The following is a 55,436-nucleotide window of genomic DNA, read 5'->3' as shown; positions in this document are numbered from 1 at the left end:
CACCTCATCCCCGGCCGGCTCGGCCCCCAGCGCCGAGTGGACGCATCCATCACCCGGCCCGAGTACGTGGGCAAGCCTGGCCCCGCCAAGCACACCACCGGCGACGTCTACGACGATGAGACCATCGAGCGCATCCGTGCCGCCGGCACCATCGCCGCCGACGCCATCGCAGCCGTCGGCGCCGCCGTGCGGCCCGGCATCACGACCGACGAGCTCGACGCCATCGGGCACGACGTCGTCACCGGTCACGGCGCCTACCCCTCGACGCTCGGCTACCGCGGCTTCGCGAAGTCGGTCTGCTCGAGCGTCAACGAGGTCATCTGCCATGGCATCCCCGACGACACCGTCCTCGAGGAGGGCGACATCGTCAACATCGACATCACCGCCTTCAAGGACGGCGTGCACGGCGACTCGAACCGCACCTTCGCCGTCGGCCAGACGAGCGAGGCGGTCGCGCAGCTCGTCGAGCGCACGGAGGAGTCGCTGCGACGGGCGATCAAGACGGTCATGCCCGGCCGCCGCGTCAACGTGATCGGCCGCGCCATCGAGATGTACGCGAAGCGCTTCGACTACGGCGTCGTGCGCGACTTCACCGGCCACGGCGTGGGCACGTCGTTCCACTCCGGCCTGATCATCCCCCATTACGACACCGATCGCTTCGACGCCGAGATCCTGCCCGGGATGGTCTTCACGATCGAGCCGATGCTCACGCTCGGCACGCACGAGTGGGAGATGTGGGATGACGGCTGGACGGTCGTGACGAAGGATCGCTCCATCACGGCGCAGTTCGAGCACACGATCGTGGTGCGCGAGACGGGCGCGGAGATCCTGACGCTGCCCTCGGCCTGAGCGCCCTGCCGCCTCGCGGGCGGATCCGTGGCAGGATCGTCGCCGTGGCGAAGTCAAAGGACAAGGCAGTCGGCGTCGACATCGGCGGCACGGGCGTGAAGGCGGCGCTCGTCGATGTGAGGGACGGCGAGCTGCTGAGCGATCGCGTGAAGGTGCCGACGCCGGAGGGCGGCGAGCCCGACGCGATCCGCGACGCGGTGGTCGAGCTGGTCGAGCGGCTCGAGATCGAGAAGGACACCCCCATCGGCGTGACCTTCCCCGCCATCGTGCGCCACGGTCGCACCATGAGCGCCGCCAACGTCTCGAAGGAGTGGATCGGGCTCGAGGCCGAGCGGCTCTTCGAGCGGGCGCTCGGTCGCGACATCCACTTCGTCAACGACGCGGATGCGGCGGGCTTCGCCGAGGATCACTACGGGGCGGCGAAGGATGCCTCGGGTCTCGTCATCATGACGACGCTCGGCACGGGCATCGGCGGCGCGCTCATCTACAACGGCGTGCTCATCCCGAACGCTGAGCTCGGCCACCTCGAGCTCGACGGGCACGACGCCGAGTCGCGCGCCTCGAACAAGGCACGCGAGCGGGAGGAGCTCAGCTGGGAGGCCTGGGCGGCGCGCCTGCAGCGCTACTACAGCCACCTCGAGTTCATCTTCTCGCCCGACCTGTTCGTGGTCGGCGGCGGCGTCTCGAAGTCGTCGGAGGAGTTCCTGCCGCTGCTCGACCTGCAGACGCCGATCGTGCCCGCGAAGCTGCGCAACAACGCCGGCATCATCGGCGCCGCGGCGCTCGCCAGGGGCGTCTGAGCCTCCACTGACCGCGAGACTCATCGCGGTCGTCGTCGCGCCACGCTATCTGCGTATTTCTGTGTTTGATTGCGTTTGTCTGCGCTTGCCTGCTAGCGTGCCGACAAGGAGGCAACGATGCTCGCAACCCAGCGCCGCGACGAGATCGCCGCACGCATTCAGGCTGACGGCCGCGTGCTGGTGGCAGAGGTCGCACGAGAGCTCGGCATCACGGCGGAGACCGTGCGTCGCGACCTCGACACCCTCGAGCGCGCGGGCATCGCCCGGCGGGTGCACGGGGGCGCCGTCGCCGCCGGCCGCTCGAGCCTCGTCGAGACGGCGGTCGCCGAGCGCGAGGGCGCCAACACCGAGGGCAAGCAGCGCATCGCGAGGCTCGCGGGCGAGCGGCTCCTGGCACTCGGTGCCACGAGCCTCCTGCTCGACGCCGGCACCACCAGCGCAGCGCTCGCGGCGGCGCTCGTCGCCACCTGGCCGCGCTCCGACGGACCGCGGCTCATCGTCGCGACGCACTCCCCCGCCATCGCGCAGCAGCTCGCCGCACACCCCTCCATCGAGGTGCACGCGATCGGCGGCCGCATCCGCGCGGTGACCGGCGCGGCGGTCGGCGCGCAGACGGTGCTGTCCATCGCGGCGCTGCGCCCCGACGTCGTCGTCCTGGGCGCGAACGGCATCGACGAGCATGGGATCACGACGCCAGACCCCGACGAGGCCGCAGTGAAGTCAGCCATCGTCGCCGCGGGCCGCCGCGTGGCCGTGCTCGCCGACAGCACCAAGCTCGGCGAGGCCTCGCTCTGCCGCTTCGCTGCACTCGAGCAGGTCGACGTGCTGCTCACCGACGCCTCGCCCAGCGCCTCGTTGGCTGCGGCCCTGGAAGACGCCGGATGCGAGGTGCAGGTCGCATGATCCTCACGCTCACGCTCAACCCATCCATCGACCGCACCGTCACGCTCGACGCACCGCTCGAGCGCGGGACCGTGCACCGCGCCTCCGCGGCTTCGGTCACCGTGGCAGCAGGCAAGGGCGTCAACGTGACCAGAGTGCTGCGCGCCGCGGGTGTGCCCAGCCGCGCGATCGTGCCGGCCGGTGCCGACGACCCCTTCACCGCGATGCTGGCCGCCGACGGCGTCGACGCCGTGCTGGTGCCGGTCGACGCCGCGGTGCGCACGAACCTCGCGCTCACCGAGCCCGACGGCACGACCACGAAGGTCAACGAGCCGGGCGCCGCGCTCGCCGAGCGCTCGATCGCCGCGACGCTCGACGCCGTGCGCACGCATGCGGTCGGCGCCGATTGGCTCGTGATCGCGGGCTCCGTGCCTGCGGGAGCCGGCCCCGAGATCGTGGTCGAGACGATGCGCGTCGCGCGCGCTGCCAACCCGGGGATCCGCATCGCCGTGGACACCTCCGGCGCGCCGCTCATGGCTACCGTCGCCGCCGGCGGCGTCGACCTGGCGAAGCCCAACGACGAGGAGCTCGAGGAGCTGCTGGGCCTCAGCCACGGTGCCATCGACAGCACGGACGCGGCCGCAGCGGCCGCCACGGCCCTCGTCGGCCTCGGCGTCGGCAGCGTGCTGCTCACGCTCGGCGGCGACGGCGCCGTCCTCGCCGACGCTGACGGCGTGCTCCACGCGTCGCCGCCGCCGACCACCGTGCGCTCCACCGTGGGCGCCGGCGACGCGAGCCTCGCGGGCTGGCTGATCGCCGACGCGCGCGGTGACGACGCCGCTGGCCGTCTGCGCCAGGCCGTCGCGCACGGCTCCGCTGCCGCCGCCATGCCGGGCACCGGCTTCCCCACCCCCGCCGACGCCGACGCCGCGCGCGTCGCCGTCACCGACCTCCCGGCTCACGCCGCCGATCCCCAGGAGCACTGATGCCCCAGATCATCACCCCCGACCTCGTCCTCCTCGACGCCGACCTCGGCGCCGACAAGGAGGCCGTCATCCGCGCGCTCGCGGCCCGCGCCGCATCGACCGACCGGGTCGCCGACGGCGAAGGGCTGGCCGCAGCCGTGCTCGAGCGGGAGGCGCTGACGCCGACCGGCATGGGCGCGGGCATCGCCATCCCGCACTGCAAGTCGGCGGCCGTGCGCCAGCCCAGCCTCGCCTTCGCGCGGCTGGAGCCGGCCGTGGAGTTCGGGGCGCCGGATGGCCCTGCCGATCTCGTCTTCATGATCATGGCGCCCGACGGCGCGGCCGAGACGCACCTCGCGGTGCTCTCTCGGCTCGCCGGCTCGCTCATCGACGAGCAGTTCACCGGCGCGCTGCGCGGAGCCGCAAGCGCCGAGGAGGTCGTCGCACTGGTCGAGGGCGTCGTCGCCGACACGGAGGACGTCGACGAGGAGCCGATCGCCGAGGGCGCGCGGAGCATCGTGGCCGTGACGGCCTGCCCGACCGGCATCGCGCACACCTACATGGCGGCGGATGCGCTGAAGGCGGCTGGTGAGCGCGCGGGCGTGCGCGTCACCGTCGAGACGCAGGGCTCGAGCGGCACGAAGCGCCTCGACCCCGAGCTCATCGCCGCGGCCGACGCGGTCGTGTTCGCCGTCGATGTCGATGTGCGGGAGCGCGGCCGCTTCGCCGGCAAGCCCTTCGTGCAGGTGCCGGTCAAGCGCGGCATCGACTCGCCCGACGCCCTCATCCAGGAGGCGCTCGGCCATGCCGACGACCCCGCCGGGCCCCGCGTCGCGGGCGACGCATCCGCCCCATCCGCCCCGCAGCCGACCGCGGGCTCACTGGGCGGCGTCGTGAAGCGTGCGCTGCTGACGGGCGTGAGCTACATGATCCCGTTCGTCGCCGGCGGCGGCCTGCTCATCGCCCTCGGCTTCCTGCTGGGCGGCTTCGACATCACCGACGTCCGCGACGCGGTCATCGTCGAGAACTCGCTGTGGAACCTGCCGGAGGGCGGCCTGCTGATCTATCTCGGCGCGGTGTTCTCATCGATCGGCAACGCGTCGATGGCCTTCCTGGTGCCGGCGCTCGCCGGCTACATCGCCTACGCGATCGCCGACCGACCGGGCATCGCGCCCGGCTTCGTCGCCGGCGCCGTCGCGCTGCTCATGAGCGCGGGCTTCATCGGCGGTCTCGTCGGTGGCCTGCTCGCCGGCCTCGCCGCCTGGTGGATCGGCACCTGGCGCGTGCCGGCCTGGATGCGCGGCCTCATGCCTGTCGTGATCATCCCGCTGCTGGCGTCGATCTTCGCCTCCGGACTGATGGTGATGCTGCTGGGCGGCCCGATCGCGGCGCTCATGGCCGGCCTCACCAACTGGCTTGGTTCGCTCACCGGCGCCGCCGTCGTGCTGCTCGGCCTGCTGCTGGGCACGATGATGGCGGTCGATCTCGGCGGCCCGATCAACAAGGTCGCGTATGGATTCGCGGTGGCGGGCCTCGGCGCCGGCTCGCCGGAGAACCCCGCGCCGTGGATGATCATGGCCGCCGTCATGGCTGCCGGCATGGTGCCGCCGCTGGGCATGGCCCTCGCCAGCGCGCTCGACCGACGACTGTTCACACCCGCGGAGCGCGAGAACGGCAAGGCCGCCTGGCTGCTCGGCGCATCCTTCATCTCGGAGGGCGCGATCCCGTTCGCCGCCGCCGACCCGCTGCGAGTCATCCCCGCGTCGATCCTCGGCGCTGCCACCACCGGCGCGATCTCGATGGCGGCGGGCGTGACGAGCCAGGCACCGCACGGCGGCTTCTTCGTCTTCTTCGCGATCGGCAACCTGCTGATGTTCACGGTCGCGATCGTGGCGGGCACCATCGTCACCGGCCTCGCCGTGATCGCGCTCAAGCGCTGGACGCGGCGCACCCCGATCGCTGCGGAAGCCGAGCCGGCGCTGGCGGCTGCCTGACGCATCCTTCGCCGGGGCATGCCCGGAGGAAGTCCGGCTGTGAGCGCACCCGGTGGGATAGTCCCACCGGGTCGCCGCACAGCCGGACATGCTCCGGACGTCGCCGCAGCGGCGACAGGTGGGGCGAACCGGCCGGCCGATACGCCGGGTTCTGTCGTGGACGGCCATCTCTCTACGGGATGCATTGCTGCAGCCCTCTAGCGACCTACCCGCGGATGGGACGAGCAGCCCCGTGATCCGCTGTCTGGTCTTGCTCCGGGCGAGGTTTGCCTAGCCGCCGCGCTCACACGCGACGCTGGTGGGCTCTTGCCCCACCGTTTCACTCCTGGCCGGCTCGCGTCCGAAGACCCGTGCCGGTGGACCTGCTCTCTGTTGCGCTTTCTCGCGGGTTGCCCCGGGTGGACGTTATCCACCGCCCTGCTCTGCGGAGCCCGGACGTTCCTCGGCACCGACCCCGAGGGCTCGATGACGCGACCGCCTGGCCGACCGATTCGCTCCGTTCAGGGTACTGCCTGGCGCGCGACGCCGTCGATCAGCGGCGCAGCTGCTGCCGGTAGTACGCAGTGGCGTGCAGCGGCCTGCCGCCGAAGCGCGAGAACTGCCGGGCGGAGCCGGGGTTCTGCCGCCCGACCGGGGTCGACCGCAGCGTCGTGCAGCCGATGTCCGCGAGGTTGGCGTGCAGGCGCCGGCTCAGCAGCGTCACGATGCCCTTGCCCTGCGCGCCCGGCCGCGTGCCCTGGATGACGAGCACCGCATCCGACCGCAGCTCTTTCCTGTGCGTCAGCAGTCGCCACCGCTCGCGGGCGCCGTAGCGGCCGCCGGACCGCTGCAGCATCGGCGTCGCGTCGAGCACGGCGAACACGAACGCGAGCGGCTGGTCCTGCTCGTCACGGGCGATGAGGAACAGGCCGGGCTCGTGCAGCAGCCAGAGTCCGGAGAACTGCGCACGCAGCTCGCCGCGCGTGAAGGGTGTGAAGTACGGCAGCAGCGCGAACGAGTCGTTGAGCAGCGGCAGCAGCGCCCGCAGTCCCCTGCCGAGCCCGCCACGCGTCACCTCGTCGATGCTGATGCCTGCCGCGTCGAGCTCCGCGGTGCTCGGGCCGTCCTCGTCGATGACGTCGACCACCCAGGTGTCGCCCTCGTACCAGCGCTCCATGCCGCGCGCCTCGAGGGCGGCCGGCACCCACTCCGGGTTCCAGACCGCGTCGAGGAAGCCCCGCTCCTCGAAGCCTGCGGTGATGACGCCGCCCGACTGGTTGGGCAGCAGCTGCGCGGGACCGAAGAGCTCGGTCGCGCCGGATTCCTCGGCCCGCCGCTCGATGTCGTCGAGGAGGGCGTCGAGCACGGATGCGTCTGGTGCGGCGAGCGCGCCGAACACAAGCGCGCGAGTGCCGAGCCGGGCGTCGAGGCGGTCGTCACGGTGCACGATCGCGCGGCCCAGGTGCTCGCCTCCGTCGCGCGCGAGCAGCAGCGTGATCGTGTGCGGATGCGGGGTCGTGCCGCGGAACCACGACCGCACCGTGCGCTCGAGCAGCGGCACCGCTCTGCCGTCGTGCGTCTCGCGACCCAACCGGAGGAACTCGGCGAGGCCAGCCTCATCCGTGACCTCGACGATCTCCATGCGCACCCCTGCCACCGATCGTATGTCGCGCGGGCGCGCGCGGGCCAGCGCTCTGGCTAGATCCCGCTCTCCTCCGTGCGCACCAGGATCGCGGATGAGTTCGGGTCTATGAGGACGTCGTCCTCGGCGGCCTGGCGGATCTCGTGCAGCTCCGACGACGTGAACTCGACGCCGGAGGCCGACGAGGTGCGGTGCTGCAGCAGCGTGGCACCGATGCCGTAGCGCTCGCGCTGGCGGTCGTAGAGGGCGAGCAGGTCGGCCGGCACCCCCGCGATGCGGTCGCTGCGCTCCGCGCGGGCCTGCACGAGCTCCTGCTCGAGGCCTGCGGCCTCGGCATCGCGCTCGGCAGCCAGACGCTCGCGCTCGGCGCGCGCCTTCGCCGCGTCCTCCCGGGCCGTGGCCAGTGCGGTGCCGGCATCCTCCTGCCGCTGCATGGCCTCGAGCTCGAGATCCTCCAGGTCGCCCTGCCGGCGCTCGAGCGTCGCGATCTCGTGCTCGGTCGCCGTGGCCACCTTGGCGTCGGTGATGGCCGGAAGCCGCTCGCGGTTGCGCGTCAGGCGCGCCGCGACGGTCTGCACGTCGTTCTCGATGCGAGCGACCTCTGCCGCGATGTCGTCATGCCCGCCGAGCCGCTCGAGCACCGAGCGATCGAGCGTCGCGAGCTCGGTGTCGAGCTCGTCGATGCGCTTCGTCTGCGGCAGCGCCTTCAGCTTTCCCTGCAGCCGCACGATGCGCGTGTCGACATCCTGCAGCGTCAGCAGTCGCCGCTGGTCCTGGTTCGTGGCCTTCAATGCCATGCCTGCTCCTCCTGCGGGACCGCGAAGTCCCATGGGTCTGTCCTGATCTCGCTCACCTCGACCTCGACGCCCGGCAGCGCGGCGCGCAGCTGCTCGGCCGCCGGCCGCAGCCAGAGCGACTCGCTCGCCCAGTGGGAGACGTCGATGAGCGCTGGCCCCTCGCCTGCGGCGTGCCGCTCGCGCGCATCCGACGCCGGATGATGGCGCAGGTCGCTCGTGATGTAGACGTCGGCGCCGGCGACGGCCGGCTCGCGCAGCAGCGAGTCGCCGGCTCCCCCGCAGATCGCGACCCGGCGCACCTGCGCGCTCGGGTGTCCCGCGGCTCGCAGGCCGCCCGCGACAGCCGGCACGAGCTCGGCGAGCCGCCGCACGAGCTCGCCGAGGGCGACAGGCTGCGGCAGCTCGCCGACCCGGCCGAGGCCCTTCTCGGGGTCGACGCGGTTGACGACGATGGGCGAGACGTCGACGAGGCCGAGCATCGATGCGAGCTCGCCGCTCGTGCCGCGATCGACGGCATCTGCGTTCGTGTGGGCGGCGAGCAGCGCGATGCGCTCACGGACGAGGCGGGTGATGACGCGCCCCGCGGGAGTGGTGGCCGCGACGCTCGTCGCGCCGCGCAGCAGCAGCGGGTGGTGCACGAGCAGCACGTCGGCCCCGCGCTCGACCGCCTCGGCCGCGGTCGCCTCGACAGCGTCGACGGCGAGCAGGATGCGGCGCACGGGGTCTGCGGGATCTCCCGCGACGAGCCCGACGGCATCCCAGTCCTCTGCGGTGGCGGCGGGCCAGAGCGACTCCACCGCCAGCTGCACATCGGCGACGCTGGTCATGCGCTCCATCCTACGGATGCGCTGGGCAGCCGCCCGACGAGTGGCAGGATGACGGGAGGGGCGGTTGGCGCAGCTGGTAGCGCACTTCGTTTACACCGAAGGGGTCGCCGGTTCGAGCCCGGCACCGCCCACCGTCGCCGATCGGGCCGTCACCCGGCGCCGAGCAGCTCCCAGTGCCCTGCAGAGATCACCTCGACGACGCCGTCGACGACCGCGATCGCCGTCTGGTCGTCGATCGCGTAGGCCGCCCCGGGGATGCCCGTGGCCCACCGGCGTGCGCTGTCGAGCGTGTTGTCTGGCCAGCCCGGATAGTCCAGGTGGGGGAAGATCGAGAAGTCGACGACCCCAAGCGTCTCGTCACCGTGCTGCGTCCCCTGCCACTCGACGAAGCTGTCCCCGATCCGCGGGGTCATCACCATGCTGCCTGCGCTCACGCCGACCCACACGGTCTCCTGCAGCGTCGGCAGCAGATCCGCGAGGCCGGACTCCCGCATCCAATGACAGAGGTAGGTCGCTTCGCCGCCATCGACCAGGAGCACGTCTGCCTCCCGGACCCACGAGGCCCACCGCTCCTCGCCGGTGCTGGGCACGGCGGTGAGCTCGAGGATTCCGACGGATCGCCATCCCAGATCGCACAGCCCCTCGCCGGTGATGGCACGCCAGATCGACGCTGGGGAGCACAGGGGATGTCCGTGCTGCGCCGTGGGGATGAACAGGGCGTCCGACTGCTCGATCGGCTTGCCCAGCATGCCGACGAGGGCTTCGCGGATGCTCGGATTCGTGACGCCGCCGGAGGTGAGCAGGAGCTTCATCGCGATCCTGACTGTCGAGGTGCGCTCACGCCAGCTGCGCGAGCGCCTCCTTGTAGGCAGCCATGTCACGCGATTCGGATGGGCTGACGCGGAAGTGCCCCGCGATCCGGCCGTCGCTGTCGATCACGTAGGTGGCGCGCGTCGCGACGCCGCGCTCCGGCAGGAAGGCGTCGTACGCCTGCGCGACCGCGCCGTGCGGCCAGAAGTCGCTCAGCAGCGGGAAGGTCAGGCCCTCCTGCTCGTGGAAGACGCCCAGCGACGCCGCGGTGTCGACCGAGATGCCGAACACCAGCGCGTTCGCGCCCTCGAAGTCGGCCAGCTCGTCGCGGATCGAGCACAACTCGCCCGTGCAGCGGCCCGTGAAGGCCGCCGGGTAGAAGACGAGCACGACGGGCCGCCCCCTGAGCTCGGAGAGCGTGATCGCTTCGCCGGTGTGGTCGATGAGCGTGAAGTCGGGTGCCTCGTCGCCGATCTGCAGTGCCATGCGCATCCTCTCGTCCAGCGGCTTCTCCGCTGCGCTCATCGTGGCACGGGTCACGGATCCGGCGCGGGCGCACCGGCATCGCACGTTGACTAGAGTGGATGAGCGGGCGCCGACACCCAGGCGCGCCTCCAGATCGACGTCAGGAGCTTCGGTGCTGAACGACCAGGACCCCTACTCGGGCCACACCAACGACGCAGACCCGAGCGAGACGGCGGAGTGGCAGGAGTCCCTCGACCAGCTGGTCGCGGCGCATGGGCCGCAGCGCGGCCGCGAGATCATGCTCAGTTTGCTGAAGCGCTCGAAGGAGCTGCACCTCGGCGTGCCGATGGTGCCGACCACCGACTACCTCAACACGATCGCCGCTGAGGACGAGCCCGAGTTCCCCGGCGACGAGCAGCTCGAGCGCACCTACCGCCGCTGGATCCGCTGGAACGCCGCGATCATGGTGCACCGCGCCCAGGCCCCCGGCATCGGCGTCGGCGGCCACATCTCGACCTACGCCTCCTCCGCCGCGCTCTACGAGGTCGGCCTCAACCACTTCTTCCGCGGCCAGGACGCCCCCGGCGGCGGCGACCAGATCTTCTACCAGGGCCACGCATCCCCCGGCATGTATGCCCGCGCCTTCCTCGAGGGTCGCCTGAGCGAGACGCAGATGGATGCGTTCCGACAGGAGAAGTCGAAGGCGCCCAACGGCGTCCCGTCCTACCCGCATCCGCGCATGATGCCGGACTTCTGGCAGTTCCCGACCGTCTCGATGGGCCTCGGGCCGATCAACGCGATCTATCAGGCGCAGGCGAACCGCTACCTCGCGAACCGCGGCATCAAGGATGTCGCCGACTCGCAGGTGTGGGCCTTCCTCGGCGACGGCGAGATGGATGAAGTCGAGTCGCGCGGCGCGCTGCAGCTCGCGGCGAACGACGGCCTCGACAACCTGAACTTCGTCATCAACGCCAACCTCCAGCGGCTCGACGGCCCGGTGCGCGGCAACGGCAAGATCATCCAGGAGCTCGAGTCGTTCTTCCGCGGCGCGGGCTGGAACGTCATCAAGGTCGTCTGGGGTCGCGAGTGGGACTCGCTGCTCGCCAACGACAACGAGGGCGCGCTCCGCGACCTGATGAACGCCACGCCCGACGGCGACTACCAGACCTACAAGGCGGAGTCCGGCCTGTTCGTGCGCGAGCACTTCTTCGGCCGCGACCCGCGCACGCTCGAGATGGTCAAGCACCTGAGCGACGACGAGATCTGGGCCATGAAGCGGGGCGGCCACGACTACCGCAAGGTCTACGCCGCCTACAAGGCAGCCGCTGAGCACAAGGGCCAGCCGACGGTCATCATCGCGAAGACGGTCAAGGGCTACGGCCTCGGCAAGAGCTTCGAGGGCCGCAACGCGACCCACCAGATGAAGAAGCTCACGCTCGACGACCTGAAGTCGTTCCGCGACGTCATGCAGCTCGACATCTCCGACAAGCAGCTCGAGGCCGACCCGTACCGCCCGCCCTACTGGAACCCGGGATCCGACTCGCCCGAGCTCCAGTACATGGTCGAGCGCCGTCGCGAGCTCGGCGGCTTCACGCCGGAGCGCCGCGCCAAGCACACGATCATCCCGCTGCCGGAGGCGAAGACCTACGACATGCCCAAGCGGGGCTCCGGCAAGCAGGAGGTCGCCACCACGATGGCGTTCGTCCGCCTGCTGAAGGATCTGCTGCGCGACAAGGGCTGGGGCAACCGCATCGTGCCGATCATCCCCGACGAGGCGCGCACCTTCGGCATCGACGCCTTCTTCCCGACGGCGAAGATCTACAGCCCGCAGGGCCAGAGCTACACCTCGGTCGACCGCGACCTGCTGCTGAAGTACCGCGAGGCGCCCGACGGCCAGATCGTGCACGTCGGCATCAACGAGGCCGGCGCGATGGCGGCCTTCACCGCCGCAGGCACGTCGTACTCGACGCACGGCGAGCCGCTCATCCCGATCTACGTCTTCTACTCGATGTTCGGTTTCCAGCGCACGGGCGACTCGATCTGGGCGGCCGCCGACCAGATGACGCGCGGCTTCCTCATCGGCGCGACCGCTGGCCGCACGACGCTGACGGGCGAGGGCCTGCAGCACGCCGACGGCCACTCGCCGCTCATCGCCTCGACCAACCCGGCCGTGCTCGCGTACGACCCGGCCTACGGTTACGAGATCGCGCACATCACGCAGATGAGCCTCGAGCGCATGTACGGCGAGGACCCCGAGAACATCATCACCTACCTCACCGTCTACAACGAGCCGAGCGTGCAGCCCGCAGAGCCCGAGGACGTCGACGTCGAGGGCATCCGCCGCGGCATCCACCGCGTCTCCACGAGCGACCACCACCCGATCAAGGCGCAGCTGCTCGGCTCCGGCGTCGCCCTGCCGTGGCTGCACCACGCGCAGGAGCTGCTCGGCAGCGACTGGGGCATCTCCGCCGACATCTGGTCGGTCACCTCCTGGAGCGAGCTGCGCCGCGACGGCCTCGCCGCCGACGAGCACAACTTCCTCAACCCGCAGGAGCCCTCGAAGGTGCCCTACGTCACCCAGCGCCTGTCGGAGGCCGAGGGGCCGTTCGTGGCCACGACCGACTACATGCGCGCCGTGCCGGACCAGATCCGGGAGTGGGTGCCCGGCGACTACGCGACGCTCGGTGCCGACGGCTTCGGCTTCTCCGACACGCGTGCCGCCGCCCGCCGCTTCTTCACGATCGACAGCCACTCGGTCGTCGTGCGCACGCTCGACGCGCTCGCGAAGCAGGGCAAGGTGCCGCTGGGCATGGTCATGCAGGCGATCGACAAGTACAGCCTCCACGACGTGAACGCGGGCCAGTCCGGCTCTGGCGGCGGCGACGCGTAGGGCACGGCGCTGTCTGAGCAGGAAGAGCTCAAGACGCAGCAGCTCGCATGGCTGCGGCGCATCTCGGGCGACCTCTCGACCCAGGTGACGCGGGCGCTCGACGACCGCCTCCCCTGGTACGGCACGATGCCGCCGTCGCGGCGCAGCGCGGTGGGGCTGGTGGCGCAGTCGGGCATCACCTCCTTCATCGCCTGGCATGAGGACCCAGAGGCGCAGCCCTGGATCGCCGCCGACGTCTTCGCAGCGGCGCCCAGGGAGCTGCTGCGCAGCGTGAGCCTGCAGCAGACGCTGCAGCTCATCCGCACGGTCGTGTCTGTCTTCGAGGAGCGCATCGCCGACGCCGATCCGATGATGCGCGAGCCGATCCTGCGCTACTCGCGAGAGATCGCCTTCGCGGCCGCCGACGTCTACGCGCGGGCCGCAGAGTCGCGCGGCCTCTGGGATGCCCGGCTCGAGGCGCTGGTCGTCGACTCGATCCTCACGGGCGAGCACGACGATGAGCTGCCGAGCCGCTCGGCCGCGCTCGGCTGGCACGGCCGCGGCGAGTGCGCCGTGCTGGTGGGTCTGGCACCGCGCACGCTCGACGTCGACATCGTGCGCCGCAAGGCGAGGCATGCCGGATGCGACGTGCTGGTCGGGGTGCAGGGCACCCGGCTGGTCGTCGTGATCGGCCGCACCGCGCAGTCCGACGCTGCCGCCGACGAGCCGATCGAGTTCCTCGCCATCGCGGCGCAGCTCTCCGACGGCTTCGGCGAGGGGCACCTCGTGCTCGGCCCGACCGTGGCGAGCATCGTCGAGGCCGCGGGCAGCGCGAAGGCGGCGCTGGCCGGCTTCGCCGTCGCCGACGCCTGGCGTCGCACGCCGCGCCCGGTGCGCGCCGACGACCTGCTGCCCGAGCGCGCGCTGGCGGGCGACCCGCTCGCGCGCAGCGAGCTCGTGCGGGGCATCTACCAGCCGCTGCGCGACCACTCCAGCGACCTGCTCGCGACGCTCGCGTGCTACCTCGACACCGGCCGCTCGCTCGAGGCGACGGCGCGCGAGCTCTTCGTGCACCCCAACACGGTGCGCTACCGCCTCAAGCGCATCAGCGAGATCATCGGCTGGGATGCGACCGGCGCGCGCGAGGCGCTCGCCCTCCACACGGCGATCATCCTCGGCTCCATCCACGACGCCTCCCGCGACCGCTCGCAGCGACAGGCCACGCGCCATGCCCCTCGCGGCAAGGGCCCGGTGGGAGGATGAATGCCGTGATCGTCATCGTTGCTCCCGGCCAGGGCTCGCAGAAGCCGGGCTTCCTCACTCCGTGGCTCGAACGCCCCGGCGTCCCAGAGCGGCTCGCATCGCTCAGCGATGCCGCCGGCGTCGACCTCGTCGAGCACGGCACTGTCTCGGATGCCGACACGATCCGCGACACGCTCATCGCCCAGCCGCTCATCGTCGCCGCAGGCATCCTCACCCTCGACGCGCTGGGTGATCGGGCCGCGCTCGCTGCCGGCGTCGCAGGCCACTCCGTCGGCGAGATCACGGCGGCCGTCGCGGCGGGCGTGCTCTCGGCAGAGGACGCGATGGCGCTCGTGGGCGAGCGCGCACGGGCGATGGCGGATGCGGCGGCGCAGACGCCGACGGGCATGGCAGCGGTGCTGGGTGCCGACGAGGCGCTCCTCGAGGCACGCCTGGCCGAGCTCGGCCTGCACCCCGCCAACTACAACGGCGGCGGGCAGATCGTCGTCGCCGGTGCGCTGGATGCGCTCGCAGCGCTCGCCGAGGCCCCACCGGAGCGAGCGCGGGTCATCCCGCTGCAGACCGCCGGTGCCTTCCACACCGACTACATGGCCCCCGCGGTGGAGCGCTTCCGCTCCAAGGCCGCGAGCACGACGACGACCGACCCGAGCACGACGCTCTGGACCAACAGGGATGGCAGCGCCATCGCATCCGGCACCGAGTTCCTCGAGCTCGTCGTCGGCCAGGTCTCCAGCCCCGTGCGCTGGGACCTGTGCATGGCGGCGTTCGCGGATGCGGGCGTGACGGGCATCGTGGAGCTCGCCCCCGCTGGCGCACTCACGGGCCTCGCCAAGCGCGGCCTGCGCGGTGTGCCCTCGGTCGGCGTCACCACCCCTGACGACCTTGAGGCAGCCGTCGCGCTGCTGGAGAGCGGAGCAGCATCATGAGCAGGATCACCAGCATGCAGACGCGCGGCGGTTCGCGCATCCTCTCGGTGGGTGCCGCGCGCGGCGACCGCCTGGTGCCGAACGACGAGCTCGTCGGCCCGATCGACTCCTCTGACGAGTGGATCCGCCAGCGCACCGGCATCGTGACGCGCGCCCGAGTCTCCGACGGCAGCGAGGCTGTCGATCTCGCCGAGACCGCGGCGAAGGAGGCGATCGAGCGCGCGGGCATCGACGGTTCGCAGCTCGACGCGGTCATCGTCTCGACGATCAGCAACACCGTGCAGACGCCGTCGATGGCCTCCCTGCTCACCGAGCGCATCGGGGCGACGCCCGCTCCCGCCTTCGACATCTCCGCCGCCTGCGCCGGCTACGCCTACGGCGTCGCACAGGCTGACGCGCTCGTGCGCAGCGGCATGGCGGAGCACGTGCTCGTGGTGGGCGTCGAGAAGCTCTCGGACGTGGTCGACCCGACCGACCGCTCGATCAGCTTCCTGCTCGGCGACGGCGCGGGCGCCGTGGTGATCGGCCCCTCCGACGAGCCCGGCATCAGCCCATCCGTGTGGGGCTCCGACGGCTCCCACTGGGAGACCATCCGCATGACGAACACGCTCGGCTCGATGCGCGACGGCGCCGCGTGGCCGACGCTGCGGCAGGACGGCCCGACCGTGTTCCGCTGGGCCGTGTGGGAGATGGCGAAGAAGGCGCGCGAGGCGCTGGATGCCGCAGGGATCGAGCCCGGCGATCTCGCCGCCTTCATCCCCCACCAGGCCAACATGCGCATCATCGACGAGTTCGCGAAGCAGCTGAAGCTGCCCGACACCGTCGCCATCGCCCGCGACATCGAGACGACCGGCAACACATCCGCCGCGTCGATCCCGCTCGCCATGCACCGACTGCTCGAGGAGCAGCCGGAGCTCTCGGGCGGGCTCGCCCTGCAGATCGGCTTCGGCGCCGGGCTCGTGTACGGCGCCCAGGTCGTCGTGCTCCCTTAGACTCAACCCGTCCAATCCATCAGAAGGAGACAACCCCATGGCATTCACCAAGGACGAGGTCCTCGCCGGGCTCGCCGACCTCGTGAACGACGAGACCGGCATCGCAACCGAGAACGTGCAGCTCGAGAAGTCGTTCACGGACGACCTCGACATCGACTCGATCTCGATGATGACGATCGTCGTGAACGCCGAGGAGAAGTTCGACGTCAAGATCCCCGACGACGAGGTCAAGAACCTCAAGACCGTCCAGGACGCCGTCGACTACATCACCGGCGCTCAGGCCTGAGGCAGGCCCTTGCGATCGCGTGCGGCCGGGTGACCGGCCGCACGCGGCATCTTGGAGGACACGCATGACGAAGAAGATCGTCATCACCGGCATCGGTGCTAGCTCGCCGCTCGGCGGCACGGCACGCGAGAGCTGGGAGGCGCTGCTGGCCGGCGAGTCCGGCGCACGCACGCTGGAGCACGACTGGGTCGCGCAGTACGAGCTGCCCGTGACCTTCGCCGCAGAGGCGAAGGTGCGCGCAGACACCGTGCTCGAGCGCCCGGTCGCGAAGCGACTCGACCCCTCGAGCCAGCTGGCGCTCGTCGCTGCCAAGGAGGCGTTCGCAGATGCCGGCTCTCCCGAGCTGCCTGCTGAGCGCCTGGGTGTCGACTTCTCGACCGGCATCGGCGGCCTCTGGACCCTGCTCGACGCCTGGGACACCCTGCGCGAGAAGGGCCCGCGTCGCGTCCTGCCCATGACCGTCCCGATGCTGATGCCGAACGGCCCATCGGCGGCGATCTCCATGCACCTGCAGGCGCGCGCCTTCGCGCGCACGGTGGCATCCGCCTGCGCATCCAGCACCGAGGCGCTCGTCAACGCGTACGAGCACCTGCAGGCCGGCCTCGCGGACGTCGTGATCGCCGGCGGTAGCGAGTCTGCGATCCACCCGATCACGATCGCCTCGTTCTCCTCGATGCAGGCGCTCTCGCGCCGCAACGACAGCCCTGCCACCGCATCCCGCCCCTACGACGTCACCCGTGACGGATTCGTGATGGGCGAGGGCGCTGCGGCGCTCGTGCTCGAGACCGAGGAGCACGCGCTCGCGCGCGGCGCCCGCATCTATGCAGAGCTCGCCGGCGGTGGCGTGACGGCCGACTCGTTCCACATCACGGCCCCCGAGCCCGAGGGCAAGGGCGCCAGCCGTGCCGTGCAGCTCGCGCTCGAGAACGCGGGCGCGACGGCCGACGAGGTCACGCACATCAACGCGCACGCGACCTCGACCCCGGTGGGCGATGTGGCAGAGGTGCGCGCGATGCATCGCATCTTCGGCGACCGCATCAAGGACATCCCGGTGTCTGCCACCAAGGCGGCGCACGGTCACCTGCTGGGTGGCACGGGCGCCCTCGAGGCGATCTTCACGGTGCTCGCGCTGGTCGAGCGGAAGGCTCCCCCGACGATCAACGTGACCGAGCAGGATCCGGATGCGCCGCTGCAGATCTCGCCCGTACCGATCCCGCTCGGCGATGGCCCGCAGCTGGCGATCTCGAACTCGTTCGGGTTCGGCGGGCACAATGCGGTCGTAGCGATCCGCTCGATCTGACCCACTCGTAGCCGAGGGCCCCGCTGTATGCAGCGGGGCCCTCAGTGGTCGGTGGAGCCTGTGCGGCCCGGGCGCGTCAGCCGACGCGGTGGAGCTCGACGACGGGTGCGCTGTCGGAGGCGTGGCGGTAGGCCTCGAGCTCGCGATCCCAAGCGCCGCCCATGGCGTCGTCGAGTGCGGCGAGCAGTGCGCGCGCGTCGGGTCCGGCTGCCTCGATGGCGCCGCGGATGCGGTCCTCCGGCACCACGAGGGAGCCCGAGGCATCGATGCGCTGCGCGCTGATGCCGAGCTGGGGTGTGTGCATCCAGCGCATGCCGTCGCTGCCGGGCATCGGATCCTCCGTCACCTCGAAGCGCACCTCGCGCCAGCCGGCGAGGGCGCTCGTGATCGCGGCGCCCGTGCCGACGGGGCCGGACCAGTGCACCTCGGTGCGCTCCATGCCGGGCTCGGCCGGCTGGCTCTGCCAGACGAAGCGGAGTGCATCGCCGACGGCATGACCGACGGCCCACTCCAGGTGGGTGCGCATGGCGCGCTGGGACGCATGGATCCAGACGACCCCCGCGGTGGTCGCGGGACGTCGCCTGAGCGTGTTCGCAGCAGTCATCGTCTCTCCCTCGTTCGATGCGACTTCCCCATCGGCCGAACTCGGAGTGAGACATGCTGAGTGTGCCACATCTGCCTGTGGAACGACAATGGTGTTGTTCCACAGGCCCGCAGGTCGAGGAGCGCGCGCCGCAGGCGCACGCGTCACGAGACCGAGCCACGCAGGCCCGCAGGTCGAGGAGCGCGCGCCGCAGGCGCACGCGTCACGAGACCGAGCTACGCAGGCCCGCAGGTCGAGGAGCGCGCCGCAGGCGCACGCGTCACGAGACCGAGCTACGCAGGCCCGCAGGTCGAGGAGCGCGCGCCGCAGGCGCACGCGTCACGAGACCGAGCTAGGCAGCGAACGTCGGCCGCTGCTCCCCCGCCCGGATCGGGAACGCGAGCCGGTTGCCGGCCGGCGGCAGCGGGCAGTTGTACTGATCGCTCATCGCGCACGGCGGCACGATGGCGCGGTTGAAGTCGAGGTCGACGGTGCCGTCGTGGCGCGGTCGCACGAAGAGGAAGCGGCCGACGTCGTAGCTCTCGTCGCCGGTGGTGGCGTCGGCGAAGACGATCTGCAGGCTGTCGCCGTCGGGCAGCGCGACGAGCTCGACCTGCTGGCCATCCCGCTCGAAGCGGATCCTGCCCGGCGAGAGCGCCTGCCGCAGCGTGCCTCCCTGCGACTTGCCGTACTCGAAGGCGACGCCGCCCTCGACGGCCTCGAACGTGCCCTGCAGGTGCCAGGCCGGGTCGTAGTCGAAGGCGCTGATCCCGGTGAAGCCGCGCTCGACGGCTGCCTCCGCGTCCCAGACGCGCAGCGCACAGCGGCCGTTGAAGTCGGGGCCGATGACGAACGCGGTGAGCCGGTCGTCGAAGCGCACCGAGCTCGGCGTCATGGAGCTCTGGCTGTAGACCGCGACGTCACCGTCGACCGTCTGGCCATCGACGACGATGCCGGCCGACGCATCGGCCGTCACCTGCAGTCCGTCACCCGTCGGTGAGGGCGCCCAGGTGCCGGGCACGCCCTCGACGGTCGTCGGCTCAGAGATCCAGGCGGTGGTCGTGAGGGCGAGCGCCCCCTGCGGGGCGCGCACGCTCTGGTCGCGCTTGCGGCGGAACGCCTCGTGCTGCGCACTGCCTGCGTCAGCGGCTGCAGCGGCGTCGGGTGCGGTGGCGTCGGTCATGCTTCCAGCCTACCCAGCAGCGCCAACGACCAGCGGCCTGTCAGCGCCCGCGCGTACGTTCATCACCATGAACGCAGCACCGACACTCGGCCTCATCCTCCCGCCCGATCAGGCGCCGGAGCGCTTCCTCACCATCGCCCGCGCCGCCGACGCAGCGGGCGTCGACGAGCTCTGGCTCTGGGAGGACTGCTTCGGCCAGTCGGGCACCTCGACGGCCGCCGCCGTGCTCGCCGCGACCGAGCGCATCCGGGTCGGCCTCGGCTTGATGCCCGTGCCGCTGCGCAACGTGGCGCTGACGGCGATGGAGATCGCCACGATGGGGCGCATGTTCCCGGGCCGCTTCCTGCCTGGCATCGGCCACGGCGTGCTCGAGTGGATGGCGCAGGCCGGCGTGCGAGCCGCGTCACCACTGACGCTCCTGACCGAGCAGGCGACGGCGCTGCGCATGCTGCTGGCAGGCGACGAGCTGAGCGTCGACGGCCGCTACGTGCAGCTCGACCGCGTGCAGCTGCGCTGGCCGGCCGCCGAGGTGCCGCCGCTGCTCATCGGCGGCGGCAAGCCGAAGACGCTGGCGCTCGCCGGCGAGCTCGGGGACGGCGTGATCCTGGCGGGCGACATGGCCCCCGGCGCGGGCGTCGATGTCACGCGCGCGGCGGTCGCGACGGTGCTCGAGGCGCGCGCGGCGGCGGGGCTCGAGGGGCCGTACGCGGTCGTGCAGTTCGCCGGCGTGCGCTCGGATGCGTCGGCCGACGAGGTCACGCGGCTCGCGGCCGACTACGCCGCGGTCGGGGCGACGAGCGTGCCGCTGCTGCCGCTCGACGCGGACGGCGAGCCCGAGACCGGCGACGGCATCCTGCGGCTGGCCGAGACGATCGGCGGCATCGCCCGCGGCACGCGCGCCTGACGAAGCCCGGGGCGGGCGTCAGCTGTTGCGGCCGCGTGCCGCGACGCGCCAGCGCGCGGCCGGCACCGGGTCGTCACCGCGGTCGTAGACGACGAGCTCGTCGACCAGATTGACCGCGGTGCAGACATGGTTCGGCACCGCGCGCACGATGCTGCCGAGCGGTGGCAGCGCGCTCGTCTGGCTGGCGCCTCCCGCCTGCATCTCCACGACCGCGTGGTGCTCGCTCAGCTGCACGATGCGCGCATCCGGGTGGTCGAGCAGCCGCCCGTTGCCGGTCGCCCACGCGGGGCGATCCGGGCCGAGCGCCTTCGAGCCGGCGTCGAGGACGAGTCGTCCGCCCGCGTGCGAGACCACCGTCGCGTGGCAGGTGAGCGCGATCTGCTCAGGCTCCGCGGCTCCCAGTTCCCACTGCTGCGCGTCCCCGAACACGGAGACGCCGGGGCGCAGCTCTGTGACGGGCGAGTCGAGCTCGAGCGAGGCGGCGAAGCTCGGCGTCGATCCACCCGAGATCACCAGGGGCCGGATGCCCTCGGCGCGCAGCGAGGCTGCCGCGGCCGTGAGCGCCTCGGCTTCGTCGATCGCCGCCTGCGCGCGAGCGTCCGGTGCGTAGGCGTGGCCGGGGAACGCGAAGATGCCCTCCACGTCGACGCCTGCGCGCATGGCGGCGGAGGCGACCTCCCCCGCGGCCGCCGGAGCGCATCCGGACCGGTGATGACCCGCATCGATCTCGACCCGCACCGCCACGCGGCCGGCGAGGCCCGCGTGCACCAGGCGCTGCACGCCCTCGACCGAGTCGACGCCGATGCTGATGGCTGCGCCGCGGGCCGCGAGGGCGCTCAGCCTGGCCGCCTTGTCGGCGTCGATCCAGAGCGGGTAGGCGATGCAGAGGTCGTCGAGCCCGGCGGCGGCGAAGACCTCGGCCTCCCCCACCGTCGCGACCGTCAGGCCGTGTGCGCCGGCCGCGACCTGCATCCGGCCGATCTCGATCGTCTTGTGCGTCTTGACGTGCGGCCGCAGCGCGATGCCGCGCGCCGTGGCGGCATCGGCGACGCGGGCGATGTTCGCCTGCATGCGCTCGAGGTCGACGGCGAGGAACGGCGTGCTTGGGGCCACGCTTCGGAGGGTAGCGCCCGTGCGGCACGGCAGGCCGCGCTGCGTGCCATCATGTGGCATGAGTGCTGGAGCCCGCCGCGATCTGCTTCGCCCGAGCGATGCGTCGCGGTCGGATCGAGTCACCTACGTCGAGCTGTTCTTCGACCTGGTCTTCGTCTTCGCGCTCACGCAGCTGTCGGCCTACCTGTTCGAGCACCAGACGCCGCTGGGCGCCATCGAGGGCGCGATCATGGTCACGGCGCTGTGGTGGGCGTGGGTCGCGACGACCTGGGTGACGAACTGGCTCGACCCGGTGCGGCTGCCGGTGCGCAGCGCCGTGATCATCATCGCCTTCATCGCGCTGGTGATGAGCGTCTCGATCGCCGACTCCTTCGGCGACCGGGCCTGGGTGTTCGCCGTCGCCTACGTGGCGATGCAGCTCGGCCGCACCGGCTTCATCGTGCTCGCCACCTGGCGGCATGACCGCGAGATCGCCGTCGACTTCACGCGAGTGCTGGTCTGGACCGCGGCAAGCAGCGCGATGTGGATCGTCGGCGCTCTGCTGCCGCTGCCGGCGCAGCTGCCGCTCTGGGCCGCTGCGCTCGGGGTCGAGCTGCTCGGCACCCGTCTCGGTTTCCCGGTGCCTGCGATGGGCCGCGTCGAGATGTCGCGCTGGGATCTCTCCGGTGCGCACATCGCGGAGCGCTCGGCGCTGTTCGTGCTGATCGCGCTGGGCGAGGGCCTGCTGGTGACCGGATTCGCCTTCGTCGAGCTCGAGATCAGCCCACCGGCCGTCATCGCCATGATGCTCGCCTTCACCTCTGCCGCTGCGATGTGGTGGATCTACTTCGATCACGGAGAGCGCATCGGTGCCGAGGCGATGGAGGCGTCGGATGCGCCGGGTCGGCTCGCGCGCACCGCCTACACCTATGTGCATTTGCTCGTGATCGCCGGCATCGTGCTGGTGAGCGTCGGTGACAAGGAGATGCTGGCGAACCCCGACGGGCAGAGCCTGTCGACCGTCGTCACTGTGCTCGGCGGCCCGCTGCTGTTCCTGGTCGGCACGCTCTGCTTCCGGCGACTGCTCGAGCGCCAGTGGATCGTGCCGCAGATGCTGGGCGTGCTGGGGATCCTGGCCGTCGCCGCGGTGTCACCGCTGCTCTCCGCGCTCGGCACGGGCTCGGCAGCGACCGCGGTGCTGCTCGCCGTCGCCGCGATGGAGACGATCCAGCGCATGCGGCACCGCCGACGTAGCGGCGGGTGAGCGGCTCGCGCCGGAGCAGGCAGGCCGGTCCAATTGACCGAGCAACGTGATCGTGTTGAGCAGTCGTCGTAGTTCTCGCGCTTCGTCAAGGCTGCAGGGCGCGAGTTGCGGTTAAAGACGCGGTCTGCGTTCGCTCATCCGGACGGGGAGCATTCCGAGTTCGGCTCCGTGGGCCCAGTCTGCCTCTGACCTACTGATGATCCCGCGTTCGGCAAGCGTCTCGATGGCTTCGAACATCTCCGACCCGATTCTCTCGCGCTCGCGCGCTGACAGCGATTCGATGATGGCCTGCGCGCGCTCGCGACGAGAGAGAGGGCGGGGAAGCATGCGCGCGGCCACCGGAGCACCGACAAGCAACGCACCAATGAGAACGCCCACCACCGAGGGAACCGCCCACAGACCTGCAAGCTCAGAACGCGACGCAATGGCAATCGTCGATGCGGCCGCCACGATGCTGCTCACGACCAGGTAGGCGCCGATACCGCGTGCGAGTCTCCCGCCTTGCCGACCCCTGATCGTTGAGACAGCCATGAGCAGCAGCACGACATCGGCGAAGATGAAGACCAGGGCGGACCCCACAAGACCAGCAGGCGCACTGGGCGTGGCAGCGCTGAATAGGGCCTGAACCGTTAGCACCGCACCCAGCGCTGGAGCGAGCAGAGCGGGGAGGTACAGCGAGGCGACGATGCAGGAAATGCGGTCGCGCCAGGAGGACTGAGCCCTGACAGGGTCGATTTCGAGCACCACCTGCCGGTGTCTGCGAAGGGCGTCGAGCTCCAGCAGTTTCCAGCGGACGGGATCCCCCACTGCGATCTGACGTGCGCGAGTGCGCGGGTCCATGAGTTCGTCAGCCACCATGGGCTCATCTTCCCGCTCTTGGCGACAGACATGAATCCGGTCGACGGTGGTTTGCCCCTCCCTCCCCGCCGCGGAGGGACTGCCCACGTTCTGAGGTCGGGCCTCCAGCCGCACCGATTCCGCAACTTCAAGCACCGGCGTCTGCCTATCGCACGCGCTGCAGCTTCATGACTTGCCGAAGATCACTGGGCGTTCCGATGGTTCTGACAAGAGCGCGAATTCCGCGACGGCGGTTTTATCACGCATGGCTGTGCCAGTCGACGGCGCAAGTAGGGCGGGCGGGACTTGAACCCGCGACCGAGGGATTATGAGTCCCCTGCTCTGACCAGCTGAGCTACCGCCCCGTGAGCCGAGACGGCCCGGCATTCGAGCCTAGTCGGCGATCTCGACGTGGGTGTCGGGGTCGCTGATGTCCTCGCCGCGGTAGAGGCGCTCGAAGGCAGTGATGGTCGCCTCGATGTCGTGCGGTGCGACCATCTGCAGGCTGTGCTGCTGCAGCTTGGCGTACTCCGCGTCGTCCAGGCGCAGCACGCGGTCGAGCTTGGCGGCGAGATCGACGGCGTCATCCGGGTTGAACAGCCAGCCGTTGACGCCGTCGGTCACCAGGTGCGGCAGCGCCATCGCGTTGGCGGCGACGATCGGCAGGCCGGTGGCCATGGCTTCCATCGTCGCGATCGACTGCAGCTCGGCAGTCGACGGCATCACGAAGACCTCGGCGGAGCGCAGCCGCTCCCGCAGCTCCTCGTTGGAGACGAAGCCGGTGAGCGTGATGCGATCGGCGACGTGCAGGTCTCGCGCGAGTGCGGCCAGCTCGTCGATCTGGTCGCCGCCGCCCACGATGTCGAGGTGCCAGGGCAGATCCTCCGGCAGCTGCGCGACCGCGCGAACGAGCGTCTCCAGGCGCTTCTCGCTCGTCACGCGACCGACGAAGACGATGCGACCCCGCTGACGCTCGGGGTTCGGGCTGTACTCGTCGCCCGGCAGCCCGCACGAGATGGCGTGCACGTTGCGCAGGCCCGTCTTCAGCTCCAGGTAATCGGCGCTGCGGCGCGTGGGCGTCGTGACGACGTCGCAGCGCTCGAACACCGTCGCGGCATCCCGCCAGAGCCTGTCGATCGTCTGATCGCGCAGGAATCGGGGGATGTTCGAGTGATCCATGATGTTCTCGAACATCAGGTGGTTGGTGCCGACCACGCGGATGCCGCGCTTATTCGCCTCGGTGGAGAAGGCGCGACCGAGCACGATGTGCGACTGGAAGTGCACGACGTCAGGACGCAGGGCGTCGAGCAGCGACGCTGCGTTCTGGAACATCCGCCACGGCTCGGCGAAGCGCAGCCACTCGTGGCCCGGGTAGAGCAGCGAGCGCAGGCGGTGCACCGAGAACCGCTGGCCCTCGTGCTCCTCGATGCGCGTGCCCTGCCGCCCGCGCGCGAGCGCGGATGCGACGACGTGCACCTCATGGCCCCGCTGCGTCAGGCGTGCCGCGAGCCGAGTGGTGAACTTCGCGGCCCCGTTGACGTCGGGCGCGAACGTGTCGGTCGCGATGAGGATGCGCAGAGGGCGTTCAGTCATTGTTCTCCTCGACCGCCAGCGGCGTTCGGATCTGTGGATGATGCCTGGCCAGCTGGAACACACCCCAGACGGCGAGCCCTCCCGCCGCGGCGAAGACCATGATCGCCCACGGCGGTGTGGCAGCGGCCTCACCGAGCACGGTCACGCCGATGAGCACGGCGATGAGGGGGTCGACCACGGTCAGGCCGGCGATCACGAGGTCGGGCGGGCCGGAGGCGTGGGCCAGCTGCACGGCATAGCTGCCGACGAGCACGGCGACCAGCATGGCGACGCCGCAGACGATCGTGAGCCAGTCGAAGTTGCCAGAGATGATGCGGTTGATGACGACCTTCGAGAGCGTCACGACGAATCCGTAGAGCACGCCTGCCGCGACGATGTAGAAGATCGCGCTCGCCCTGGCGCGGAACACCCACCAGACGACGCCGAGTGCCACGAGGGCGACCACGAGCAGCGACAGCACCGTCAGCAGCTGCTGGTCGCGGATGGGTCGCTCGATCGCGAAGATCGCGGCGACGGTGACGAAGAGGGCGATCCCGACCAGGCAGGTGACGATCGCGCGGATCGTGCGGTGGTCGAGCTTGATGCCGGCCAGGCGGGAGTTGAGGATCGCAGTCACGACCAGTGCGACGGCGCCGAGCGGCTGCACGACGATGAGCGGCGCGAGCGCGAGGGCGCCCAGCTGCAGCACGACGGCGAGCCCGAGCAGCAGCGTGCCGACGACCCACGCCGGATTCTTCAGCAGCCGCAGCAGCGCAGAGCCGCCCAGATGGGCACCCCGCTGGTCACCGCCCTCGAAGTGGCCGACGCCGCGGTGCTGGAACTGCGTGCCCACCGACAGGAAGATCGCGCCCACGAGCGCGACAGGAATCCCGAGCGCCTGCAGGGGCGTGAGCGAGATTTCTGCCGCGAGGTCGTCGAGCGCGGTGAAGAGCACCTGTAGACCGTACTGCGAGCGGCTCTCGATACCCTGGAGGACATGACCGTTCTGCCCATCTGCATCACCGGCGAGCCCGTCCTCCACGAGGTCGCGGAGCCGGTCGTCGGCTTCGACGCCGAGCTCGCGCAGCTCGTCGAGGACATGTTCGCCACCATGGAGGCCGCACCGGGCGTCGGCCTCGCGGCTCCGCAGGTCGGTCTCGGCAAGCGCCTGTTCGTCTACGACTGGACGGACGAGGATGGCACCCGCACCCGCGGCGTCGCGGCGAACCCGGAGCTATGGGTCACTCCCCCGCCGATCGGCATCGCCGAGGAGGAGGACGAGGAGGGCTGCCTCTCGATCCCGGGCGAGCGCTTCGCGCTCATGCGCAGCGATCGCGCCATCCTCAGGGCGCAGGACGAGCTTGGCGAGCACTACGAGCTCGAGGCCTCCGGCTGGCTCGCGCGCATCCTGCAGCACGAGTTCGACCACCTGAACGGCGTGCTCTACGCCGACCGGCTGGATGCGCTCGGCACGAAGGGCGTGCAGAAGGCGATCAAGCGCAACAAGTGGGGCGTCCCCGGTAACTCCTGGTTGCCGGGCGTCGACGACCTCGAGGACTGAGCCGTCACACGAAGAAGGCCCCCACCCGTGAGGGTGGGGGCCTGTCGCTCCCCGAGATGGACTCGAACCATCAACCTGCCGGTTAACAGCCGGCTGCTCTGCCAATTGAGCTATCGAGGATCGCTGCGGGAGCGACGTCAATCGTAGCATCTCCCCCAGGGCCGGGTCACCTCTCGCGCCCGCGTGCGCCCTCCACCGGATCCGCAGGTTGCCGCGCTACCGTTTGAGCACCTTCCCCCGCACCGCACGCCTTGGAGCACCGCATGTCCCCTGCATCCCGCCGCCTCTCGGCAGCACCGCTGATCCTCCTCGCAGCGGCGACCGCGCTCTCGCTCTCGGCCTGCATCTCGCCGCCGCCACTGCCGAGCGCGCCGCCGCAGCCGACCGCCACGGGCGTCACCGATCCCATCGAGACGTCCCCCGCTCCAGTCCCGACGCCCTCGACGGAGCCGACCGCCGGCGGCGCCGACCTGCCCGATCTCGTGGCGATCGGCACCGAGCTGGCACCGGGCACCCAGGCGGGCTGGGAGACGAGCATCCTCTCGACCGACGGCTTCGAGCCGCAGGCCGACTCCACCTTCCCCGCCGGCCCGACGATCAGCGTGCTCGAGACGGCGACCGGATGCACCTTCTGGGCCTATCAGGGCCAGCAGGACGGCGAGTCGACCGACGAGACCGAGAACTCCAACGTCACGCTCGGCATCATCTCGGAGTCCTCGCCCGACGACTGGGAGGCGGATGTGTTCCCGCTCGAGGAGTCGGCGTCCCAGGGCGTCGCGGTCGAGTTCCTCTCCATCATCTCTGAGCGCGACGACGGCACCGCACACGCCTGGTACGCCCGCAACTTCCAGTCGAGCGGCACCACGAGCTCGATCATGGCGCACTGCCCGGCGGACGTCGGCGGTGTCGACCACATCGATGAGGTCGTGCTCGAGCACCTGCAGATCAACTTCCTGCAGCCCTAGCAGCGGCACTCACTCCGAGCGCAGCGACCGCCGCTCGCGCTCGAGCTCGACCAGCTGCTCCTGCAGCCGCTTCGCGGCCTCCGGGTCGGTGGGGCCCAGCCGCTGCAGGCTGCCGAGCAGCTCGGCCTTGCGGCGCAGGATGTCGCGGTCGACCAGTGATGAGACGATGCCGCGCACGTAGCCCTTGACGCCCTCCGCCGTCGACTGCGGGATCGGCGCCATCGCCAGGGTGCGCACGAGCGCCACGATCTCGGCGGGCACCGTCTCGGCGACGCGCTCCGAGAAGTCGGAGGCCTCGATGGCGTCGAGCGAGGCGAGCACACCGTCGCGCACGACCGCGAGCGAGGGGTTCGCGACGTAGGCGGAGGCGCCGCGGGCAGCGAGGTCCTTGCCGAGCACCGCCGGCTGCTGCAGCAGCGCGGCGATCGCGTCGCGCTCCATGCGCGATGCGGGGTCGCGCTCGAGCTGCCGCAGCGCGACGTCGGCGGGCGGATGCTCGCCCGCGGCGCCGTCGGAGGTCGGCGTCGGGCGCGGCCCGGCCTGGCGGACGGCCTGGCGCACCTCATCCGGCTGGACGCCCAGCCACCCTGCGACGGTGCGGGCGTAGCCGTCGCCGAGCGCGCGGTCGCGGATGGACTGCAGCACGGGCGCCGCGCGACGCATGGCCGCGACGCGACCCTCGACCGTCTCGAGGTCGTGCTCGGCGACGATGCGCCGCAGCATGAACTCGAACAGCGGGCGGCGCTGCTGCACGAGCTTGCGGACTGCGTCGTCGCCGCGCTCGAGCCTCAGATCACAGGGATCCAGTCCCTCCGGTGGCACAGCGACGAAGGTCTGGGCGCCGAAGCGCTGATCTTCGATGAAGGTCTTCGCCGCTGCGGCCTGGCCGGCGCTGTCAGGATCGAAGGTGAAGATCACCCGATTCCGCGAGAATGCGATGGTGTCCTGCGCGTCGCCGAGCACGCGGCGCAGCACCTTGATGTGATCGACGCCGAACGCCGTGCCACACGTGGCGACCGCGGTCGTGACGCCCGCGAGGTGGCACGCCATCACATCCGTGTAGCCCTCCACCACGACGGCTTCGTGCCCCTTCGCGATGTCGCGCTTGGCAAGGTCGAGCCCGTAGAGCACCTGGCTCTTGCGGAAGATCGGCGTCTCCGGGGAGTTCAGGTACTTCGGGCCCTTGTCGTCGTCCGAGAGCCGACGGGCGCCGAAGCCGACCGTCGCCCCCGCGACATCGCGGATCGGCCAGATCAGCCGGCCGCGGAAGCGGTCGTAGCTGCCCCGCTGCCCTTCGCTCAGCAGGCCGGCGCCGAGCTGCTCCGCCTCGGTGAATCCCTTGCCTCGCAGGTGCTTCTTCAGCGCGTCGAAGGAGGCGGGCGCGAAGCCCACGCCGAATCGCTGCGCTGCGGCGAGGTCGAAGCCGCGCTCCCCCAGGAACTGCTGACCCAGCGCTGCAGCCGGCGTGAGCAGCTGCGCCTGGAAGTACGCCTCCGCAGCCCGGCTCGCCTCGAGCAGCCGCAGCCGACCGCTCGTCTCCTCCTGCGGCTTGCCGTCCTCGTAGTGCAGCGTGTAGCCCAGCTGCCCTGCGAAGCGCTCGACCGTCTCGCTGAACGAGGTGTGGTTCATCGCCATGACGAACTGGAAGGCGTCGCCATCCTCCCCGCAGCCGAAGCAGTGGTAGCGCCCCACGGCCGGGCGCACGTGGAACGACGGCGTGCGCTCGTCGTGGAAGGGGCAGAGCCCCTTCATGCTGCCGACGCCCGCCGACTTCAGCGTGACGTGCTCGCCGACGACGTCGACGATCGAGATGCGCGCGCGCAGCTCATCGATGTCGCTCCGTAGGATCCGCCCCGCCATCGAAAGCCCCCTCAGTCCCCGACGAAGCGCTCGTGCCACGCGAACGCGCCGCGGTCGGTGAGGCTCGCGACCTGGTCGACCACGACGCGCGCCTGGGCGGCCTCGTCGGCGGCAGTCGCCCAGTCGTCGGCGTAGGCGCGGTCGAGCGCCGCAGGGCCGATGCGCAGCAGCGCGTCGGCCAGCTCCTGCAGCACTCGGCGTTGGCTTGCGTAGATCGGCTGACGCCGCTCGGCAAGGATGAAGCTCGCCGCCGTGCCCTTCAGCACCGCGATCTCGGCGCGCACCTCGCGTGGCACCTGCACCGTGCCGCCGAAGCGCACGAGCGGCCCGTCGTGCCCCTCGCGCGTGCGCTGCACCGCGGCGTTCGCGAACCGGCCGATGAGCTTCGACGTGAGGTTCTTGAGCCGCGCGTGGTCGGCGCGCGAGCCGTCGAAGGAGCGCAGCCAGGTCTCGAGGTCGTCGAGCCGATCGAAGGCGGCCAGCAGGTCGTCGCGCGTGAACTCGGGGCCGACCCAGGTGAGCATCATCGAGACCAGCTCGTCGTGGCCGACGCGGCTCTGCAGCTTCGCGACATCCACGTAGCCGCCCACCACGGCATCCTCGAAGTCGTGCACCGAGTAGGCGATGTCGTCGGCGAGATCCATCGTCTGCGCCTCGATGCTGGGCCTGCCCTCCGGGGCGCCCTCGCGCATCCACTCGAAGGCCTCGCGGTCGGCGGCGTAGAAGCCGAACTTGACCCGGCCGGATGCATCATGGACGTCGGATGCGGAGGGCCAGGGGTACTTGCAGGCCGCGTCGACGCTCGCACGCGTCAGGTTGAGGCCGTACGGCTGCTCGCGGATGACCTTGGGCTCGAGCCGGGTGATGACGCGCAGCGTCTGGGCGTTGCCCTCGAAGCCGCCGATCGTGAGCGCCCACTCGTTGAGGCCCTTCTCGCCGTTGTGACCGAAGGGCGGATGCCCGATGTCGTGGGCGAGGCACGCGGTGTCGACGACATCGGGGTCGAGGCCGAGCTCGACGGCGATCTCGCGGCCGATCTGCGCGACCTCGAGCGAGTGCGTCAGGCGGGTGCGGGAGTCGTCGAAGCCGAGCGTCGGCGAGAGCACCTGGGTCTTCTGGCCGAGCCGACGGAAGGCGCTCGAGTGCAGCAGCCGTGCGCGATCGCGGGCGAAGTCGGTGCGCGCCGAGCGGTGCACCTCCGGCAGCCGGCGCTCGGTGTCGTGCTCGCCGTAGCCGCGCGCGTCAGCCTCCACGGGTATCGCTCTCGTCCTCGATCAGCGCCTCGCGCTGGGCGGGGCTGAGCTCTGGGCTGTCGAGCCAGCCGTCGGGCAGTGCGGGCTTGCGCGGGCTGCCGGCACGACCGCGCTGGCCCTCGACGCCCGCTGCGTCATAGGGCGAGGCATGGTCGAGCGCACCCAGCAGCTCGTCGAGCTGCGCGAGCGACTCGACGGCCGCGAGCGCGCGGCGTGCGTCACCGCCGATCGGGTAGCCCTTGAAGTACCAGGCGACGTGCTTGCGGATGTCGCGGCAGGCGCGATCCTCCTCGTCGAAGAACTCGACCAGCAGCTCGGCGTGCCGACGGAACGCATCCGCCACCTGTCCCAGGTTCGGCCGGTGCCGCGCGTCGCTGCCCGCGAATGCGGCGGCGAGGTCGCCGAACAGCCACGGCCGACCCAGGCAGCCGCGGCCGACCACGACGCCATCGACGCCGGTCTGCTCCATCATGCGCAGCGCATCCTCCGCCTGCCAGATGTCGCCGTTGCCGAGCACCGGGATCGACGTCACGTGCTCCTTGAGCTTCGCGATCGCGTCCCAATCGGCGGTGCCGGAGTAGTGCTGCGCGGCGGTGCGGCCGTGCAGCGCGACCGCCGCGACCCCGGCATCCTCTGCGATGCGTCCGGCGTCGAGGTAGGTGAGGTGCTCGTCGTCGATGCCCTTGCGCATCTTGACGGTGACGGGGATGTCGCCAGCGCGCTGCACCGCTCGCTGCACGATCGCGGCGAACAGGTCGCGCTTCCAGGGCAGCGCCGAGCCGCCGCCTCGTCGCGTGACCTTCGGCACCGGGCAGCCGAAGTTGAGGTCGATGTGGTCGGCGCGATCCTCGTCGACGAGGATCGCCACCGCCTGCTCGACCGTCTTGGGGTCGACGCCGTAGAGCTGCACCGAGCGCAGCGCCTCGGACGGGTGGTGGCTGATGAGCCGCATCGTCTCCGGCGTGCGCTCGACGAGCGCGCGGGTGGTGATCATCTCGCTGACGTAGAGGCCGGCGCCGTACTCGCGGCACAGCCGGCGGAACGCCGTGTTCGTGATGCCTGCCATGGGCGCGAGCACGACAGGCGTGTCGAGGGCGATCGGCCCGATCGACAGCGCCGGTGTCGTGCTCGTCCCCACGGTCACGCTCCGAGCAGCCCCTGCGCCAGGTGCGCCTCGAGCGCGTCGACCTGCACGCGCGTCTGCTGCATCGAGTCGCGCTCGCGCACCGTCACGGCGCCGTCCTCGAGGGACTCGAAGTCGACCGTGACGCAATAGGGCGTGCCCACCTCATCCTGCCGACGGTAGCGGCGGCCGATCGCGCCCGCGTCGTCGAAGTCGATCGCCCAGTGCTTGCGGAGGCGGTCGGCGATGCCGCGTGCGAGCGGCGAGAGCTGCTCGTTGCGGCTGAGCGGGAGCACCGCGACCTTGACTGGCGCGAGGCGCGCGTCGAGGTGCAGCACGGTGCGGGTGTCGGTGCCGCCCTTCGCGTTCGGCACCTCCTCCTCGTCGTAGGCGTCGACCAAGAACGCCATCATGCTGCGCGTGAGACCGAAGGACGGCTCGATCACGTAGGGCGTGTACTTCTCGCCGGATGCCTGGTCGAAGTAGACGAGATCCTTGCCGGACCCCTTCGAGTGCGCCGAGAGGTCGAAGTCGGTGCGGTTCGCGACGCCCATGAGCTCGCCCCACTCGGAGCCCTGGAAGCCGAAGCGGTACTCGAAGTCGATCGTGCCGGCCGAGTAGTGCGCGCGCTCGTCCTCGGGCACGTCGAAGCGGCGCATGTTGCCCTCGTCGATGCCCAGGTCGAGGAACCATGCCCAGCACGCCTCGACCCACCTGTCGAACCACTCGGGCGCCTCTTCCGGGCGGGTGAAGAACTCGATCTCCATCTGCTCGAACTCGCGCGTGCGGAAGATGAAGTTGCCGGGCGTGATCTCGTTGCGGAACGCCTTGCCGACCTGGCCGATGCCGAACGGCGGCTTCTTGCGCGAGACGGTCACGACGTTGAGGAAGTTGGTGAAGATGCCCTGCGCCGTCTCCGGGCGCAGGTAGTGCAGGCCGGCATCGCTGTCGACCGGGCCGAGGTTGGTCTTCATCAGGCCCGAGAAGAGCTGCGGCTCCGTCCACTTGCCCGTGGTGCCGCAATCGGGGCAGGTGATGTCCTCCATCGAGGCGGCGGCGCGGCCCTTCTTGGCCTCGTAGGCCTCCTCCAGGTGATCCTGGCGGTGGCGCTTGTGGCACTGCAGGCACTCGACCAGCGGGTCGGTGAACGTCGCGACGTGACCGGATGCGTGCCACACAGGGGTGGGCAGGATGATCGCCGAGTCGAGGCCGACCATGTCGTCGCGGCCCTCCACGAAGGTCTTCCACCACTGGCGCTTGATGTTCTCCTTCAGCGCCACACCGAGGGGGCCGTAGTCCCATGCGGAACGGGAACCGCCATAGATCTCGCCCGCCTGGAACACGAAGCCGCGGCGCTTCGCGAGGTTGATGACGGCATCGAGACGGTTCTGGACCACGGGAGCTCCTTGCGATCGGCCGTGCGCCCCTGGCTGGGGTGCGGCACGTGAACTTCGATTCTACCGAGCCTGGGCTGTGCTCGTGGCCCCCGGCCCCGCATCCGTGGAGTGCTCCGGCATAGGACGCTGGGCTAGGCTCCTGCCTTGGGCGTGCGCGCCACAGATCTTCGGCGAGGAGGGCAGATGCAGAGCGAGGAGCAGCGAGAGCTCTACGGTGCCTGGGCCGAGCGCTGGCCGGCCGACGCGGCTGAGCTGCTCGAGGGCTACTCCGGAGCCTGGTGGATCGGTGGCGGATGGGCCGTGGACGTCGCGCTGGAGCACGCACGGCCGCACAGCGACATAGACATCGTCATCCCGCGCAGCGAGCTCAGCCTGCTGCGCGGCTGGCTCGGCAGCCGGTGGCAGCTGTGGTGCGCCTTCCAGGGCGCCCTGAAGCCCCTGCTCCCCCACGACTCCGACGTGCTGCCGATCGGCACCTCCAGCATCTGGCTGCGCAGCAGCGCCTACGCGCTGTGGGAGTACGAGGTGCTGCTCGACCCCAGCGACGGCGAGACGTGGCGCTTCCGGCGCGACACCGCCGTGACGATGCCGCTCTCCGACGCTCTCACCGAGCAGGCGGGCATCCGCTACGCCAAGCCGCAGATCGTGCTGGCCTACGCAGCCGCCGAGCACGCCGACGTCGCGTGGCTCGACGAGGTGCTGCCTGCGCTCGACGACGAGGCGCGCGCATGGCTGGCCGACCGGCTCGCCGACGACCACCCGTGGCGGAAGCGGTTGGCGGCGCCCGCCTCGTAGGTCGAGGAGCGCGCGGCGCAGCCGCACGCGTCACGAGACCGGGCGCACGCCGACGCATCCGGCCTCGTGACGGCAGCGGCCTGCGGCCGCGGCCTCCTCGACCTACGAGCGGGGGTTCGACCTACGGCGTCGGGGTGTCGACCGCGCCGCCGAAGCGGCGGTCGCGGCCCGTGTAGAGGTCGAGCGCGTGCCAGAGGTCGTTCCTGGTGAAGTCGGGCCACAGCCGGTCGAGGAAGACCATCTCGGCGTAGGCGCCCTGATAGGTCAGGAAGTTCGAGATCCGCTGCTCGCCGGAGGAGCGGATGAACAGGTCGACATCCGGCACGTCGGGGTTGTACATGCGGCTGCGCACGAGCTTGTCGGTGATGCCGGAGGGCTTGAGGCGTCCGGACGCGACGTCCGCGGCGATCGAGCGCACCGCATCCGAGATCTCCATCGTGCCGCCATAGTTGACGCACATCTGCAGCGTCATGGTGCTGTTGGCTGCCGTGCGGCGCTCGGCCTCCTCGAGCTCGCGGATGACGCTCGGCCACAGGCGCGGACGCCTGCCCGCCCAGCGCACGCGCACGCCCCAGGCGTCGAGCTGATCGCGGCGGCGGCGCAGCACATCCTTGTTGAAGCCCATCAGGTAGCGCACCTCGTCGGGACTGCGCTTCCAGTTCTCGGTGGAGAACGCGTAGACCGACAGGTGCTGGATGCCGACCTGCAGCGCGCCGGCGACGACGTCGAGCAGCACAGCCTCACCTGCGGCGTGGCCCTGGGTGCGCGTCAGGCCGCGCTGGTTCGCCCAGCGGCCGTTGCCATCCATGATGATGGCGACGTGCTTCGGCAATGTGCCGCGCTCGTAGGCGGGCGGATGCTCGCCCGTCCAGTCGATCGGCTTCCGCTCGATCTCGCCGCCGCGATCGTCGCTCACTGAGGCCCCCGATCGACGTGCTGGAGGCTGCGCAGGCCGCGCTCGAGGTGCCACTGCACATAGGCCGCGACGGCACCGGATGCGCGTTTGCGCACACCCTCGTGCGTCGCCTCGGCGGCCGGCCAGTCGCCCGTCAGGAGCGCCCCGAGCAGGTCGAGGGTCGGCTCGTCGATGCGCATCGCCCCCGGCGGTGCCGACTGCTCGGCGACCATGCCGCCGAGCTGCGGCACGAAGGCGCGGTGCGGACCGGGCTCGCCCGTGACGGCGCAGTCGCCGAACGAGGGCGCCCAGCCGGCGATCGAGAGCGCGCGCAGCAGATAGGAGTCGAGGGTGAGCGAGGGGTCGTGCTCGGAGCGCGCGAGGCTGCGGAGCGCCCCCACCAGCAGCAGGTACTGCTGGCGGGAGGCGTCCTCGTCGGTGAGCCGGTCTGCGGCCTCGACCATCGCGCTCGCCGCCGTGTAGGCCCGATAGTCGGCCACGATCACCGGCGCGTAGGAGCCCAGCGTCACCGCCTGCGTGACGATGTCGAGGCTGCGGCCCACCGCGAGCTGCAGGTCGGCGACCATGAACGGCTCGAGGCGACCGCCGAACCGAGACGAGGTGCGCCGCACGCCGCGGGCGACGGCGCGCACCTTGCCGTGCTCGCGCGTCAGCAGCGTGACGATGCGGTCGGCCTCGCCCAGCGAGTGGGTGCGGAGGACCACGCCCTCGTCACGGTAGGTCGGCATCTCGGTAGGTCGGCACCGTCAGCCGACCGGGAGTGCCCTGTGGTCGTGGATGCGCAGGCCCCGGTTGACGCCGGAGATGATCGCCTCGAGCGAGGCGGTCGTCGAGCTCGGGTCGAGGCCGACGCCCCAGACGGTCGCGCCGTCGACATCGAGCTCGATGTAGCACGCGGCCGTCGCATCGGAGCCTGCGCTCATGGTGTGCTCGACGTAGTCGGTGAGCGTCACCTGCACGCCCTCGGCGCGCAGCATCGTCAGCATCGCGTCGATCGGGCCGTTGCCCGCCGCCTCGACCTCGCGCACGAACTCGCCGTCGCGCAGCCGAGCGCTGAGCCGCGCCTCGCCCTCGTTCGACGAGGTGGTCGAGAAGCCGACGAGCTCGAAGCGGCCCCACTGCACCGCGTTGTTGTGCGGCTCGGAGGGCAGGTACTCGTCGCCGAAGATCTGCCAGATCTCGTCGCTCGAGACCTCGCCGCCCTCGCTGTCGGTGCGCGACTGCACCGTGTTCGAGAACTCGATCTGCAGCCTGCGCGGCAGGTCGAGCCCGTGGTCCGACTGCAGCAGGTAGGCGACGCCGCCCTTGCCCGACTGCGAGTTGACGCGGATGACGGCCTCGTAGCTGCGGCCGACGTCCTTCGGGTCGATCGGCAGGTAGGGCACCGCCCAGGTCATCTCGTCGACGCTCTTGCCTGCGGCGGCGGCGTCCACGGCCATCCGCTCGAAGCCCTTCTTGATGGCGTCCTGGTGCGAGCCGGAGAAGGCGGTGTAGACGAGGTCGCCAGCCCACGGGCTGCGCTCGTGCACGCGCAGCTGGTTGCAGTGCTCTGCGACGCGGCGCACGTGGTCGAGGTCGGAGAAGTCGATCTCGGGATCGATGCCCTGGGTCAGCATGTTGAGGCCCAGCGCGACGAGGTCGACGTTGCCGGTGCGCTCGCCGTTGCCGAACAGGCAGCCCTCGATGCGGTCGGCCCCGGCGAGGTAGCCGAGCTCTGCGGCCGCGATGCCCGTGCCGCGGTCGTTGTGCGGGTGCAGCGAGAGGATGACCGACTCCCGGCGCGCGAGGTTGCGGTGCATCCACTCGATCGAGTCGGCGTAGATGTTGGGCGTGGCCATCTCGACGGTCGCCGGCAGGTTGATGATGACCGGGCGCTCGGGGCGCGCGTCGAACGTCTCGATGATCGCGTTGCAGACCTCGAGCGCGTAGTCGAGCTCGGTGCCCGTGTACGACTCCGGGCTGTACTCGTAGAAGACCTTGGTGTCGGTCAGCATGCCCTCGAGCTCGAGGCACAGCTTCGCGCCGTCGACGGCGATCTGCTTGACGCCCTCGCGGTCGGAGCGGAACACCACGTCGCGCTGCAGCACGCTGGTCGAGTTGTAGATGTGCACGATCGCCTGCGAGGCGCCGTCGATCGACTCGAAGGTGCGGCGGATGAGGTGGTCGCGGCACTGCGTCAGCACCTGGATGGTGACGTCGTCGGGGATGAGGTGCTCGTCGATCAGCTTGCGCACGAAGTCGAAGTCGGTCTGGCTCGCGGAGGGGAAGCCGACCTCGATCTCCTTGTAGCCCATCTGCACCAGCAGCTGGAACATCGCCAGCTTGCGATCGGGCGTCATCGGATCGATCAGCGCCTGGTTGCCGTCGCGCAGGTCGACGGCGCACCAGCGGGGTGCGCGCTCGATGCGCTTCGAGGGCCAGGTGCGATCGGGCAGATCGACCGCGATCTGCTCGTGGTACGGGGTGTAGCGGTGGGCCGGCATGCCGCTCGGCTGCTGCGTGTTCTTCATCGTTGTGCTCCTGTCGCTTGCTCCTGAAGTCCGGGCAGGACAGCCTCCGCGACGAGGAAGCCCGGGGTTCAGGCCTCGCCGCGGCGACGAAGGAGCAGCACGATCTGCATGCCGACGACACTACACCCGCGCGGTGGAGCTGAGGGCGGAGGTCCTTTCGGACCTCCGCCGCGACCCCAGCGCCGAGGCCCGTCCTCGGGCCTCGGAATCAGCGAGCTCAGTCGCCCGCGATCGCCGCCAACGGGGGCACGGATGCGGCGCGCACGCCCGCGGGAAGGCTGGCCGCGAGGGCGACCAGCAGGCCTCCGACGACCAGCGCGACCGGCAGCCCCCAGGGGATCACGGGCGCGGTGGAGACGACACCGGCGACCGACGCGACCATCGACTGCGTGCCGATCCAGCCGTAGAGCACGCCCATCCCGAAGCCCGTCAGCACGGCGACCACCATGATGGCGCCGGCCTCCGCGAGCAGCATGGTGCGGGTCTGGCCGCGGCGCAGCCCGAGCATGCGCAGCAGGCCGATCTCGCGCGTGCGGCGCCGCACCGACAGCAGCATCGCGGCGACGAAGCCGAGCACCGCGAGCACGGCGGAGAACCCGACGATCGCGGTGATCACGGTCGTCACGCCCTCGTAGACCGAACGCAGCTCCTGCTGGAACTCGGGGCTCCGCTCCATGGTGACGACGGCGGTCGTCAGCGACGAGCCGGCGGTGATCATCATCGTCACGACCGCGGCGCCGGCGAAGAGCGAGAGCACGAGGGCCGAGGTGCGGCCCGGATGCGTCGCCAGGGTGCCCGCGGCGGCACGGGCCGGCACGCCCCGACCGAATGCCCGCGAGGCGATCACGACGAGCGGCGGCACGATGGCGGGTGCGAGCGCGATGATGCCCGCGACGCTGACGACGCCACCGGCGAAGCCGACGAGCACCGCGAGCGGCGAGAGGATCGAGAGCGCGACCGACGCGGCCAGGAGGGCGGCACCGATGCCGAGCGTGACGATCCCACCGGTGCGGCGGCGGGGAGCCGTCGTCTCGACGTCGACGTCGGCGCCGCGGAGGGCCTCGAGCGGCGAGACCGCGAGCACATCGCGGGTCGCGAGCGACGCCGAGAGCACGGCGGCTGCCGCGACGGCGAGCGCTGGCACGATCGCCCACGGCTCGACGATGGGCATCGCCTGCAGCTCGAAGCCCTCCCCCAGCGAGCTGATGAGGGCGCTGACGGGAAGCGCGACGAGCACCCCAGCGAGCCAGCCTGCGACGGCGCCGACGATGCCGACGAGCACGAATCCGCGCAGCACGCGGCGTCGCTCGCCGCGCGATGAGGCGCCCAGCAGCCGCCGGAGCGCGATCTCGCCTCGCAGGTCCTCGACCGCTCCGGTGAACGCCTGGCGGGCGACGATGGCGCCGACCACGACCGAGACGCCGATGAGCAGCACTCCGGCGATCGCGAGCATGATGCGTGCGGTGGGGCTGCCGGCGATCATCTCCTCGCCGTAGAGCGCGCGAGCGGCGTGCTCCATGAGCGTCGCCAGCGCCGTGCCGAAGGCCGCGGCGAGCAACGAGACGGCGAAGGCGAGCCCCTGGCCGGTGCGCGATGCGCCGTCGGCGCGCTGCCTCGTGCCGGCGGCTGCCGGTGCGCTGAGCGTGACCGTGCTCATCGGGCGGCCGCCTGCAGCATCCGCTGGGCGATCGACGCGGCATCGGCCGCCGGCAGGTCGCCGTCGATGCGCCCGTCGCGCAGCAGCACGATGCGCTCGGCGCGAGCCGCGACCGCAGGGTCGTGGGTCACGACCACGATCGCCTGGCCTGCCGCAGCCTGCCGCACGAGGATCTCCTGCACCTCGATCGAGGTGGCAGTGTCGAGTGCGCCGGTGGGCTCGTCTGCCAGCACGACGGCGGGCCGCTGCGCGAGGGCGCGTGCGATCGCGAAGCGCTGCTGCTGGCCGCCGGAGAGCTCGTGCGGTCTGCGCGCCTCGAGACCCGCGACGCCCAGGTCGTCGAGCAGCGCCGCGATGCGCTCGCGATCCGGTGCGCGCCCGGCGAGCAACGCGGGCAGCTCGACGTTCTCGAGCGCGGTGAGGCTCGGCACCAGGTTGAACGACTGGAAGACCACGCCGACCTGCTCGCGGCGCAGCGCCGTGAGCGCATCGTCGTCGAGCCCGACGACCGAGGTGCCGCCGATCACGACGTCGCCGGAGGTCGGGGCGTCGAGCCCTGCGGCGAGGTGCAGCAGGGTCGACTTGCCGGAGCCGGAGGGCCCCATGACGGCGGTCAGGGTGCCGGGTGCGATCTCGAGGTCGATGCCGTCGAGGGCCGCGACGGTGGCGCCACCGGTGCCGTAGCGCTTGGAGACGTCGCGGAGGATGAGTGCGTTGCTGTGCATGCATCCAGTCAACGGATGCGCGGCGGCGCGCGCGTCAGGCGGTGGTCGGAGCCGGCGTCATCCGCTGGGATGAGTGCGTGCCAGGCGCTGATCGATCAGGCGCGCCAGGTCGTCGGGCCGCTGCAGCGGCAGCCCGTGCCCGACGCCCTCCACGATCCGCAGCCCGCTGCCCGGTCTGCTCTCGTGCAGGACCCGCGCGGAGTCGCGCATGAGCGCCCGCTCGCGGCTGCCGACCACGACGAGGCTCGTGGGGCCCGCATCCCCCGACCGTGCCCATCCGGGTGGCACGGTGAACCGCAGGTTCTCCCCCACGCTCGCCAGCAGCGTCGCCTTCGTGATGCGCGCGCTGTCTGCCAGGTACTCGGGCATGAGCGCCGCCGGTACGAAGAGCTCCTTCGCCTGCAGCCTCGCGAACCGCCGCCACTTGGCCAAGGGTGCGGCGGCGGCCAGCATCGCGAGCGTGAGCTGCGGCATCGCGATGCTCTTCGCCTGCGCGCTCACCACCACGACATCGGCGACCAGCTCGGGCCGCCGGGCCGCCAGCAGCACCGCGAGCTGCGCCCCGAGCGAGAACCCGACGACGGTCGCGCCCGCGGGAGCGCGCTGCTCGAGGAGCCGCTCGAGCTCCGTGACCGTCTCGCCGTGGGACCGGTAGTCGTCGGATGCGCTGGCACCGTGCCCGGGCAGGTCCGGCACGATGGCCCGCACCGGGGTGCGCAGGGCGGCGAGCGTCGGGCGCCACATCCAGCCGGCGACACCGCCGCCGTGCAGCAGGAGCACGGGCGGCGCATCCGCCAACCCCGACTCGCGCACCTCCATGCTCACCCGGGCTGCTCGCCCGTCAGGCCGTGCTCGTAGGCGAAGACGACCAGCTGCACGCGGTCGCGCAGGCCCAGCTTCGTGAGGATGCGCGAGATGTGCGTCTTCACGGTCGCCTCCGAGACGAACTCGCTGCGGGCGATCTCGGTGTTCGAGAGCCCCTTCGCCGCCAGTCCGAAGATCTGCCGCTCGCGCTCGGTGAGCGCTGCGAACGCGCTCGGCGCCGTGCGGCGCTGCGTGCCGAAGGCCTTGAACAGCTCGCGCGTCGCGCTCGCAGCGATCACCTCGTTGCCGGCGTGCACGGTGCGGATCGAGGCGAGCACGAGCTCGGGCTCTGCGTCCTTGAGGATGAACCCGGATGCGCCGGCGCGGATCGCACGGGCGGCCGCCTCGTCGAGGTCGAAGGTCGTGAGCACCACGACCCGGCTCTGCGGGCGGGAGGCGACGATGCGCGCGGTCGCGGAGATGCCGTCGAGCACGGGCATCCGCACGTCCATGAGCACGACATCGGGCTGCTGCTCCTCGGCGAGCCGCACCGCCTGCGCGCCATCGGCGGCCTCGCCGACGCACGTCATGTCTGCCTGCGACTCCACCAGCATCCGGATGCCGCCGCGAAAGAGCGCCTGGTCGTCGACGATCAGCACCCGGATCACGTGAGCCTCCTCATGCAACACCGACTGGGAACGATGCGCGCACGCGGAACCAGCCGTCCTCGATGCCCGTCCAGGCGTCGCCGCCCGCGAGCCTGGCGCGCTCGTGCATGCCGCGCACGCCGTGGCCGGGGGTGCCGGGGACTGTGAGGACGCGGTTGTGCACGTCGACCACGATGCCACCCACACCGCCCTGGAGGCTGATGCCGCGCAGCCGCACGTGCACGGGCTGCGATCGATCACCGTGCCGAAGCGCGTTGGTGAGCGCCTCCTGCAGGATCCGGTACGCGGCGATGTCGGCCGTGCGGGGCAGCGCCACCGGCACCCCCGCTCGCTCGAGCCGCACGTCGAGGCCTGCCTCGCGCATCCGACCGATGAGCGCGTCGACGCCGGTCATCGACGCGACCGGGTCGGGTGCCTCGCTGTGCCGCAGCTGCGCGAGCAGCATGCGCACGTCGCCGAGCGCCTCCTTGGCGGTGCCGGCGATCGACTCGAGCGAGGCATCCTTCGCGACCGGGTCTGCCGTGTATCGGGCACCATTGGCCTGCGCGATGACGACAGCGAGCGAGTGCGCGACGACGTCGTGCATGTCGCGGGCCAACGCCGCGCGCTCCTCTTCCTGGTCGGCGCGCCGCAGCGAGACCTGCGCGACCTCGGTGGCCGCGGTGCTGCGCGCGACGGCGGCGACGCCCCAGCCGGTGAGGATCGCGACGCTGAAGAGCAGCATGGGCGGGATCCACAGCAGCGACATCGCGCTCAGGATGCCGACGCCCGTCTGCAGGCCGTCGAACGACGTCTCGATCGCGAACCAGTAGGCGGCCAGCAGCGACGCGATGAGCGCCAGACCGAAGCCGATGAGCCTGCCGGGCCAGCGGCTGAATCGGCCCACGGAGTACAGCACGACGAGCACGCCGAACCAGACCGGGTACATCCACAGGTGCAGGGCCACGTGGCCGGCGGCGAGCAGCGTCAGGACTGCGAGGGCCACGACGGGCAGGGTGCGTCGCAGCAGGATCGCGCCCGCGACCGCGATCGCGACCGGAATCGACACCGCCCACTGCGCGCCGTCGACCATGACGATCATGAGCAGCAGCGTCGGGATCGCCAGCAGGCCGATCGTGACCGCCGCCAGGATGCCGTCGGCTCGCAGCGCCTCGCGGTCGATCCAGGGATGCTTCGGCCGGCCGTCGGCGGACGGCTCGGCTTCCTGGGTCGCTGGAACAGACATGCCTTCAGGCTACGGCGCACCCGCGCGCGGGGCCGGTCTCGCGCGGATGAATCATCCGCTGGGCGGAGCGCGCATCGCCACACGCATCACTAGCACGCTGTGCTAGCGTGACGCGAGCCAACTAACACAGTGTGCTAGCTGCTCCTCGGCGCCCACCGATCGAACGAGAGGACCACCCAGTGACGGCGCTCCAGCAAGACAATCCGCTTCGCGCAGTAGCACCGAGCACCCCGACCAGCATCCCGCCCGGCGTCGAGTACCACCGCGCCTACGCGGGCGAGAAGCGCCGCGTCCTGCGCGGCATCCTCGCGATCGTGCTGCTGTTCGCCGGCCTCATCGGCTTCGCGCAGCTGTTCCTGCTCGGTGCAGCGGTCATCGACTCGCAGCTGCTCGGCCGCACGGGCTTCACGCCGTTGCAGCACGCGGCCGGCGCGCTCTCACTCGCCGCGCTCATCCCCTACAGCATGCTGCTGCAGCGCGTGCTCTACGGCGCACCCGCAGGCTCCCTGCACTCCGTCGCGGGGCACTTCCGGTTCGGTGTGTTCGCCCGCGGGCTGCTCTTCTTCGGCCCGCTGCTGCTCACCGTCGTCGCCATCGGCTACCTCGTCCCCGGCGAAGCTATCCCGTGGACCACTGCCGACCTCGTCGCCTTCTTCGTCATCGGGATGATCCTCACGCCGCTCGCGGCAGCAGGCGAGGAGTACGGCCTGCGCGGCCTCATGTTCCGCGTCGTCGGCGGCTGGACGCGCGGCACGCGCTCCGGCGCACTCCTCGGCATCGTCGTCACGACTGTCGTGTTCTCGCTCTTCCACGGCACGCTCGACCCCTACCTGCTCACGTCGTATCTGGTGCTGTTCTCGTCGATGGCGATCATCACCTGGCGCACCGGTGGGCTCGAGGTCGCCATCGCCCTCCACGCCGTCTACAACGTGGCGAGCCTCGTGCTCGGCACCACCCTGCACCTGGACCTCGGGGGTGCGCTCAGCAGCCGCGGTGAGATCGCCGGCTCGATCGCGAGCCTCGTGCCGAGCGCCGGGCTCGTCGTCATCACCGCGATCGTCTGGTGGATGACTCGGAAGACAGGCCCTGCGCGCACGGCAGTGACCTGAGGGGTCGGGTCTCGTGACGCGTGCGGCCTTGAGGGCCGCGCGCTCCTCGACCTGCGACGCTAGAAGCCGAAGCGACCCAGCTGCTTCGGGTCGCCCTGCCACTCCTTCGCGACCTTCACACGCAGGTCGAGGTGCACCTGCGTGCCGAGGACGCGCTCGATCTCGGCCCGCGCATCCGCCCCCACCTGCCGCAGCCGCGAGCCGCCCTTGCCGATGATGATGCCCTTCTGGCTGTCGCGCTCGACCCAGAGGTTGGCGTAGACGTCGGTGAGGTCGCGGCCCTCGCGCGGCACGATGTCGTCGATCGTCACCATGATCGAGTGCGGCAGCTCGTCGCGCACGCCCTCGAGCGCGGCCTCGCGCACGAGCTCGGCGATGCGCACCATGACCGGCTCCTCGGTGGTCGTCTCGGCCTCGTAGAGCGGCGGTCCCACCGGCAGCAGCGCGATCAGCTGGTCGACGAGCACGTCGAGCTGGGTGCCCTTCACCGATGACAGCGGCACGATGGCATCCCACTCGCGAAGCTCGGAGACCGCGAGCAGCTGAGCGGCGACGGCCTGCTTGGAGCCGAGGTCGGTCTTCGTCACGATCGCGATCTTCTTCGCGCGCGGAAAGCCCTCGAGCTGCTGGTCGATGTAGCGGTCGCCGGTGCCGATCGCCTCGTCGGCGGGGATGCACAGGCAGATCACGTCGACGTCGCCGAGGGTGGCCTTGACGACCGAGTTGAGCCGCTGACCCAGCAGCGTGCGGGGCTTGTGCATGCCGGGGGTGTCGACGATCACGAGCTGCGCGTCGTCACGATGGACCACGCCGCGGATGGCGTGCCTGGTGGTCTGCGGCTTCGACGAGGTGATGGCGATCTTCTCGCCCACCAGCGCGTTCATGAGCGTCGACTTGCCCGCGTTGGGGCGCCCGACGAAGGTGACGAAGCCGCTGCGGTGGCCGGCGCGGCGCTGCGCCTCTCGCCCGGTGTCCACCTGCTCGGGCTGCTGGTCCTGGTGCTGATCGTCGTGCGTCATGCTGCCCCCTCGGCTGCTGTGCGCTGCTGGGGCGAGGCCGCGCGCCGCACCGCCATCTCTCCCGCGCTGCGGCCGCGGCCGTCGATCGACCGCACCTCGATGCGCAGCCCATCCGTCTCGACCACGTCGCCGACCTCCGCGATGCGTCCCAGCGCCTTCTGCACGAGCCCGCCGACGGTGTCGACGTCCTCGTCGTCGAGGTTGAGCCCGAAGAGGTCGCCGAGCTCGTCGATCTGCAGACGGGCGGAGACGTGCCAGACGCCATCTCCCGCATCCACTGCCGCTGCCGTGCCCCTGTCGTGCTCGTCGTGGATCTCGCCGACGAGCTCCTCCACGAGATCCTCGAGCGTCACGAGCCCCGCGATGCCGCCGTACTCGTCGACGACCATGGCCACGTGCATCCGCTCTGCCTGCATGAGCGCGAGCGTGTCGTCGGCCTTCTTCGACTCCGGCACCAGGATGGCCGGACGCGCCAGATCGACTGCGGTCTCGACCGAGTCGGGTCGCCAGGTGCGGCTGCGCACGACATCGCGCAGGTAGAGCATGCCCTCGATCTCGTCGGTCGACTCCCCCACCACCGGCATGCGCGAGAGGCCGTTGTCGAGGAACTGCCGCAGCGCATCCTTCGCCGAGGTGTCGCGCTCGACGACGATCATGTCGGGGCGCGGCACCATGACCTCGCGCACGAGGGTCTCGTTGAACTCGAAGATCGAGTGGATGAGCTCGCGGTCGTCGTCCTCGAGCACGTCGCTCTCGGTCGCGGCGTCGACCATCGACAGCAGCTGCGCCTCGGTCGCGAAGGCCGTCTCGCGCTGGCGGCCGGGCGTCACCTTGTCGCCGACGGTCACGACGAGCGAGGCGATCGGCCCGGTCAGCACGCGCCAGAAGCGGATGAAGCCGGCGGATGCGCGGAGCAGGTCGACGGCGTGGGCGCGGCCGACCGCGCGGGGGCTGGAGCCGACCAGCACGAACGAGATGACGATCATCGCGCCACCGGCGACCAGCAGCGTGATCCACCACTCGACGACGAGGGAGTCGACGGCGAGCGTGATGAGCACGGCGGCGATCGTCTCGCACATGATGCGGCCGAACTGCAGCGTCATGATGTGGCTGCGCAGGTCGTCGGCGATCGCGAGCATCGCGCGGCCGCGGCGCGACTGCTTCGCGGCCTCCTGCAGCTCTGCGCGCGAGACCACGCCGAGCGCGGCGTCGCACGCGGCGAGCCAGGCACCGAAGGCGACCAGCAGCGCCGCGACGATGAAGAGGACGGTCTCGAACATCAGCCCGCCTGGCCGGGCGCGCTGTCGTGCTGCGCGAACGCGGCAAGCAGCTTGTCCTGCAGCGCGAACATCTCTTCGCGCTCGGCCGGCTCCGCGTGGTCGAAGCCGAGCAGGTGCAGCAGACCGTGGGTGGTCAGCAGCCGCAGCTCGGCCATCAGGCTGTGGCCGGCCTCCTTCGCCTGCTCGAGCGCGACGTCGGGGCACAGCACGATGTCGCCCAGCAGACCGGGGGGCGCGATCCGGTCGGATGAGCCGGGGCGCAGCTCATCCATGGGAAAGGAGAGCACATCGGTGGGGCCGGGCTCGTCCATCCACTGCACGTGCAGCTGCTCCATCGCGGGGACGTCGACGAGGGCGATCGACACCTCGGCGTCGGGATGCACGAAGAGCTGCTGCAGGTCGAAGGTCACGAGTCGCAGCAGCTGCGCCTCGTCGATCGTCGCGCCAGACTCGTTGAGCAGGTCGATCGACATCAGCTGCGCCTTCCGCGGTTGTGGTGCTGCGTCTTGCGCGCGTCGCGCGCCATCTGCCGCTGGTCGTGCTCGGTGTAGGCGTCGACGATCTCCCCCACGAGCGTGTGCCGCACCACGTCTGCGCTCGTCAGGGTCGCGAAGTGGATGTCGTCGATGCGCCCGAGCACCTGCTTCGCGACCTGCAGCCCCGAGGTGCCGGCCGGCAGGTCGACCTGCGTGGCATCGCCCGTCACGACCATCTTCGAGCCGAAGCCGAGGCGGGTGAGGAACATCTTCATCTGCTCGGGACTGGTGTTCTGCGCCTCGTCGAGCACGATGAAGGAGTCGTTGAGCGTGCGCCCTCGCATGTAGGCGAGCGGGGCGACCTCGACGACGCCGGTGGCGAGCAGCTTCGGCAGCAGCTCGGGATCCATCATCTCGTTGAGCGCGTCGAAGAGCGGCCGCAGGTAGGGGTCGATCTTGTCGGTGAGGGTGCCGGGCAGGAAGCCCAGCCGCTCGCCTGCCTCGACCGCGGGGCGCGTCAGGATGATGCGGCTGACCTCCTTGCGGTGCAGCGCCTGCACAGCCTTGGCCATCGCCAGGTAGGTCTTGCCGGTGCCCGCGGGGCCGATGCCGAACACGATCGTGTGCTCATCGATGGCCTCGACGTAGGAGCGCTGCCCCTCCGTCTTCGCGCGGATCGACTTGCCCTTGGAGGTCAGGATGACCTCCCCGATCGCGTCGGCGAGGCTGCGCGAGGAGTCCTGCCGCAGGATGCGCGATCCCTCGCCCACCTCGGTGCCGGTGAGATCGGTGCCCTGCCGCACGAGGTCGACGAGCTCCTGCACGAGCCGCGTCGCGACCTCGACCTCTTCCTCGGGCCCGGTGAGCGTCACCAGGTTGCCCCGCACCGCCACCTGCACGGCCGGATGCTCATGCTCGAGGCGCGTGAGCAGTCTGTCCTGCGGCCCCAGCAGCCGCACCATCTCGATGCCGTCGATCTCGATCGACTGCGTTTCGTCAGGCAAGCGAACCCTCTCCAAGCGTTCCCGCGAGCACGTGGGCGTGCGCGTGGAACACGGTCTGTCCGGCGAGCTCGCCGGTGTTGAACACGAGGCGGAAGTCGCCCTCGGCGCGCTCTCGCGCGATCGCCTGTGCCGCCTGCACCATCTCTGCGAGCAGCTCGGGATCGCCGGCGGCCAGCTCGACGACGTCGCGGTAGCTGGCCGTCTTCGGCACCACCAGCACGTGCATCGGCGCCTGCGGATGGATGTCGGTGAACGCGATGATGCGATCGTTCTCGAGCACGATCTCCGCAGGGATCTCGCGCGCGACGATCTTCTCGAACAGTGTGGTCTCAGCCATGCGGCCAGCCTACCTTCGCGCTTCGAGCCGGGAGCAGTGGGGCATCAGAGGTGGAAGCGGTCACGCATCTTGGCGAAGAGGCCCTGCTTGAACTGCGCCAGCTGCGGCCCTGGCGCCTTCGTGCGCTCGCGCAGCTCGCGCAGCAGCTCCTCGGTGCGGCGGTCGGTCTTCGTCGGCGTCAGCACCTGCACGCCGAGCTTGAGGTCGCCGCGGCCGGGGCCGCGCAGGCGCGTGACGCCGCGGTCGCCGACGGTGATGACGTCACCCGACTGCGTGCCGGCGCGCACCTCGACCTCGACGGGACCGTCGATGCCCTCCACCGTCGCGCGCGTGCCGAGCGCCGCATCCGGCATCGACACCTCGACGGTGCCGAGCAGGTCGTCGCCGTCGCGGCTGAAGATGTCGTGATGACGCACGTTGACCTCGAGGTAGAGCGTGCCGGCGGGGCCACCGCCCTCGCCCACCTCGCCCTGACCCGGCAGCTGGATGCGCAGACCCGTGTCGACGCCCGCGGGAATGTCGACGGGAATGGTGCGCTCCGCGCGCACGCGGCCGTGGCCGGCGCAGGTCTGGCACGGCTGCGGGATGACGGAGCCGTAGCCCTGGCAGACCGTGCACGGCTGGCTGGTGACGACGTTGCCGAGCAGCGAGCGGACCTGCCGCTGCACGTGGCCGGAGCCGCCGCACTGCGTGCAGCGCTCGGGGCTCGTGCCCGGCGCGGTCGCAGCGCCGGAGCACGTCTCGCACAGCACGGCGGTCTGCACGCGCAGCTCGCGGTGCACGCCGAAGACCACGTCGGCCAGGTCGAGGTCGACGCGCAGCAGGCTGTCCTGCCCGGGCTGCCTGCGCGAGCGCGGACCGCTCGATCGGCCGCCGCCGCCGAAGAACTGCTCGAAGATGTCGCCGAAGCCGAACGAGCTCGCCCCTGTGGTCGGGCCGCGGTCGTACTCGGCACGCGACTGCGGGTCGCCGAGCACGTCGTACGCGTGCGTGACGTCCTTGAAGCTCTCCGCCGCGTCGTCGCCCGGGTTGACGTCCGGGTGCAGCTGGCGGGCCAACCTGCGGTAGGCCTTCTTGATCTCGTCCTGACCGGCGTCGCGCGCGACGCCGAGGGTCTCGTAATGGTCTGTCACTCAGTCCTCACTCAGCAGCCGCGTGAGGTAGCGCGCCACTGCGCGCACCGCGGCCATGTTTCCTGCGTAGTCCATCCTGGTCGGGCCCAGCACCCCGATGTGGCCCTCAGAGCCACCCGTGCTGTAGGTCGAGGCCACCACAGCGGTCTCGCCGAGCGGCCCGGTGAGCTCGCGCCCGATACGGGTGGCGACCTCGCTCTCGACACCCATCTCGTCGAAGAGCCGCAGCAGCGTCACCTGCTCCTCGATGGCGTCCAGCACGGGTGTCACCGTGCCCTGGAAGTCTCGCTCCTCGCGCACGAGGTGCGAGGCGCCGGCCATCACGATGCGGTTGCCGCCGCCCACTTGCAGCATCTCGCTCAGCGCGTGCGCGACCGCACCGGTCGCCGCCCGGAGCACGGTGGGGGCGGATGCGGTGACAGCCGTGAGGCGCAGGATGGCCTCTGCGGGCGCGAGCTCGGCGATGGTCTCGGTGAACGCCCGCCCGAGGGCGGTCGCCTGCTCGGGATCGATGCGCTGCTGCGCGTCGACGACGCGCTGCTCGACCCTGCCCGTGTCGAGGATCAGCACCGCCAGCAGTCGGTGCTCGACGACGGCAATGAGCTCGACGCGACGCACGAGCGCATGGCGGCGGATCGGCACCTGCACGAGCGCCACCTGGTTCGTGAGCTGCGAGAGCAGCCGCGCGGTGCGATCGAGCACGTCCTCGCGATCGAGGGACTCGTCGAGGAAGCGCGTGATCGCGATGCGCTGCACATGCGTGAGCGGCTGCATGCGCTGCAGCCGGTCGACGAAGACACGGTAGCCCTTGTCGGTCGGCACGCGCCCAGAGGACGTGTGGGGAGCCGCGATGAGCTCCTCCTCCTCCAGCAGCGCCATGTCGTTGCGGATGGTCGCGGCTGAGACGCCGAACGCATGGCGCTCGACGATCGACTTGGAGCCGACGGGCTCGCGGAGCGCGACGTAGTCCTGCACGATCGCGCGGAGCACGTCGAGGCCACGATCCGAGACCATCCGTGCTCCTCTCCGCTGCGGGCCAGGGCTCACCCCGCGCCCTGGCACTCTCCACTGCTGACTGCCAATCCTATCGCGCGGCGCGCACTTCTCATCCGACGCACAGCCGATCAGGCGCACAATGGCTCCAGCGCACCGGCCCAGCGTTGCGCGCCGACCATTCACGAAAGGCACGCCATGTCCGATCCGAACGCCCCCCGCGCGGAGGGCAACGATCCCGCCGAGCAGCCCGTCGACGGCTTCGCCGTCACCGACGAGCAGCACGCAGCGCCCAGCGCTCCGGCCGCTCCTGGTCTCGGCGAGCCCGCGCAGTCCTTCTCCTCCCCTGCTGCCGACCCCGCGCCGCAGGAGCCCAGCCAGCCCGCCTTCGGCGCAGCCGAGCCGAGCCAGGACTGGCAGCACGGCCAGCAGCAGCCCGCAGCAGGGCAGCCCGGCGACTTCGGCCAGCCGGCCCAGCCGACTCCGCCCTATGGCGGCAGCGCACCCGCCGCCGGGCAGCAGGGCAGCGCGCCCGCCTACGGCCAGCCGCAGCAGGGTCAGCCCGGCCAGCCCACCGGCGCACCGCAGTACGGCGCACCGCAGCAGGGCCAGCCGCCCTACGGCCAGCCCGACCAGCCGCACCAGGGCCAGCCGCACCTGGGGCAGCCGCAGTACGGCGCTCCCGGCCAGCCGCAGTACGGCGCTCCGGGTCAGCCGCAGTACGCGGCATCGGCTCCGATGGCCCCGGTCGACGAGAAGAACGCCGGCATGTGGGGGCACCTCTCCGGCCTGTCGACGATCGTCACGGGCGGCTACGGCGGCTGGATCGGCCCGCTGATCGTCTTCCTGATCTACAAGGACCGCAGCGCGTTCGCGAAGCAGGAGTCGAAGGAGGCGCTGAACTTCGGCATCTTCATGACGATCCTGACCGTCGGCATGATCGTGCTCGGCACGATCCTGAGCTTCGTGGGCATCGGCTTCATCCTGCTGGCGCTGTGGTGGCTCCCGGGCCTGCTGCAGGTGATCTTCTCGATCATCGGCGCCGTGCGGGTGAACAACGGTGGCTCGTACCGCTACCCGTTCAACTGGCGCATGATCAGCTGATTCACGGCAGCAGCCGACGCACCACCGCGTCGGCCAAGAGCCGCCCTCGCAGCGTCGGGACCACCCGCCCGGCGAGGGCGGCTCTTCCGTCTGCCAGGCCCTCGGCGACGAGCCCCGCGACGGCGTGGCGGCCCTCGGCCTCGAGCACGTCGAGCGGCAGCCCGTCGGCGATGCGCGACTCGAGCAGCACGCGCTCGACGCGGCGGGTCTCGTCGTCCAGCACCTCGCGCGCGAGCGCCGGCGACGTGCCGGCCAGTAGCCGGTCGCGGTAGGCGGCCGGATGCTTGACGTTCCACCAGCGCACGCCGCCGACGTGGCTGTGGGCGCCAGGGCCGAACCCCCACCAGTCGTGGCCGCGCCAATAGGCCAGGTTGTGACGCGCCGTGCGCCCGCCGCGGGCCCAGTTGGACACCTCGTACCAGGTGTAGCCCGCGCGGCCGAGCGTCGCATCCGCCGCCTCGTACATCGCGGCCTGCAGGTCGTCGTCGGGTGCGATGAGCTCACCACGGCGTATGCGGCGGGCGAGGGCCGTGCCGTCCTCGACGATGAGTGCGTAGGCGGAGATGTGATCTGGGTCCATCGCGACGGCCGCGTCGAGCGAGCGCTGCCAGTCGTCGAGCGACTCCCCCGGCGCGCCGTAGATGAGGTCGATGCTGACCTCGAGGCCTGCGTCGCGCGCCCACGCGACGACCTGCGGCACGCGCTCCGGGTCGTGCGTGCGGTCGAGGGCGGCGAGCACGTGCGGCACCGCCGACTGCATGCCGAAGGAGACGCGCGTGATGCCGCCCGCCTTGAGCTGCGCGAGGCCTGCAGCATCGATCGAATCGGGGTTGGCCTCGGTGGTGACCTCCGCGCCCTCGGCCAGGCCGAAGGCATCCGTCACGCCCTGGAGCATCGTGACCAGATCGACCGCCGGCAGCAGCGTGGGGGTGCCGCCGCCGAAGAAGACGGTCTGCATGGGGCGCAGCGGACCGAGCTCCGACAGCACGTCGCGCGCGAGGACGATCTCGGCGGCGACGTCGGAGTGGTAGCCCGCCCTGGTCGCGCCCCGCAGCTCGTCCGCGGTGTAGGTGTTGAAGTCGCAGTAGCCGCAGCGCACCGAGCAGAACGGCACGTGGATGTACGCGCCGAAGGGCGCGGCGACCGCGGTGTCGGCGGGCAGGCGTCCGTCCGTCGGCCCGGTCTCGCCCTCAGGCAGCTTGCCCACGGTCAGCGCACGTCGATGGACCGCAGCACATCCATGTAGCGCTCGTGGTACCTGTGGCGGGTGGCCTTGGCGACGGGCGCGCCGACCTTGACCCACCACTTGGCGTTGCGCACGATGGCGCGGAAGTGCAGGAAGACCGTCTCGTCCTCGGCGATCTCGATCGTGAAGCGCTCCTCGCCGGCCTCGGGGTGGCCGTCGAGCGTGCCGAGGATGACGCCGTGGCTGTTCGCCTCGTCCTCGACCGCGATCACGCGCATGGGCGCGTGGATCTGCAGACCGACGAGGCGGATGCGCTGGTCGACGGAGTCGCCGGGCTGCAGGAACGGCTCGCCGTCTGGCCCGAAGTCCTGCTGCGGCTCGATGCTGGCGGCGCGAGTCGCGTCGGTGCCGTCGAAGCCGACCGGGCGGTAGGTGCTGCCGCTCTCGGTGCCGACCACGTCGACCTCGATGCCGGCGAGGCGCTGGATCTTCCAGGTGCGCAGCGCGGCGACGGCGGCGTCGTAGCGCGGGCGGCCGTGGCCGATGCGGCTGCGCAGCTGCACGACCTCGAAGCCCTTCGGCGGGAAGCGGTGGAAGTCGAAGTGCGACGTGGCGCCGACCGCGCCGTAGTTCGTCGCGCGATCGCGGATGGGCTTGCTCACTGGGTCGTCTCCCTCACTGGGCTGCCGTGCTCACTTGGCATCCTTCTTCGTCTCTCCGCTCGAGAGGGCAGCGATGAAAGCCTCCTGGGGGACCTCGACGCGGCCGACCATCTTCATGCGCTTCTTGCCCTCCTTCTGCTTCTCGAGCAGCTTGCGCTTGCGGGTGATGTCGCCGCCGTAGCACTTGGCGAGCACGTCCTTGCGGATCGCGCGGATCGTCTCCCTGGCGATGATGCGTGCGCCGACGGCGGCCTGGATCGGCACCTCGAACTGCTGCCTCGGGATGAGCTCCCGCAGCTTGCCGACCATGAGCACGCCGTACGAGTAGGCCTTGTCGCGGTGCACGATGGCGCTGAAGGCATCCACCTGCTCGCCCTGCAGCAGGATGTCGACCTTGACGAGGTCGCCCTCCTCCTCGCCGTCGACCTCGTAGTCGAGCGAGGCGTAGCCCTGCGTCTTCGACTTCAGGTGGTCGAAGAAGTCGAAGACGATCTCGCCCAGCGGCAGCCGGTAGCGCAGCTCGACGCGATCCTCCGAGAGATACTCCATGCCGTTGAGCGTGCCGCGTCGCGACTGGCAGAGTTCCATGATCGCGCCCACGTAATCCTTGGGCGCCAGGATCGTCGCGCGCACCATCGGCTCGACGACCGAGCTGATCTTGCCCTCGGGGAACTCGCTCGGGTTGGTGACCGTGTGCACCGCGCGATCCTCGCTGTGCACCTGGTAGATGACGCTCGGGGCGGTGGCGATCAGGTCGAGGTCAAACTCGCGACGCAGTCGCTCCGTGATGATCTCGAGGTGCAGCAGGCCGAGGAAGCCGCAGCGGAATCCGAAGCCGAGGGCGACGGAGGTCTCGGGCTCGTAGACGAGCGCGGCGTCGGAGAGCTTGAGCTTGTCGAGCGCCTCGCGCAGCACCGGGTAGTCGCCGCCGTCGAGCGGGTAGATGCCGGAGAAGACCATGGGCTTCGGCTCGGCGTAGCCCTTGAGCGCCACGGTGGCAGGTGTGCGAGCGGTCGTGACGGTGTCGCCGACCTTCGACTGGCGCACATCCTTCACGCCGGTGATGAGGTAGCCGACCTCGCCGACCGCGAGCCCCTTCGAGGGCTTGGGCTCGGGGCTCGAGACGCCGATCTCGAGCAGCTCGTGCTTGGTGCCGGTCGACATCATCTGGATCTGCTCGCGCGGGCCGAGCCGGCCGTCGATCATGCGCACGTAGGTGACGACGCCGCGGTAGGAGTCGTAGACGGAGTCGAAGATCATCGCGCGGGCGGGGCCGTCGACAGTGCCGCTGGGTGCCGGGACGGATCCCACGACGCGGTCAAGCAGCTCGGCGACGCCCTCGCCGGTCTTGCCGCTCACCCGCAGCACGTCTGCCGGGTCGCCGCCGATGAGGCCTGCGATCTCTGCCGCGTACTTCTCCGGGTCTGCGGCGGGCAGGTCGATCTTGTTGAGCACCGGGATGATCTCGAGGTCGTTCTCCATCGCCAGGTAGAGGTTGGCGAGGGTCTGCGCCTCGATGCCCTGCGCCGCGTCGACCAGCAGGATCGCGCCCTCGCAGGCGGCGAGCGAGCGGCTCACCTCGTAGGTGAAGTCGACGTGCCCGGGAGTGTCGATCATGTTGAGGGCGAAGGTCTTGCCGTCGAGCTCCCACGGCATGCGCACGGCCTGCGACTTGATCGTGATGCCGCGCTCGCGCTCGATGTCCATGCGGTCGAGATACTGCGCACGCATGGAGCGGTCGTCGACGACGCCGGTCAGCTGCAGCATCCGGTCGGCGAGGGTCGACTTGCCATGGTCGATGTGCGCGATGATGCAGAAGTTGCGAATCTGCGCCGGATCGGTCGCGGCAGGCTCGAGGGCCTTGGTCGCTCGGGGGCTCACGGGTCCTTCTCGTCGGGAAGCTCAGTGGTGCCGCTGGATGGTGCAGTGCGGAAGGTCCTATTCTTCCACAGCGGATGCGGTCACTCGCGTTGCGAGCGGCGGGCGCGCGCTGGTAGCATCGTTCGTTGGCTTCCCCTGCTTCTGCGCGCCCCACGCGCGAGGGCGGGTTGCGGCGGGCTCTGGCGAGCACTAGCCGCCGCCGAACACTCATCGATCAGGACAGGACACCACGTGGCGAACATCAAGTCGCAGATCAAGCGCATTCTCACCAACCAGAAGGCGACCGACCGCAACCGCGCCGCCAAGAGCGAGCTCCGCACCGCTGTGCGCGAGGCACGCAAGGCCATCGCCGCCGGTGACAAGGCCGTCGCACAGGAGAAGGTCACGCTTGCCAACCGCAAGCTCGACAAGGCCGTCTCCAAGGGCGTCATCCACCGCAACCAGGCCGCGAACCGCAAGTCGTCGATCGCGAAGCAGGTCGCAGCGCTCTGAGCAGCGTCGCACGCGGCTGAGCCGCACGCTCGAAGAGGGGTCCCGGTCGGGGCCCCTCTTCTGCGTCTGTGGACTGGCAGCGGCCCGGCTACCGCCGGATCGCCCGCCTCCCGCGAACGAGTGGCGCTTCCCGCGATCGATTGGCGCCTCCCGCGAACGAGTGGCGCCTTCTGTGAACGAGTGGCGCGAATAGGCGCCACTCGATGTCGGGAGGCGCCAC

52 protein-coding genes, 3 tRNA genes and 1 other RNA gene (1 of these 56 only partly in view) are annotated in these 55,436 nt (G+C 70.9%); 20 read left to right on the top strand and 36 right to left on the bottom strand.

Annotated features, from left to right (window positions below; genetic code table 11):
* The 5 genes from map to MKD51_RS08555 all read left to right on the top strand — a co-directional run.
* On the top strand, positions 1 to 849 hold the 3' portion of the coding sequence (map, locus tag MKD51_RS08575) for a type I methionyl aminopeptidase (RefSeq protein ID WP_240239898.1). The gene continues 21 nt to the left of window position 1, outside the view; the window shows 849 of its 870 coding nt (coding positions 22–870); its start codon lies off the left edge, out of view; its stop codon occupies positions 847 to 849.
* Positions 850 to 893: 44 nt separating this feature from the next.
* Positions 894 to 1,649, top strand: coding sequence for a polyphosphate--glucose phosphotransferase (ppgK, locus tag MKD51_RS08570; RefSeq protein WP_240239897.1), 756 nt, complete (start codon positions 894 to 896; stop codon positions 1,647 to 1,649).
* 117 nt (positions 1,650 to 1,766) lie between these two features.
* Positions 1,767 to 2,552 carry a DeoR/GlpR family DNA-binding transcription regulator gene (locus tag MKD51_RS08565; protein ID WP_240239896.1) on the top strand — a complete coding sequence of 262 codons (786 nt, stop codon included), beginning with the start codon at positions 1,767 to 1,769 and terminating at the stop codon, positions 2,550 to 2,552.
* Complete coding sequence (locus MKD51_RS08560; protein ID WP_240239895.1) at positions 2,549 to 3,517, top strand: hexose kinase; 969 nt, start codon at positions 2,549 to 2,551, stop codon at positions 3,515 to 3,517. Before MKD51_RS08565 ends, MKD51_RS08560 begins: the two co-directional genes overlap by 4 nt.
* On the top strand, positions 3,517 to 5,490 hold the full coding sequence (locus MKD51_RS08555) for a fructose-specific PTS transporter subunit EIIC (RefSeq protein WP_240239894.1): 1,974 nt from the start codon (positions 3,517 to 3,519) through the stop codon (positions 5,488 to 5,490). Before MKD51_RS08560 ends, MKD51_RS08555 begins: the two co-directional genes overlap by 1 nt.
* Before the next feature lie 124 nt (positions 5,491 to 5,614).
* Here MKD51_RS08555 and rnpB read toward each other — a convergent pair.
* From rnpB to MKD51_RS08535, 4 genes are all read right to left on the bottom strand, one after another.
* Positions 5,615 to 5,980: RNase P RNA component class A (rnpB, locus tag MKD51_RS08550), an RNA gene on the bottom strand.
* Between the two features lie 42 nt (positions 5,981 to 6,022).
* Positions 6,023 to 7,111: a hypothetical protein gene (locus MKD51_RS08545; RefSeq protein ID WP_240239893.1), complete on the bottom strand. Its 1,089-nt coding sequence runs from the start codon at positions 7,109 to 7,111 to the stop codon at positions 6,023 to 6,025.
* Positions 7,112 to 7,167: 56 nt separating this feature from the next.
* Positions 7,168 to 7,908 (bottom strand): hypothetical protein, encoded by a 741-nt coding sequence (locus tag MKD51_RS08540; protein WP_240239892.1) that lies wholly within the window; start codon positions 7,906 to 7,908, stop codon positions 7,168 to 7,170.
* Positions 7,899 to 8,735, bottom strand: coding sequence for a Nif3-like dinuclear metal center hexameric protein (locus MKD51_RS08535; protein ID WP_240239891.1), 837 nt, complete (start codon positions 8,733 to 8,735; stop codon positions 7,899 to 7,901). The genes MKD51_RS08540 and MKD51_RS08535 overlap by 10 nt, the downstream gene beginning before the upstream one ends.
* Positions 8,736 to 8,793: 58 nt before the next feature.
* Here MKD51_RS08535 and MKD51_RS08530 point away from each other — a divergent pair.
* Positions 8,794 to 8,866 (top strand) — tRNA-Val (locus tag MKD51_RS08530).
* Positions 8,867 to 8,884: 18 nt separating this feature from the next.
* Here the strand turns inward: MKD51_RS08530 and MKD51_RS08525 are convergent.
* Positions 8,885 to 9,547 carry a Type 1 glutamine amidotransferase-like domain-containing protein gene (locus tag MKD51_RS08525; protein ID WP_240239890.1) on the bottom strand — a complete coding sequence of 221 codons (663 nt, stop codon included), beginning with the start codon at positions 9,545 to 9,547 and terminating at the stop codon, positions 8,885 to 8,887.
* Positions 9,548 to 9,572: 25 nt separating this feature from the next.
* Positions 9,573 to 10,031: a peroxiredoxin gene (locus tag MKD51_RS08520; protein WP_240239889.1), complete on the bottom strand. Its 459-nt coding sequence runs from the start codon at positions 10,029 to 10,031 to the stop codon at positions 9,573 to 9,575.
* A gap of 151 nt (positions 10,032 to 10,182) precedes the next feature.
* Here MKD51_RS08520 and aceE point away from each other — a divergent pair, with 151 nt between their 5' ends.
* From aceE to MKD51_RS08490, 6 genes are all read left to right on the top strand, one after another.
* A complete protein-coding gene (aceE, locus tag MKD51_RS08515) occupies positions 10,183 to 12,900 on the top strand; it encodes a pyruvate dehydrogenase (acetyl-transferring), homodimeric type (RefSeq protein WP_240239888.1) in 2,718 nt (905 codons plus the stop codon).
* A gap of 9 nt (positions 12,901 to 12,909) precedes the next feature.
* Positions 12,910 to 14,142, top strand: coding sequence for a helix-turn-helix domain-containing protein (locus MKD51_RS08510; protein WP_240240894.1), 1,233 nt, complete (start codon positions 12,910 to 12,912; stop codon positions 14,140 to 14,142).
* 5 nt (positions 14,143 to 14,147) lie between these two features.
* A complete protein-coding gene (locus MKD51_RS08505) occupies positions 14,148 to 15,068 on the top strand; it encodes an ACP S-malonyltransferase (RefSeq protein WP_240239887.1) in 921 nt (306 codons plus the stop codon).
* On the top strand, positions 15,065 to 16,060 hold the full coding sequence (locus tag MKD51_RS08500) for a beta-ketoacyl-ACP synthase III (protein ID WP_240239886.1): 996 nt from the start codon (positions 15,065 to 15,067) through the stop codon (positions 16,058 to 16,060). Before MKD51_RS08505 ends, MKD51_RS08500 begins: the two co-directional genes overlap by 4 nt.
* A gap of 37 nt (positions 16,061 to 16,097) precedes the next feature.
* Positions 16,098 to 16,346 (top strand): acyl carrier protein, encoded by a 249-nt coding sequence (locus MKD51_RS08495; protein ID WP_072313678.1) that lies wholly within the window; start codon positions 16,098 to 16,100, stop codon positions 16,344 to 16,346.
* Between the two features lie 64 nt (positions 16,347 to 16,410).
* Positions 16,411 to 17,646, top strand: a complete 1,236-nt coding sequence (locus MKD51_RS08490; RefSeq protein ID WP_240239885.1) for a beta-ketoacyl-[acyl-carrier-protein] synthase family protein — start codon at positions 16,411 to 16,413, stop codon at positions 17,644 to 17,646.
* A gap of 76 nt (positions 17,647 to 17,722) precedes the next feature.
* On the opposite strand, the gene MKD51_RS08485 is transcribed toward MKD51_RS08490, so the two are convergent.
* Both MKD51_RS08485 and MKD51_RS08480 read right to left on the bottom strand, forming a co-directional pair.
* Positions 17,723 to 18,250, bottom strand: a complete 528-nt coding sequence (locus MKD51_RS08485) for a DUF3145 family protein (RefSeq protein WP_240239884.1) — start codon at positions 18,248 to 18,250, stop codon at positions 17,723 to 17,725.
* A 331-nt stretch (positions 18,251 to 18,581) separates the two neighbouring features.
* Positions 18,582 to 19,412, bottom strand: a complete 831-nt coding sequence (locus MKD51_RS08480; protein ID WP_240239883.1) for a DUF1684 domain-containing protein — start codon at positions 19,410 to 19,412, stop codon at positions 18,582 to 18,584.
* A gap of 67 nt (positions 19,413 to 19,479) precedes the next feature.
* Between MKD51_RS08480 and MKD51_RS08475 the strand changes: the two genes are divergently transcribed.
* Positions 19,480 to 20,316, top strand: a complete 837-nt coding sequence (locus MKD51_RS08475) for an LLM class flavin-dependent oxidoreductase (RefSeq protein WP_240239882.1) — start codon at positions 19,480 to 19,482, stop codon at positions 20,314 to 20,316.
* A gap of 18 nt (positions 20,317 to 20,334) precedes the next feature.
* On the opposite strand, the gene MKD51_RS08470 is transcribed toward MKD51_RS08475, so the two are convergent.
* The gene (locus MKD51_RS08470) at positions 20,335 to 21,429 is read right to left on the bottom strand and encodes an alanine racemase (protein WP_346986703.1); all 1,095 of its coding nucleotides are present in this window, start codon (positions 21,427 to 21,429) and stop codon (positions 20,335 to 20,337) included.
* 58 nt (positions 21,430 to 21,487) lie between these two features.
* On the opposite strand from MKD51_RS08470, the gene MKD51_RS08465 reads away from it, so the two are divergent.
* Complete coding sequence (locus MKD51_RS08465; RefSeq protein ID WP_240239881.1) at positions 21,488 to 22,672, top strand: low temperature requirement protein A; 1,185 nt, start codon at positions 21,488 to 21,490, stop codon at positions 22,670 to 22,672.
* A gap of 111 nt (positions 22,673 to 22,783) precedes the next feature.
* On the opposite strand, the gene MKD51_RS08460 is transcribed toward MKD51_RS08465, so the two are convergent.
* The 4 genes from MKD51_RS08460 to MKD51_RS08445 form a co-directional block, all read right to left on the bottom strand.
* Positions 22,784 to 23,527 carry a hypothetical protein gene (locus tag MKD51_RS08460; RefSeq protein ID WP_240239880.1) on the bottom strand — a complete coding sequence of 248 codons (744 nt, stop codon included), beginning with the start codon at positions 23,525 to 23,527 and terminating at the stop codon, positions 22,784 to 22,786.
* A gap of 273 nt (positions 23,528 to 23,800) precedes the next feature.
* Positions 23,801 to 23,874, bottom strand: a tRNA-Ile gene (locus tag MKD51_RS08455).
* 28 nt (positions 23,875 to 23,902) lie between these two features.
* Complete coding sequence (locus tag MKD51_RS08450) at positions 23,903 to 25,102, bottom strand: glycosyltransferase (RefSeq protein WP_240239879.1); 1,200 nt, start codon at positions 25,100 to 25,102, stop codon at positions 23,903 to 23,905.
* Complete coding sequence (locus MKD51_RS08445; RefSeq protein WP_240239878.1) at positions 25,095 to 26,036, bottom strand: DMT family transporter; 942 nt, start codon at positions 26,034 to 26,036, stop codon at positions 25,095 to 25,097. The genes MKD51_RS08450 and MKD51_RS08445 overlap by 8 nt, the downstream gene beginning before the upstream one ends.
* A 42-nt stretch (positions 26,037 to 26,078) precedes the next feature.
* Between MKD51_RS08445 and def the strand changes: the two genes are divergently transcribed.
* Positions 26,079 to 26,642: a peptide deformylase gene (gene def / locus MKD51_RS08440; RefSeq protein ID WP_240239877.1), complete on the top strand. Its 564-nt coding sequence runs from the start codon at positions 26,079 to 26,081 to the stop codon at positions 26,640 to 26,642.
* Between the two features lie 47 nt (positions 26,643 to 26,689).
* On the opposite strand, the gene MKD51_RS08435 is transcribed toward def, so the two are convergent.
* Positions 26,690 to 26,762 (bottom strand) — tRNA-Asn (locus tag MKD51_RS08435).
* Positions 26,763 to 26,905: 143 nt separating this feature from the next.
* Between MKD51_RS08435 and MKD51_RS08430 the strand changes: the two genes are divergently transcribed.
* Positions 26,906 to 27,607: a hypothetical protein gene (locus MKD51_RS08430; protein WP_240239876.1), complete on the top strand. Its 702-nt coding sequence runs from the start codon at positions 26,906 to 26,908 to the stop codon at positions 27,605 to 27,607.
* A 9-nt stretch (positions 27,608 to 27,616) separates the two neighbouring features.
* Here the strand turns inward: MKD51_RS08430 and dnaG are convergent, their stop codons facing one another.
* From dnaG to MKD51_RS08410, 4 genes are read right to left on the bottom strand one after another with little or no spacing between them, the layout of a single operon-like run.
* Positions 27,617 to 29,467: a DNA primase gene (gene dnaG / locus MKD51_RS08425; RefSeq protein WP_240239875.1), complete on the bottom strand. Its 1,851-nt coding sequence runs from the start codon at positions 29,465 to 29,467 to the stop codon at positions 27,617 to 27,619.
* Positions 29,468 to 29,478: 11 nt separating this feature from the next.
* A complete protein-coding gene (locus MKD51_RS08420; protein WP_240239874.1) occupies positions 29,479 to 30,720 on the bottom strand; it encodes a deoxyguanosinetriphosphate triphosphohydrolase in 1,242 nt (413 codons plus the stop codon).
* Positions 30,710 to 31,864, bottom strand: a complete 1,155-nt coding sequence (gene dusB, locus MKD51_RS08415; RefSeq protein WP_240239873.1) for a tRNA dihydrouridine synthase DusB — start codon at positions 31,862 to 31,864, stop codon at positions 30,710 to 30,712. The genes MKD51_RS08420 and dusB overlap by 11 nt, the downstream gene beginning before the upstream one ends.
* A complete protein-coding gene (locus tag MKD51_RS08410) occupies positions 31,861 to 33,240 on the bottom strand; it encodes a glycine--tRNA ligase (RefSeq protein WP_240239872.1) in 1,380 nt (459 codons plus the stop codon). Before MKD51_RS08410 ends, dusB begins: the two co-directional genes overlap by 4 nt.
* A gap of 183 nt (positions 33,241 to 33,423) precedes the next feature.
* Between MKD51_RS08410 and MKD51_RS08405 the strand changes: the two genes are divergently transcribed.
* Positions 33,424 to 34,035 (top strand): hypothetical protein, encoded by a 612-nt coding sequence (locus MKD51_RS08405; RefSeq protein WP_240239871.1) that lies wholly within the window; start codon positions 33,424 to 33,426, stop codon positions 34,033 to 34,035.
* 121 nt (positions 34,036 to 34,156) lie between these two features.
* On the opposite strand, the gene MKD51_RS08400 is transcribed toward MKD51_RS08405, so the two are convergent.
* The 8 genes from MKD51_RS08400 to MKD51_RS08365 all read right to left on the bottom strand — a co-directional run bounded on the left by MKD51_RS08400 (position 34,157) and on the right by MKD51_RS08365 (position 42,540).
* A complete protein-coding gene (locus MKD51_RS08400; protein WP_240239870.1) occupies positions 34,157 to 34,951 on the bottom strand; it encodes an isoprenyl transferase in 795 nt (264 codons plus the stop codon).
* On the bottom strand, positions 34,948 to 35,679 hold the full coding sequence (gene recO, locus MKD51_RS08395) for a DNA repair protein RecO (protein ID WP_240239869.1): 732 nt from the start codon (positions 35,677 to 35,679) through the stop codon (positions 34,948 to 34,950). The genes MKD51_RS08400 and recO overlap by 4 nt, the downstream gene beginning before the upstream one ends.
* A gap of 18 nt (positions 35,680 to 35,697) precedes the next feature.
* A complete protein-coding gene (gene leuA / locus MKD51_RS08390) occupies positions 35,698 to 37,461 on the bottom strand; it encodes a 2-isopropylmalate synthase (protein ID WP_240239868.1) in 1,764 nt (587 codons plus the stop codon).
* Positions 37,462 to 37,678: 217 nt separating this feature from the next.
* The gene (locus MKD51_RS08385; RefSeq protein ID WP_240239867.1) at positions 37,679 to 39,118 is read right to left on the bottom strand and encodes an FtsX-like permease family protein; all 1,440 of its coding nucleotides are present in this window, start codon (positions 39,116 to 39,118) and stop codon (positions 37,679 to 37,681) included.
* Positions 39,115 to 39,843 carry an ABC transporter ATP-binding protein gene (locus MKD51_RS08380; RefSeq protein ID WP_240239866.1) on the bottom strand — a complete coding sequence of 243 codons (729 nt, stop codon included), beginning with the start codon at positions 39,841 to 39,843 and terminating at the stop codon, positions 39,115 to 39,117. The genes MKD51_RS08385 and MKD51_RS08380 overlap by 4 nt, the downstream gene beginning before the upstream one ends.
* A 57-nt stretch (positions 39,844 to 39,900) precedes the next feature.
* Complete coding sequence (locus MKD51_RS08375) at positions 39,901 to 40,662, bottom strand: alpha/beta hydrolase (RefSeq protein WP_240240891.1); 762 nt, start codon at positions 40,660 to 40,662, stop codon at positions 39,901 to 39,903.
* Between the two features lie 2 nt (positions 40,663 to 40,664).
* Positions 40,665 to 41,315: a response regulator transcription factor gene (locus MKD51_RS08370; RefSeq protein WP_346986702.1), complete on the bottom strand. Its 651-nt coding sequence runs from the start codon at positions 41,313 to 41,315 to the stop codon at positions 40,665 to 40,667.
* Between the two features lie 10 nt (positions 41,316 to 41,325).
* A complete protein-coding gene (locus MKD51_RS08365) occupies positions 41,326 to 42,540 on the bottom strand; it encodes a histidine kinase (RefSeq protein WP_240239865.1) in 1,215 nt (404 codons plus the stop codon).
* A gap of 179 nt (positions 42,541 to 42,719) precedes the next feature.
* Here MKD51_RS08365 and MKD51_RS08360 point away from each other — a divergent pair, with 179 nt between their 5' ends.
* Positions 42,720 to 43,649 carry a CPBP family intramembrane glutamic endopeptidase gene (locus MKD51_RS08360; protein WP_240239864.1) on the top strand — a complete coding sequence of 310 codons (930 nt, stop codon included), beginning with the start codon at positions 42,720 to 42,722 and terminating at the stop codon, positions 43,647 to 43,649.
* Positions 43,650 to 43,708: 59 nt separating this feature from the next.
* Here MKD51_RS08360 and era read toward each other — a convergent pair whose 3' ends face one another.
* Genes era through hrcA form a run of 7 tightly spaced genes read right to left on the bottom strand, consistent with a single transcriptional unit; the run spans position 43,709 to position 49,912 of the window.
* The gene (gene era, locus MKD51_RS08355) at positions 43,709 to 44,668 is read right to left on the bottom strand and encodes a GTPase Era (protein WP_240239863.1); all 960 of its coding nucleotides are present in this window, start codon (positions 44,666 to 44,668) and stop codon (positions 43,709 to 43,711) included.
* Complete coding sequence (locus MKD51_RS08350) at positions 44,665 to 45,948, bottom strand: hemolysin family protein (RefSeq protein WP_240239862.1); 1,284 nt, start codon at positions 45,946 to 45,948, stop codon at positions 44,665 to 44,667. Before MKD51_RS08350 ends, era begins: the two co-directional genes overlap by 4 nt.
* Positions 45,948 to 46,421 (bottom strand): rRNA maturation RNase YbeY, encoded by a 474-nt coding sequence (gene ybeY / locus MKD51_RS08345; RefSeq protein WP_240239861.1) that lies wholly within the window; start codon positions 46,419 to 46,421, stop codon positions 45,948 to 45,950. Before ybeY ends, MKD51_RS08350 begins: the two co-directional genes overlap by 1 nt.
* A complete protein-coding gene (locus tag MKD51_RS08340) occupies positions 46,421 to 47,386 on the bottom strand; it encodes a PhoH family protein (protein ID WP_240240888.1) in 966 nt (321 codons plus the stop codon). Before MKD51_RS08340 ends, ybeY begins: the two co-directional genes overlap by 1 nt.
* A 34-nt stretch (positions 47,387 to 47,420) precedes the next feature.
* The gene (locus MKD51_RS08335) at positions 47,421 to 47,765 is read right to left on the bottom strand and encodes a histidine triad nucleotide-binding protein (RefSeq protein WP_240239860.1); all 345 of its coding nucleotides are present in this window, start codon (positions 47,763 to 47,765) and stop codon (positions 47,421 to 47,423) included.
* A 44-nt stretch (positions 47,766 to 47,809) separates the two neighbouring features.
* Positions 47,810 to 48,898: a molecular chaperone DnaJ gene (gene dnaJ, locus MKD51_RS08330; RefSeq protein ID WP_240239859.1), complete on the bottom strand. Its 1,089-nt coding sequence runs from the start codon at positions 48,896 to 48,898 to the stop codon at positions 47,810 to 47,812.
* Positions 48,899 to 49,912: a heat-inducible transcriptional repressor HrcA gene (gene hrcA / locus MKD51_RS08325; protein WP_240239858.1), complete on the bottom strand. Its 1,014-nt coding sequence runs from the start codon at positions 49,910 to 49,912 to the stop codon at positions 48,899 to 48,901.
* 177 nt (positions 49,913 to 50,089) lie between these two features.
* Between hrcA and MKD51_RS08320 the strand changes: the two genes are divergently transcribed.
* Positions 50,090 to 50,995: a DUF4870 domain-containing protein gene (locus tag MKD51_RS08320; protein ID WP_240239857.1), complete on the top strand. Its 906-nt coding sequence runs from the start codon at positions 50,090 to 50,092 to the stop codon at positions 50,993 to 50,995.
* Position 50,996: 1 nt separating this feature from the next.
* On the opposite strand, the gene hemW is transcribed toward MKD51_RS08320, so the two are convergent.
* The 3 genes from hemW to lepA are packed head-to-tail and all read right to left on the bottom strand — an operon-like array spanning position 50,997 to position 54,724.
* A complete protein-coding gene (gene hemW / locus MKD51_RS08315; protein ID WP_240239856.1) occupies positions 50,997 to 52,202 on the bottom strand; it encodes a radical SAM family heme chaperone HemW in 1,206 nt (401 codons plus the stop codon).
* A 2-nt stretch (positions 52,203 to 52,204) separates the two neighbouring features.
* Positions 52,205 to 52,843, bottom strand: coding sequence for a DUF1990 domain-containing protein (locus tag MKD51_RS08310; RefSeq protein ID WP_240239855.1), 639 nt, complete (start codon positions 52,841 to 52,843; stop codon positions 52,205 to 52,207).
* A gap of 30 nt (positions 52,844 to 52,873) precedes the next feature.
* Complete coding sequence (gene lepA / locus MKD51_RS08305; RefSeq protein WP_240239854.1) at positions 52,874 to 54,724, bottom strand: translation elongation factor 4; 1,851 nt, start codon at positions 54,722 to 54,724, stop codon at positions 52,874 to 52,876.
* Positions 54,725 to 54,955: 231 nt separating this feature from the next.
* Between lepA and rpsT the strand changes: the two genes are divergently transcribed.
* Complete coding sequence (gene rpsT, locus MKD51_RS08300) at positions 54,956 to 55,216, top strand: 30S ribosomal protein S20 (RefSeq protein ID WP_240239853.1); 261 nt, start codon at positions 54,956 to 54,958, stop codon at positions 55,214 to 55,216.
* The last annotated feature ends 220 nt before the right edge of the window (positions 55,217 to 55,436 follow it).

It is taken from the genome of Agrococcus sp. ARC_14, assembly GCF_022436485.1.
Classification (GTDB): Bacteria; Actinomycetota; Actinomycetes; order Actinomycetales; family Microbacteriaceae; genus Agrococcus.
The sequence above is the reverse complement of the archived record's forward strand: the minus strand, read 5'-3'. Positions and strand labels throughout refer to the sequence as shown.

What these genes read in the sequence shown, in the direction of transcription:
- MKD51_RS08565 (WP_240239896.1), top strand. Translation starts at nt 1,767, where the DNA reads ATGCTCGCAACCCAGCGCCGCGACGAGATCGCCGCACGCATTCAGGCT.
- MKD51_RS08560 (WP_240239895.1), top strand. Translation starts at nt 2,549, where the DNA reads ATGATCCTCACGCTCACGCTCAACCCATCCATCGACCGCACCGTCACG.
- MKD51_RS08555 (WP_240239894.1), top strand. Translation starts at nt 3,517, where the DNA reads ATGCCCCAGATCATCACCCCCGACCTCGTCCTCCTCGACGCCGACCTC.
- MKD51_RS08545 (WP_240239893.1), bottom strand. Translation starts at nt 7,111, where the DNA reads ATGGAGATCGTCGAGGTCACGGATGAGGCTGGCCTCGCCGAGTTCCTC.
- MKD51_RS08540 (WP_240239892.1), bottom strand. Translation starts at nt 7,908, where the DNA reads ATGGCATTGAAGGCCACGAACCAGGACCAGCGGCGACTGCTGACGCTG.
- MKD51_RS08535 (WP_240239891.1), bottom strand. Translation starts at nt 8,735, where the DNA reads ATGACCAGCGTCGCCGATGTGCAGCTGGCGGTGGAGTCGCTCTGGCCC.
- MKD51_RS08525 (WP_240239890.1), bottom strand. Translation starts at nt 9,547, where the DNA reads ATGAAGCTCCTGCTCACCTCCGGCGGCGTCACGAATCCGAGCATCCGC.
- MKD51_RS08520 (WP_240239889.1), bottom strand. Translation starts at nt 10,031, where the DNA reads ATGGCACTGCAGATCGGCGACGAGGCACCCGACTTCACGCTCATCGAC.
- MKD51_RS08500 (WP_240239886.1), top strand. Translation starts at nt 15,065, where the DNA reads ATGAGCAGGATCACCAGCATGCAGACGCGCGGCGGTTCGCGCATCCTC.
- MKD51_RS08495 (WP_072313678.1), top strand. Translation starts at nt 16,098, where the DNA reads ATGGCATTCACCAAGGACGAGGTCCTCGCCGGGCTCGCCGACCTCGTG.
- MKD51_RS08490 (WP_240239885.1), top strand. Translation starts at nt 16,411, where the DNA reads ATGACGAAGAAGATCGTCATCACCGGCATCGGTGCTAGCTCGCCGCTC.
- MKD51_RS08485 (WP_240239884.1), bottom strand. Translation starts at nt 18,250, where the DNA reads ATGACTGCTGCGAACACGCTCAGGCGACGTCCCGCGACCACCGCGGGG.
- MKD51_RS08480 (WP_240239883.1), bottom strand. Translation starts at nt 19,412, where the DNA reads ATGACCGACGCCACCGCACCCGACGCCGCTGCAGCCGCTGACGCAGGC.
- MKD51_RS08475 (WP_240239882.1), top strand. Translation starts at nt 19,480, where the DNA reads ATGAACGCAGCACCGACACTCGGCCTCATCCTCCCGCCCGATCAGGCG.
- MKD51_RS08465 (WP_240239881.1), top strand. Translation starts at nt 21,488, where the DNA reads ATGAGTGCTGGAGCCCGCCGCGATCTGCTTCGCCCGAGCGATGCGTCG.
- MKD51_RS08450 (WP_240239879.1), bottom strand. Translation starts at nt 25,102, where the DNA reads ATGACTGAACGCCCTCTGCGCATCCTCATCGCGACCGACACGTTCGCG.
- def (WP_240239877.1), top strand. Translation starts at nt 26,079, where the DNA reads ATGACCGTTCTGCCCATCTGCATCACCGGCGAGCCCGTCCTCCACGAG.
- MKD51_RS08430 (WP_240239876.1), top strand. Translation starts at nt 26,906, where the DNA reads ATGTCCCCTGCATCCCGCCGCCTCTCGGCAGCACCGCTGATCCTCCTC.
- dnaG (WP_240239875.1), bottom strand. Translation starts at nt 29,467, where the DNA reads ATGGCGGGGCGGATCCTACGGAGCGACATCGATGAGCTGCGCGCGCGC.
- MKD51_RS08405 (WP_240239871.1), top strand. Translation starts at nt 33,424, where the DNA reads ATGCAGAGCGAGGAGCAGCGAGAGCTCTACGGTGCCTGGGCCGAGCGC.
- recO (WP_240239869.1), bottom strand. Translation starts at nt 35,679, where the DNA reads ATGCCGACCTACCGTGACGAGGGCGTGGTCCTCCGCACCCACTCGCTG.
- leuA (WP_240239868.1), bottom strand. Translation starts at nt 37,461, where the DNA reads ATGAAGAACACGCAGCAGCCGAGCGGCATGCCGGCCCACCGCTACACC.
- MKD51_RS08385 (WP_240239867.1), bottom strand. Translation starts at nt 39,118, where the DNA reads ATGAGCACGGTCACGCTCAGCGCACCGGCAGCCGCCGGCACGAGGCAG.
- MKD51_RS08380 (WP_240239866.1), bottom strand. Translation starts at nt 39,843, where the DNA reads ATGCACAGCAACGCACTCATCCTCCGCGACGTCTCCAAGCGCTACGGC.
- MKD51_RS08375 (WP_240240891.1), bottom strand. Translation starts at nt 40,662, where the DNA reads ATGGAGGTGCGCGAGTCGGGGTTGGCGGATGCGCCGCCCGTGCTCCTG.
- MKD51_RS08365 (WP_240239865.1), bottom strand. Translation starts at nt 42,540, where the DNA reads ATGTCTGTTCCAGCGACCCAGGAAGCCGAGCCGTCCGCCGACGGCCGG.
- era (WP_240239863.1), bottom strand. Translation starts at nt 44,668, where the DNA reads ATGACGCACGACGATCAGCACCAGGACCAGCAGCCCGAGCAGGTGGAC.
- MKD51_RS08350 (WP_240239862.1), bottom strand. Translation starts at nt 45,948, where the DNA reads ATGTTCGAGACCGTCCTCTTCATCGTCGCGGCGCTGCTGGTCGCCTTC.
- ybeY (WP_240239861.1), bottom strand. Translation starts at nt 46,421, where the DNA reads ATGTCGATCGACCTGCTCAACGAGTCTGGCGCGACGATCGACGAGGCG.
- MKD51_RS08340 (WP_240240888.1), bottom strand. Translation starts at nt 47,386, where the DNA reads ATGGTGCGGCTGCTGGGGCCGCAGGACAGACTGCTCACGCGCCTCGAG.
- MKD51_RS08335 (WP_240239860.1), bottom strand. Translation starts at nt 47,765, where the DNA reads ATGGCTGAGACCACACTGTTCGAGAAGATCGTCGCGCGCGAGATCCCT.
- hrcA (WP_240239858.1), bottom strand. Translation starts at nt 49,912, where the DNA reads ATGGTCTCGGATCGTGGCCTCGACGTGCTCCGCGCGATCGTGCAGGAC.
- MKD51_RS08320 (WP_240239857.1), top strand. Translation starts at nt 50,090, where the DNA reads ATGTCCGATCCGAACGCCCCCCGCGCGGAGGGCAACGATCCCGCCGAG.